The 56,762-nt window shown below is 65.0% G+C and carries 51 protein-coding genes (1 of these 51 running past the window's edge); 26 read left to right on the top strand and 25 right to left on the bottom strand.

The features are described 5' to 3' along the window. The 7 genes from ligD to AC0QTX_RS11145 form a co-directional block, all read right to left on the bottom strand. On the bottom strand, window positions 1-1,306 hold the 5' portion of the coding sequence (gene ligD / locus AC0QTX_RS11175; RefSeq protein ID WP_474603895.1) for a non-homologous end-joining DNA ligase. 272 nt of this gene lie to the left of the window's left edge; only the first 1,306 of its 1,578 coding nucleotides appear in the window; it begins with the start codon at window positions 1,304-1,306; its stop codon lies beyond the left edge, outside the window. 42 nt (window positions 1,307-1,348) lie between these two features. Further along, window positions 1,349-2,983 (bottom strand): ABC transporter ATP-binding protein, encoded by a 1,635-nt coding sequence (locus AC0QTX_RS11170; RefSeq protein WP_474603894.1) that lies wholly within the window; start codon window positions 2,981-2,983, stop codon window positions 1,349-1,351. 1 nt (window position 2,984) lies between these two features. Beyond that, window positions 2,985-4,127 carry an ABC transporter permease subunit gene (locus tag AC0QTX_RS11165; protein WP_474603893.1) on the bottom strand — a complete coding sequence of 381 codons (1,143 nt, stop codon included), beginning with the start codon at window positions 4,125-4,127 and terminating at the stop codon, window positions 2,985-2,987. Window positions 4,128-4,136: 9 nt separating this feature from the next. Next, window positions 4,137-5,057 carry an ABC transporter permease subunit gene (locus tag AC0QTX_RS11160; protein WP_474603975.1) on the bottom strand — a complete coding sequence of 307 codons (921 nt, stop codon included), beginning with the start codon at window positions 5,055-5,057 and terminating at the stop codon, window positions 4,137-4,139. Between the two features lie 111 nt (window positions 5,058-5,168). Beyond that, a complete protein-coding gene (locus AC0QTX_RS11155) occupies window positions 5,169-6,761 on the bottom strand; it encodes a peptide ABC transporter substrate-binding protein (RefSeq protein ID WP_474603892.1) in 1,593 nt (530 codons plus the stop codon). A 169-nt stretch (window positions 6,762-6,930) separates the two neighbouring features. Beyond that, a complete protein-coding gene (locus AC0QTX_RS11150) occupies window positions 6,931-7,365 on the bottom strand; it encodes a GlcG/HbpS family heme-binding protein (protein ID WP_474603891.1) in 435 nt (144 codons plus the stop codon). A 44-nt stretch (window positions 7,366-7,409) separates the two neighbouring features. Beyond that, complete coding sequence (locus tag AC0QTX_RS11145; RefSeq protein WP_474603890.1) at window positions 7,410-8,636, bottom strand: urate hydroxylase PuuD; 1,227 nt, start codon at window positions 8,634-8,636, stop codon at window positions 7,410-7,412. Between the two features lie 205 nt (window positions 8,637-8,841). Here AC0QTX_RS11145 and uraH point away from each other — a divergent pair, with 205 nt between their 5' ends. The 6 genes from uraH (at window position 8,842) to AC0QTX_RS11115 (ending at window position 13,112) form a co-directional block, all read left to right on the top strand. Beyond that, window positions 8,842-9,195, top strand: a complete 354-nt coding sequence (uraH, locus tag AC0QTX_RS11140; RefSeq protein ID WP_474603889.1) for a hydroxyisourate hydrolase — start codon at window positions 8,842-8,844, stop codon at window positions 9,193-9,195. Between the two features lie 2 nt (window positions 9,196-9,197). Then, window positions 9,198-10,637 (top strand): allantoinase PuuE, encoded by a 1,440-nt coding sequence (gene puuE, locus AC0QTX_RS11135; RefSeq protein WP_474603888.1) that lies wholly within the window; start codon window positions 9,198-9,200, stop codon window positions 10,635-10,637. A gap of 77 nt (window positions 10,638-10,714) precedes the next feature. Continuing rightward, a complete protein-coding gene (gene lysM, locus AC0QTX_RS11130) occupies window positions 10,715-11,161 on the top strand; it encodes a peptidoglycan-binding protein LysM (protein WP_474603887.1) in 447 nt (148 codons plus the stop codon). 67 nt (window positions 11,162-11,228) lie between these two features. Further along, the gene (locus AC0QTX_RS11125; protein WP_474603886.1) at window positions 11,229-11,546 is read left to right on the top strand and encodes a rhodanese-like domain-containing protein; all 318 of its coding nucleotides are present in this window, start codon (window positions 11,229-11,231) and stop codon (window positions 11,544-11,546) included. A 136-nt stretch (window positions 11,547-11,682) separates the two neighbouring features. Further along, window positions 11,683-12,120 (top strand): c-type cytochrome, encoded by a 438-nt coding sequence (locus AC0QTX_RS11120; protein ID WP_474603885.1) that lies wholly within the window; start codon window positions 11,683-11,685, stop codon window positions 12,118-12,120. A 59-nt stretch (window positions 12,121-12,179) separates the two neighbouring features. Next, a complete protein-coding gene (locus tag AC0QTX_RS11115) occupies window positions 12,180-13,112 on the top strand; it encodes a c-type cytochrome (RefSeq protein WP_474603884.1) in 933 nt (310 codons plus the stop codon). Window positions 13,113-13,148: 36 nt separating this feature from the next. Here the strand turns inward: AC0QTX_RS11115 and AC0QTX_RS11110 are convergent, their stop codons facing one another. The 3 genes from AC0QTX_RS11110 to AC0QTX_RS11100 all read right to left on the bottom strand — a co-directional run bounded on the left by AC0QTX_RS11110 (window position 13,149) and on the right by AC0QTX_RS11100 (window position 15,190). After that, window positions 13,149-13,766, bottom strand: a complete 618-nt coding sequence (locus AC0QTX_RS11110; RefSeq protein ID WP_190844057.1) for a helix-turn-helix domain-containing protein — start codon at window positions 13,764-13,766, stop codon at window positions 13,149-13,151. A 116-nt stretch (window positions 13,767-13,882) separates the two neighbouring features. Continuing rightward, a complete protein-coding gene (locus AC0QTX_RS11105; protein ID WP_474603883.1) occupies window positions 13,883-14,815 on the bottom strand; it encodes a DMT family transporter in 933 nt (310 codons plus the stop codon). Window positions 14,816-14,938: 123 nt separating this feature from the next. Continuing rightward, window positions 14,939-15,190: a CBU_0592 family membrane protein gene (locus tag AC0QTX_RS11100; RefSeq protein ID WP_474603882.1), complete on the bottom strand. Its 252-nt coding sequence runs from the start codon at window positions 15,188-15,190 to the stop codon at window positions 14,939-14,941. A 155-nt stretch (window positions 15,191-15,345) separates the two neighbouring features. Between AC0QTX_RS11100 and AC0QTX_RS11095 the strand changes: the two genes are divergently transcribed. Together AC0QTX_RS11095 and AC0QTX_RS11090 are read left to right on the top strand one after the other, a co-directional pair. After that, window positions 15,346-16,158 carry a UDP-2,3-diacylglucosamine diphosphatase gene (locus AC0QTX_RS11095; protein ID WP_474603881.1) on the top strand — a complete coding sequence of 271 codons (813 nt, stop codon included), beginning with the start codon at window positions 15,346-15,348 and terminating at the stop codon, window positions 16,156-16,158. After that, a complete protein-coding gene (locus tag AC0QTX_RS11090; RefSeq protein WP_474603880.1) occupies window positions 16,158-17,165 on the top strand; it encodes a glycosyltransferase family 4 protein in 1,008 nt (335 codons plus the stop codon). The genes AC0QTX_RS11095 and AC0QTX_RS11090 overlap by 1 nt, the downstream gene beginning before the upstream one ends. A 7-nt stretch (window positions 17,166-17,172) precedes the next feature. On the opposite strand, the gene AC0QTX_RS11085 is transcribed toward AC0QTX_RS11090, so the two are convergent. Beyond that, a complete protein-coding gene (locus AC0QTX_RS11085) occupies window positions 17,173-17,718 on the bottom strand; it encodes a hypothetical protein (RefSeq protein ID WP_474603879.1) in 546 nt (181 codons plus the stop codon). 114 nt (window positions 17,719-17,832) lie between these two features. Here AC0QTX_RS11085 and AC0QTX_RS11080 point away from each other — a divergent pair, with 114 nt between their 5' ends. Beyond that, complete coding sequence (locus tag AC0QTX_RS11080; protein WP_474603878.1) at window positions 17,833-19,014, top strand: MFS transporter; 1,182 nt, start codon at window positions 17,833-17,835, stop codon at window positions 19,012-19,014. Here the strand turns inward: AC0QTX_RS11080 and dgcA are convergent. After that, complete coding sequence (dgcA, locus tag AC0QTX_RS11075) at window positions 18,984-19,967, bottom strand: N-acetyl-D-Glu racemase DgcA (protein WP_474603877.1); 984 nt, start codon at window positions 19,965-19,967, stop codon at window positions 18,984-18,986. The two genes, AC0QTX_RS11080 and dgcA, sit on opposite strands and share 31 nt — an antisense overlap. Before the next feature lie 121 nt (window positions 19,968-20,088). On the opposite strand from dgcA, the gene AC0QTX_RS11070 reads away from it, so the two are divergent. Genes AC0QTX_RS11070 through AC0QTX_RS11055 form a run of 4 tightly spaced genes read left to right on the top strand, consistent with a single transcriptional unit; the run spans window position 20,089 to window position 24,273 of the window. Next, entirely contained in the window at window positions 20,089-21,198 is a 1,110-nt protein-coding gene (locus AC0QTX_RS11070; protein WP_474603876.1) for an ABC transporter permease, read from the top strand. Between the two features lie 4 nt (window positions 21,199-21,202). Further along, on the top strand, window positions 21,203-22,003 hold the full coding sequence (locus AC0QTX_RS11065) for an ABC transporter ATP-binding protein (RefSeq protein ID WP_474603974.1): 801 nt from the start codon (window positions 21,203-21,205) through the stop codon (window positions 22,001-22,003). Between the two features lie 8 nt (window positions 22,004-22,011). Then, window positions 22,012-23,589, top strand: coding sequence for an MlaD family protein (locus AC0QTX_RS11060; protein ID WP_474603875.1), 1,578 nt, complete (start codon window positions 22,012-22,014; stop codon window positions 23,587-23,589). A gap of 24 nt (window positions 23,590-23,613) precedes the next feature. After that, a complete protein-coding gene (locus AC0QTX_RS11055; RefSeq protein ID WP_474603874.1) occupies window positions 23,614-24,273 on the top strand; it encodes an ABC-type transport auxiliary lipoprotein family protein in 660 nt (219 codons plus the stop codon). Window positions 24,274-24,520: 247 nt separating this feature from the next. On the opposite strand, the gene AC0QTX_RS11050 is transcribed toward AC0QTX_RS11055, so the two are convergent. Continuing rightward, entirely contained in the window at window positions 24,521-29,344 is a 4,824-nt protein-coding gene (locus AC0QTX_RS11050; RefSeq protein ID WP_474603873.1) for an apolipoprotein A-IV repeat region-like domain-containing protein, read from the bottom strand. A gap of 316 nt (window positions 29,345-29,660) precedes the next feature. On the opposite strand from AC0QTX_RS11050, the gene AC0QTX_RS11045 reads away from it, so the two are divergent. The 3 genes from AC0QTX_RS11045 (at window position 29,661) to AC0QTX_RS11035 (ending at window position 31,529) form a co-directional block, all read left to right on the top strand. Next, entirely contained in the window at window positions 29,661-29,981 is a 321-nt protein-coding gene (locus AC0QTX_RS11045; RefSeq protein WP_474603872.1) for a 2Fe-2S iron-sulfur cluster-binding protein, read from the top strand. 15 nt (window positions 29,982-29,996) lie between these two features. After that, window positions 29,997-30,422, top strand: coding sequence for a universal stress protein (locus AC0QTX_RS11040; RefSeq protein WP_474603871.1), 426 nt, complete (start codon window positions 29,997-29,999; stop codon window positions 30,420-30,422). A 300-nt stretch (window positions 30,423-30,722) separates the two neighbouring features. Beyond that, window positions 30,723-31,529 (top strand): class I SAM-dependent methyltransferase, encoded by an 807-nt coding sequence (locus AC0QTX_RS11035; protein ID WP_474603870.1) that lies wholly within the window; start codon window positions 30,723-30,725, stop codon window positions 31,527-31,529. 114 nt (window positions 31,530-31,643) lie between these two features. Here AC0QTX_RS11035 and AC0QTX_RS11030 read toward each other — a convergent pair whose 3' ends face one another. From AC0QTX_RS11030 to AC0QTX_RS11015, 4 genes are all read right to left on the bottom strand, one after another. After that, window positions 31,644-32,213, bottom strand: a complete 570-nt coding sequence (locus AC0QTX_RS11030; RefSeq protein ID WP_474603869.1) for a hypothetical protein — start codon at window positions 32,211-32,213, stop codon at window positions 31,644-31,646. Between the two features lie 58 nt (window positions 32,214-32,271). Beyond that, window positions 32,272-33,447: a vWA domain-containing protein gene (locus AC0QTX_RS11025; protein WP_474603868.1), complete on the bottom strand. Its 1,176-nt coding sequence runs from the start codon at window positions 33,445-33,447 to the stop codon at window positions 32,272-32,274. 64 nt (window positions 33,448-33,511) lie between these two features. Then, a complete protein-coding gene (locus AC0QTX_RS11020) occupies window positions 33,512-35,356 on the bottom strand; it encodes a cation:proton antiporter domain-containing protein (RefSeq protein WP_474603867.1) in 1,845 nt (614 codons plus the stop codon). A gap of 171 nt (window positions 35,357-35,527) precedes the next feature. Next, window positions 35,528-36,814 carry a cystathionine gamma-synthase family protein gene (locus AC0QTX_RS11015; protein WP_474603866.1) on the bottom strand — a complete coding sequence of 429 codons (1,287 nt, stop codon included), beginning with the start codon at window positions 36,812-36,814 and terminating at the stop codon, window positions 35,528-35,530. A 102-nt stretch (window positions 36,815-36,916) separates the two neighbouring features. On the opposite strand from AC0QTX_RS11015, the gene AC0QTX_RS11010 reads away from it, so the two are divergent. Both AC0QTX_RS11010 and AC0QTX_RS11005 read left to right on the top strand, forming a co-directional pair. Further along, entirely contained in the window at window positions 36,917-37,765 is an 849-nt protein-coding gene (locus AC0QTX_RS11010) for an AAA family ATPase (protein ID WP_474603865.1), read from the top strand. Then, a complete protein-coding gene (locus AC0QTX_RS11005; protein WP_474603864.1) occupies window positions 37,765-38,289 on the top strand; it encodes a SixA phosphatase family protein in 525 nt (174 codons plus the stop codon). The genes AC0QTX_RS11010 and AC0QTX_RS11005 overlap by 1 nt, the downstream gene beginning before the upstream one ends. Here the strand turns inward: AC0QTX_RS11005 and AC0QTX_RS11000 are convergent. Then, window positions 38,286-38,807, bottom strand: a complete 522-nt coding sequence (locus AC0QTX_RS11000; protein WP_474603863.1) for an N-acetyltransferase family protein — start codon at window positions 38,805-38,807, stop codon at window positions 38,286-38,288. The two genes, AC0QTX_RS11005 and AC0QTX_RS11000, sit on opposite strands and share 4 nt — an antisense overlap. Window positions 38,808-38,958: 151 nt before the next feature. On the opposite strand from AC0QTX_RS11000, the gene AC0QTX_RS10995 reads away from it, so the two are divergent. The 4 genes from AC0QTX_RS10995 (at window position 38,959) to dksA (ending at window position 43,098) form a co-directional block, all read left to right on the top strand. Beyond that, a complete protein-coding gene (locus tag AC0QTX_RS10995; RefSeq protein ID WP_474603862.1) occupies window positions 38,959-40,026 on the top strand; it encodes a hypothetical protein in 1,068 nt (355 codons plus the stop codon). A gap of 68 nt (window positions 40,027-40,094) precedes the next feature. Continuing rightward, window positions 40,095-41,543 carry a YcjX family GTP-binding protein gene (locus AC0QTX_RS10990; protein ID WP_474603861.1) on the top strand — a complete coding sequence of 483 codons (1,449 nt, stop codon included), beginning with the start codon at window positions 40,095-40,097 and terminating at the stop codon, window positions 41,541-41,543. Then, complete coding sequence (locus AC0QTX_RS10985) at window positions 41,540-42,526, top strand: YcjF family protein (RefSeq protein WP_474603860.1); 987 nt, start codon at window positions 41,540-41,542, stop codon at window positions 42,524-42,526. The genes AC0QTX_RS10990 and AC0QTX_RS10985 overlap by 4 nt, the downstream gene beginning before the upstream one ends. Window positions 42,527-42,678: 152 nt before the next feature. Next, on the top strand, window positions 42,679-43,098 hold the full coding sequence (dksA, locus tag AC0QTX_RS10980; protein WP_036350657.1) for an RNA polymerase-binding protein DksA: 420 nt from the start codon (window positions 42,679-42,681) through the stop codon (window positions 43,096-43,098). Window positions 43,099-43,174: 76 nt separating this feature from the next. Here the strand turns inward: dksA and AC0QTX_RS10975 are convergent, their stop codons facing one another. Then, window positions 43,175-44,470, bottom strand: coding sequence for a hypothetical protein (locus AC0QTX_RS10975; RefSeq protein ID WP_474603859.1), 1,296 nt, complete (start codon window positions 44,468-44,470; stop codon window positions 43,175-43,177). A gap of 384 nt (window positions 44,471-44,854) precedes the next feature. On the opposite strand from AC0QTX_RS10975, the gene cckA reads away from it, so the two are divergent. Then, window positions 44,855-47,386, top strand: a complete 2,532-nt coding sequence (gene cckA / locus AC0QTX_RS10970; protein ID WP_474603858.1) for a cell cycle histidine kinase CckA — start codon at window positions 44,855-44,857, stop codon at window positions 47,384-47,386. A gap of 172 nt (window positions 47,387-47,558) precedes the next feature. Beyond that, window positions 47,559-48,653 carry a recombinase RecA gene (gene recA, locus AC0QTX_RS10965; RefSeq protein WP_474603857.1) on the top strand — a complete coding sequence of 365 codons (1,095 nt, stop codon included), beginning with the start codon at window positions 47,559-47,561 and terminating at the stop codon, window positions 48,651-48,653. Between the two features lie 102 nt (window positions 48,654-48,755). On the opposite strand, the gene AC0QTX_RS10960 is transcribed toward recA, so the two are convergent. Further along, complete coding sequence (locus tag AC0QTX_RS10960) at window positions 48,756-49,442, bottom strand: hypothetical protein (protein WP_474603856.1); 687 nt, start codon at window positions 49,440-49,442, stop codon at window positions 48,756-48,758. Between the two features lie 118 nt (window positions 49,443-49,560). Between AC0QTX_RS10960 and AC0QTX_RS10955 the strand changes: the two genes are divergently transcribed. Together AC0QTX_RS10955 and alaS are read left to right on the top strand one after the other, a co-directional pair. Further along, window positions 49,561-50,121, top strand: coding sequence for a GNAT family N-acetyltransferase (locus AC0QTX_RS10955; protein ID WP_474603855.1), 561 nt, complete (start codon window positions 49,561-49,563; stop codon window positions 50,119-50,121). A 61-nt stretch (window positions 50,122-50,182) separates the two neighbouring features. After that, the gene (alaS, locus tag AC0QTX_RS10950; RefSeq protein ID WP_474603854.1) at window positions 50,183-52,852 is read left to right on the top strand and encodes an alanine--tRNA ligase; all 2,670 of its coding nucleotides are present in this window, start codon (window positions 50,183-50,185) and stop codon (window positions 52,850-52,852) included. Window positions 52,853-52,910: 58 nt separating this feature from the next. Here alaS and AC0QTX_RS10945 read toward each other — a convergent pair whose 3' ends face one another. The 5 genes from AC0QTX_RS10945 to AC0QTX_RS10925 all read right to left on the bottom strand — a co-directional run bounded on the left by AC0QTX_RS10945 (window position 52,911) and on the right by AC0QTX_RS10925 (window position 55,985). Beyond that, a complete protein-coding gene (locus tag AC0QTX_RS10945; RefSeq protein ID WP_474603853.1) occupies window positions 52,911-54,194 on the bottom strand; it encodes a PQQ-dependent sugar dehydrogenase in 1,284 nt (427 codons plus the stop codon). Beyond that, window positions 54,191-54,625, bottom strand: a complete 435-nt coding sequence (locus tag AC0QTX_RS10940) for a DUF2231 domain-containing protein (RefSeq protein ID WP_474603852.1) — start codon at window positions 54,623-54,625, stop codon at window positions 54,191-54,193. Before AC0QTX_RS10940 ends, AC0QTX_RS10945 begins: the two co-directional genes overlap by 4 nt. Window positions 54,626-54,824: 199 nt before the next feature. Next, complete coding sequence (locus AC0QTX_RS10935) at window positions 54,825-55,286, bottom strand: GFA family protein (protein ID WP_474603851.1); 462 nt, start codon at window positions 55,284-55,286, stop codon at window positions 54,825-54,827. A 23-nt stretch (window positions 55,287-55,309) separates the two neighbouring features. Next, window positions 55,310-55,693: a hypothetical protein gene (locus tag AC0QTX_RS10930; protein WP_474603850.1), complete on the bottom strand. Its 384-nt coding sequence runs from the start codon at window positions 55,691-55,693 to the stop codon at window positions 55,310-55,312. A 142-nt stretch (window positions 55,694-55,835) separates the two neighbouring features. Further along, the gene (locus AC0QTX_RS10925) at window positions 55,836-55,985 is read right to left on the bottom strand and encodes a hypothetical protein (protein ID WP_474603849.1); all 150 of its coding nucleotides are present in this window, start codon (window positions 55,983-55,985) and stop codon (window positions 55,836-55,838) included. Between the last annotated feature and the right edge of the window lie 777 nt (window positions 55,986-56,762).

The following is a 56,762-nucleotide window of genomic DNA, read 5'->3' as shown; positions in this document are numbered from 1 at the left end:
GCTCCTGCTTGACGGACGTGGTGGTGTAGCGCTCCGGCTCGTCTGCCGCCATCGCCTCGGCGATCCCGCGCGAAAATGCAAGCGCCTCCTTCCATGGAGCCTTCGGCTTCAGGGGCACCACCACGTGCAGGCCCTTGCCGCCCGTTGTCTTGACGAGGCTCTCCAATCCCAGCGCCTTCAGGCGCTCGCGGACCGCAACAGCGCCTTCGATCACGCGCGGCCAATCCACGCCCTCGCCCGGATCAAGATCGAAAATGAGCCGATCGGGGCGTTCCAGATCGGCAATGGTTGCGCCCCAGACATGCATCTCCAGCACGCCCGATTGCACGAGGGCGATCACACCTTGGATGTCAGTGACGGTCAAAGCCTCCTGCGTGCCGCTGTTGTCCGGAATCGTTGTGCGATGGATGAAGTCGCTCATGCCGGCCCAGGAATGCCGCTGGACGAAGCACTTCTTCTCCGTGCCTCCCGGGCATCGGATGAGGGTGAGAGGACGGTTGACCAGATGTGGCAGAAGCCAAGTGCCAATATCGCGGTAGAACTCCGCCAGTTCCTGCTTCGTGAGCCCCTGATCCTCCCACAGGATGCGGTCAGGATGGGTGAGAGGCACGCCGGCCACTTCGGTGTCGCCCGCCTTCGCGGCCTTGACGCTTGAGGCCTTCTTCGCAGGCTTTGCTGCCGTCGCCGATGAGGCCTTCCTTGGGGCTGCTGTCCGTTTCGCGGGAGCCTTGGCGGAGCGCCCGGGTGCGATCTCCTCGAGCGCGCGCCCGGTCTTCACCGAGAGCGGCGCGTCTTCGAGTATGTCCGGGTCGTCCTCGGTCCTTGCATGCGCATCATCGGCCTTGATGAGCAGCCAGGATGGCTGGCGCTCGCGCGGGCGCTTCGCCATGCGGACGAGATGCCATGTGCCATGGAGCTTCTCGCCCTCAAGGCGGAAGGTGAGGCGGCCTTTCTCGTAAGCCTCATGGGGGGCGCCTTCCGGCTCCCAGGTCCCTCGATCCCACAGCAGGACGGTGCCGCCGCCATATTGGCCGTCTGGGATGGTGCCTTCGAAATCCCCGTAGCCCAGGGGATGGTCCTCGACCTCGACCGCCAGACGCTTCTCGCCCTTGACGAGGCTGGGCCCCTTCGCCACCGCCCAGCTCTTCAGGACGCCGTCGAGCTCGAGGCGGAAGTCATAATGCAGGCGGGAGGCATCGTGCTTCTGCACGACGAAAGATGCGCCCCGGCGCCGGGAGGCTTTGCCTGCCGGCTCCGAGGTCTTGGTGAAGTCGCGCTTGGCGCGATAGGCTGCGAGCTTTGCCATGGTCCAGAGTCAAATCTGCACCATGGGCTCAGGTTCCAACCGTCAGGAGGCCAGGTGTTGGACTGCTGCCTCTCTCTTGTCGAGTTCGGTCAGGAAGGCGGCTGCAATCAGGTCGCGGGTGTATTCCTCGCTCGGTCGGTCGAAGATCTCCTCGGCGTTGCCGCGCTCCACCACCTTGCCGCTCTTCATGACCATGATCTCGTCCGAGAGCGCCCGCACGACGGCGAGGTCGTGGCTGATGAAGACATAGGCGAGGCCGTGAGCCTTCTGCAGATTGCGCAGGAGGTCGACGATCTCCTTCTGGACGGAGCGGTCGAGGGCCGATGTCGGCTCGTCGAGAACCACGAGCTTGGGGTGCAGGATGATGGCGCGGGCGATGGCGATGCGCTGACGCTGGCCGCCGGAGAACTCGTGCGGGAAGCGGTTCCGCCAGGCCGGATCGAGCTGCACCTCGTCGAAGGCTTGAGCGGCGCGCCGGTCGCGTTCCTTGCGGGAGATGCTGGGCTCGTGGACGAGCAGGCCCTCGGTCACGATCTCGCCCGCGGTCATGCGGGGGGAGAGGGAGCCGAAGGGGTCCTGGAACACAAGCTGCAGGTGCCGCCTCAGAGGCTGCATCCCCCGCCGGTCGAGGGGCATGAGGTTGCGGTCCTCGAAGCGCACGAGGCCGGAGGCCGGCTGCAAGCGCAGGATGGCGCGGCCCAGCGTCGACTTGCCGGAGCCGGATTCGCCCACCACGCCCACCGTCTCGCCGGCACGTACCCTGAGGCTCACATTGTCGACAGCGCGAAGCACATGGGTCGTCTTGCCGAACAGGGACTTCTGCAGGGCGAACTCGACGCCGATGTTCTGTGCATCGAGGATGACTGGAGCGTCGGCCGCGACAGGCTCCTTGCGTCCGGTCGGTTCGGCATCGATGAGCATCTGGGTATAGGGATGCTTCGGTGCCGCGAAGATGTCCGACGTGCGGCCGCTTTCGACCACCTCTCCGCGTTTCATCACATAGGTGCGGTCGGCGAAGCGGCGGACGACGCCGAGGTCGTGGGTAATGAACACGATCGACATGCCGAGCCGCTTCTGCAGATCGGCGAGCAGATCGAGAATGCGGGCCTGCACCGTCACGTCGAGAGCGGTGGTCGGCTCGTCGGCGATCAGCACGTCCGGATTGTTGGCGAGCGCCATGGCGATCATCACACGCTGGCGCTGGCCTCCGGACAGCTCATGCGGATAGGCATCGATGCGGCGGCCAGGATCCGGGATGCGGACGAGTTCCAGAAGCTCGATGGCGCGCTTGCGCGCGTCGGCCTTGCCCATGCCGCCATGGGTGGTGAGCGGGAGGCTAAGCTGATCGCCGATGCGATAGAGCGGATCAAGCGACGTCATCGGCTCCTGGAAGATCATGGTGAGCTTCGAGCCGCGGTAATGATTGAGCCTGCCCGGAGAAAGACCCACCAGCTCCTCGCCGCGATACTTGACCGAGCCCTCTGCCCAGCCGTTCGAGGCGAGAAGGCCCATGACCGACATCATGGTCTGGCTCTTGCCCGAGCCGGACTCGCCCACGATGGCGACGGTCTCGCCTGCGTTGATGTCGAGGTCGATGCCCTTCACCGCATGGAGGATGCCGTCGCCGGTGCGGAAGCGGACATGGAGATTGCGGACGGAAAGAACAGGTTCGGCCATGTCAGCGATCCTTCGGGTCGAGAGCATCGCGCAGGCCATCGCCGATGAAGTTCAGGCAGAACAGGATCGCGACGAGCGTCAGTGCGGGATAGATCAGCATCCAGGTGGAATCCTGAATGCTCTTGGCACCTTCCGAAATCAGAACGCCAAGGCTGGTATAGGGCTCCTGAACACCGAGGCCGAGGAAGGACAGGAAGCTCTCCAGCAGGATGACGCGCGGCACCATGAGAGTCATGTAGACCACCACAGGACCAAGGGTGTTTGGAATCACGTGACGGCGGATGATGCCCTTGGTTTCGACGCCGAGCGCCTCGGCGGCCTGGACATATTCCTGCCGCTTGATCGAGAGCGTCTGCCCCCGGACGATGCGCGCCATGTCGAGCCACTCGACGGCGCCCACGGCCAGGAACACCAGCACGAAGTTCCGGCCGAAGAAAACGACCAGCATGATGACGAAGAAGATGAAAGGCAGCGAGTAAAGAACGTCGACGATGCGCATCATCACGAGGTCGACGCGCCCTCCGAGATAGCCGGAGGTCGCGCCGTAGACCACGCCGATGATGATGGCGACGAACGTCGCCAGAAGCCCGATGGCGAGCGAGACCTGACCGGCCTTCATGGTGCGGGTGAGAAGGTCGCGTCCATTGGCTTCGGTGCCGAAGAAGAAATACTGCTTCTCGATGGGCACGTCGACCACAAGGCGGCGCCCCTCGTCCTGCCGTTCCACGACCTGCGCGGTGCCGAACAGATCCGAGCGCTCGAAATAGGCCAGCAGCCGCTCGTCGACGGGCCGCGAGCTCGTGCTGACGAGAGCCATGCGCACGGCGTCGCCGGTGATCTCAATGTTTTCGGGCTTGGCCCTTACGCGGGAGCCGATGCGCTCGGCCTGGGGGATGATCTGCTCCGCCTTGGGGTATGCGCTCAGGCTCGCAGGTGCGCGCACGTACTCAGGATACACCCTGTCGAAGGGGTGGCCGGTGAAAAACGGCCCGAAAATGCAGGCGAGCGCGATCAACCCTAAGATGATCATGCTGGCGACGGAGGCCTTGTTGCGCAGGAGACGAGCCCGCGCATCGGCCCAGAGGGAACGGCCGGTCACTGGGCCGGTGACGGGGATATCGGAAATGACGGCGCCTTCAGCCATGGCGGTGCCTCAATCGTAACGGACGCGGGGGTCGATCACCGCGTAGAGGATGTCGACGATCAGATTGAAAATGAGCACGAACACGGCCACCACGACGACGGTGCCCATCACGAGGGTGTAGTCGCGGTTCAGCGCTGCCTCGACGAAGTAGCGGCCGACCCCTGGGAGAGCGAAGATGGTTTCCACCACGACGGAGCCGGTGAGCAGGGCTGCGGCGGCAGGTCCGAGGTAGGACACTACCGGCAAGGCGGCCCCACGCAGGGCGTGCCGCACGATAACCCATGACGGCAGGCCCAGCGAGCGGAGCGTGCGGATGTGGTTCGAGCGCAGGTTCTCGATCATGGCCGCACGGGTCATGCGCGCAATGATGGCGATCTGGGGGAGCGAGAGGGTGATGACTGGCAGGATCAGATTGCGGGGAGTGCCACCCGCCCAGCCTGCAACGGGCAACAGGGCCAGGGTGAGCCCGAACACGATCTGCAGCACCGGAGCGATCACGAAGGTGGGGATCGTCAGGCCGAAGGTGCCGAGGCCGCTCACCATGTAGTCGACCATGCTGTTCTGCCGAAAAGCCGCTATGGAGCCGAGCGTGCCGCCCACAATGATGGCGAAGCCCAGTGCAAGGGCGCCGATCCGGATGGAAACGGGCAGGCCGTTGGCGAAGAGCTCGGCGACGCTGAAGTCGCGCATGATGAAAGAGGGACCGAAATCACCCTGAACTACGGCGAAGAGATATCTCACGTACTGCTCGAAGAGCGGCCGATCCAGGCCATAGATCTTCTGCAGGTTCTCCATGACCTTGGCCTCGAGGGGACGTTCCAGATCGAAAGGACCGCCCGGCGCGAGCCGGATCAGGAAGAACGAGATCGTGATGATGATGAAAAGGGTAGGAATCGCCGAGAGAAGACGGCGGAAAACGAAGGGGATCACAGTATCGACTCCGCTCGATAACAACCCCTCAGCGAGGGAAGCAGCCTTGGCGGCCGACGTGTTGTTTGTGAGCCGGGCGGCCATGAGGCCGCCCGGCAAGATCGAGGATGCTTACTGCTTCAGGGACAGGAAGCGGCTCGGGTACACGCCAGAAATGTTCTGGTTGAAGCCGACGAGCTTGTCCGAGACCAGGTTCTTCGTGCTGTAGTGGAGGAGCGGGATCCACGGCTCTTCCTTCATGAAGATCTGCTCGGCCTGCAGCAGGTACTCGGCGCGCTTCTTGAGATCGCCTTCCTTGGCAGCCTTGTTCTTCATGAGGTCGTCAAACTGAGCGTTCTTCCACTTGCCGTAGTTGAAGCCCTTGTTGTCGCTCTCGAGCAGGAACAGGAAGTTCTGCGGATCCGAGTAGTCGCCGATCCAGCCGTAGCGTGCGATGTCGAAGTCGCCGCCGTCACGCAGATGCGCGAAGTGGGTCTTGGAGTCGGTGTTGATGAAGGACGTCTCGACGCCGAGCGCCTTCCACTGGTCGGCAATGGCGACAACCGTGTTGCGGTTGTTGTCGGTGGTGTTGTAGCGGATCTCAACCTTCAGCGGCTTGCCGCCGGGGCCGTAGCCGGCTTCCTTCAGCAGGGCCTTCGCCTTGTCCTCGCGGTCGATCGGCGACATGGAGGCGTACTCGGCCTGGGCCGGCTTGCCGTAGTTGCCGATGCCCGGCGGCACGAAGGAATAAGCCGGCAGCATGGTGCCGCCCCAGATCTGCTCGGCGATGAACTCGCGGTCGATCGCCATGGAAAGGGCCTTGCGGACGCGCACGTCGTCGAACGGCGCCTTCGACGTGTTGACCGGCAAGCACCAGACGCCGAGATACGGGCCGATCACGACCTGCCCCTTGAAGCGCTCCTTGAGGGCCTTCACTTGGTCGGCCGGGATGTCCGGGGTGGAGTGCAGTTCGCCGGCCTGGAATCGGCGGACGGCCGCGGCAAGATCGGAGATCGGGTAGAACATCACCTGATCGATCTTGACGTTCGCGGCATCATGGAAGTTCGGGTTCTTCACGACCTTGATATGCGAGTTCGGCACGAACTCGGCCAGCGTGTAGGCGCCGTTGGACACCAGGTTGCCCGGCTTCACGTAATCCTTGCCGAACTTCTCGACGGACGCCGGATGGACGGGCAGGCCTGTCTGGTGGGTCAGCTGCTCGATGAAGTAGGGAGTGGGCTGCTCGAGACGGATCTCGAGGGTGCGGTCGTCTACCGCCTTCACGCCGAGGTCCTCAGGCTTGGCCTGGCCCTTGTTCACCTTCTCGGCGTTCAGGATCGGGTAGAGGATGTTGGCGTATTTGGCGCCGGTTTCCGGGTTCATGATCCGGCGATAGGCGAACACGAAGTCAGAGGCCTTCAGCGGGTCGCCATTGGACCACTTGGCGTTGGAACGCAGGGTGAAGCGGTAGGTCTTGCCGTCGTCGCTCATCTCCCACTTTTCGGCGACGCCGGGCACCACTTCGCCCTTGTTGTTCTTGATCACGAGACCTTCATAAAGGTCGCGGAGAACGTGGGATTCACCGACCGTGGAGGTCTTGTGGACGTCGAGCGTCTCCGGCTCGCCGTCGTTGCCGCGGTGGTAGACAACTTGAGCGACCGCGAAGCTCGAAAATGCTACCGTTGCGGCAGCCGCCAGAGCGGTACGTTTCAACCATGATGACATTGGACGCGTTCCCTTTCTGATTATCTCAGGGTTTTTTGAATGTTTCGGTCAGAGCCGGTAAGGCAGTAACCTTGTCCTATTTGTTGATCAATCAACTGTTTATGTCCAGTACTATCAGAAAAATTAAGGAATTCCTGGGATAACAAAGGGTTGAGCCTGTGGAGACGGCTCAGGCGCCGGTGTCGAAGACCATGCCGGCCGCCTCGATGCCGGCCACGGCGGCGATTTCGTCGTTGTCGGATGTATCGCCGGAAACGCCCACCGATCCCAGGATCCGGCCCTGGCCGTCCTTGATCAGGACTCCACCCGGAACCGGGACGAGCTGCCCGCCGACCGCATGAGTGGCCGAGGCGACGAAGTAGGGACGGTCGGTCGCCATCTTGTGCAGGGCGCGCGAGCCGACGCCGAGCGCCAGGGCCCCATAAGCCTTGCCCATGGCGATCTCAGCCCGCTTGATGCTGGTGCCGTCCTCCGAAAGGAGGGCCTTGAGCGCGCCGCGGGCGTCATAGACCACTACGGCGAGAGGCTTGAAGGATTTCTCCCGCGCGGTTTTGAGGGCGGTGGCTGCAATGGTCTGAGCCGCTTCCAGGGTGAGTTCGGTCAATCGATTTCTCCATCGGTTCGGTTGTTGGGGCTCAACGCACGATTTTAGCGGGTAAAGGTGTCCCGTGCCGCCAGCCAGGCGGCTACAGCCTTGCGCTCGTCCAGGGTCATCTCGGTGATGTTGTTGGGCGGCATGGCGTGGGTCAGCACGCTCTGGACGCGAATGATCTCCGCATGGCGCTCGATCTCCTCAGGCGTATCGAGCCGTACGCCTTTCGGCGCGACAGGAATTCCGTCCCAGACGGGCTCCGGCGCATGGCACATGGAGCAGCGGGACTGGATCGCGAGCACGGCCTCGTCGAAGGAGGCCGTCACGGCCTCGGGCGTGACGGCTGCCGGGGCCTCGGCCATGTTGGCGTTGCCGGGCTTGCCGATGATCGAGAGCCAGATCGCGATTATGACGGCAGCTGCGGCAACGCCCCAGGTCCACCAGGGCGAGCCCTTGCCGGCATGCTGCGAGTTGAAGAAGTGCCGGATCACCGCGCCTGCGATCACGATCAGCCCCACGATGCCGACCGAATAGGCGGACGACCATGCCAGCGGATAGTGGTTCGACAGCATCAGGAAGATGACCGGAAGGGTCAGGTAATTGTTGTGGGTCGACCGGAGCTTCGCTTCCTTGCCGAGTTTCGGGTCGGGCGTCTGCCCGGCCAGGAGGGTGGCTACAACCTTCTTCTGGTTCGGGATGATGACGAAGAACACGCTCGCCGACATCCAGGTGGCGATCATCGCGCCCGTGTGCAGGAAGGCGGCGCGGCCATTGAAGACCCGGGTGAAGGCGTAGGCCGCCAGCAGGATGTAGGCGAAGAGCACGACGCCGAGCAGGAGGCCGTTCTTTCCAAGCGGTGAGCGGCAGAGGCCCTCGTAGACGAGCCAGCTCAGGATGATGCCGCCGATGCCGATGGCGGCGGCCTGCCAGGTCGTGAGGGCGCGCACGGCCGGATCGATGGTGTAGAGGTCGGCCTGGAGATAGTAGACCCAGACAATGAGGAAGAAGCCGCTGATCCAGGTGGAATAGCTCTCCCACTTGAACCAGGTGAGCTCCTTCGGCAGTTCGGGCGGCGCAACGAGATACTTGCGCATGTTGTAGAACCCGCCGCCATGGACCTGCCATGCCTCGCCGCCGACGCCTTCGGCCAAGCCTTCCCGCTTCTTCAGGCTGAGATCGAGGTGGATGAAGTAGAAGGACGAGCCGATCCAGGCGATGGCCGTAATCACATGGACCCAGCGGATGATCTGGCTGATCCATTCGGAGATTTGCGGGTCGATCATGCAGTCACTTGATTGATGAAGGAATGCTTAGCCTAGGGCGGCGGTCGGGTTTGCGATAGGCCGTGTCCGCAGCTTTTTCAACAGGAACCCTGTCCGGGAAACCCTGCATTTCCGCAACAGGATCGAGGGATGCGGCTTGACGCCGAACGCGCAGGCCAGAAAGAATTCCAGGTTCGATCTGCCCCTTCTCCATCCGCGAGGTTTCATGGGCCGCCTGTCCACCCACGTTCTGGATACCGCCAACGGCAAACCCGCGCGCGGCGTCGCCATCGAACTGTTCGCCGTCGAGGGCGAGCAACGCCGCTCCGTGCTGCGCGCCGTCACCAATGCGGATGGGCGCACGGATGCGCCGCTGATGATCGGCGATGCCTTCCGCATCGGAACCTATGAAATCGTCTTCGCGGTCGGAGCCTATTTCAGAACGCTCGGTACGGCCATGGCCGATCCTCCGTTCCTGGACATCGTGCCGATCCGCTTCACCATCGCCGAGCCCGATGGCCACTACCATGTTCCGCTCCTCGTCTCCCCCTGGAGCTATTCCACCTATCGAGGAAGCTGACCATGCCGACGTCCTATCCCCGTGACCTCGTCGGCTATGGCCGCAACCCGCCGCATCCGCGCTGGCCGAACGGAGCGCGGATCTGCGTCCAGTTCGTGATCAACTACGAGGAGGGCGGCGAGAACAGCATTCTCCACGGCGACCGGGCCTCCGAGGCCTTCCTTTCGGAGATCGTCGGCGCGCAGGCCTGGCCCGGCCAGCGGCACATGAGCATGGAATCGATCTACGAATACGGCTCCCGCGCCGGCTTCTGGCGCCTGTGGCGGATGTTCACCGAACGCAGGATGCCGGTCACGATCTATGGCGTCGCCACGGCCCTCATGCGCAACCCGGAGGCGGTCGCGGCCATGAAGGAGGCCGGCTGGGAAATCGCGAGCCATGGGCTCAAGTGGATCGACTACCGGGACTTCTCCTCGGAGGAGGAGCGGGCGCACATGAAGGAGGCGATCCGCATCCACACGGAGGTGACGGGGGAACGGCCGCTCGGCTGGTACACGGGCCGCACGTCGGAGCACACCAACCGCCTCGTGGCGGAGGAGGGCGGCTTTCTCTACAGCGCCGATTCCTACGCCGACGAGTTGCCCTTTTGGGAGCAGCACGGCGACAGGCAGCAGCTCATCGTGCCCTACACCCTGGACGCCAACGACATGCGCTTTGCGACCCCGCAGGGTTTCAACGCGGGCGACCAGTTCTTCGCCTACTTGAAGGACTCGTTCGACACCCTTTATGCAGAGGGCGAGACCGCACCGAAGATGATGTCGGTGGGCCTCCATTGCCGCCTCGTCGGCCGCCCCGGGCGGGCAGCGGCGCTGGCGCGTTTCTTGGACTATGTTGCGTCTCACGAGGGCGTCTGGGTCGCCCGGCGCATCGACATCGCGCGCCACTGGCTCCGGCATCATCGCCCGGCGGGCCTGAAGCCCAGCACCATGAGCCGCGCCCTCTTCGTCGATGCTTTCGGCGACATCTTCGAGCATTCGCCCTGGATCGCGGAGCGCGCTTTTGACGCCGGCCTCACCACCGGGCAGGATACGGCCGAGGGGCTTCATGCCGCCATGGTGCATGTGCTCTCGGGGGCAAGCCACGGGCAGAAGCTGGCGCTGATCAACGCCCATCCCGATCTCGCCGGACGCCTCAAGCTCGCCGACCTCACGGCCGATTCCCGCAACGAACAGTCCTCGGCAGGCCTAGACAGCCTCACTGAGGAGGAGCGCGACCGCTTCCTGGCGCTCAACGACCTCTACAAGGAAAAATTCGGCTTCCCGTTCATCATGGCGGTGAAGGGGCGCTCGAAGGACGAGATCCTGGCGGCCTTCGAGGAGCGGCTCGAGCATGATCCGGAGCAGGAATTCGACACGGCCGTCGTCCAGATCGAGCTGATCGCGCTTCTGCGGCTGAAGGATCGGTTGCCCTCGCTGGCGGATGTGTTCTCGAGCTTGGCCTAAGCGGAACCGTTCGGAGCCCCATGCGTCTTCGTCTCAGCTTGGCTATCCAAGGCCGGGCACAACGAGAGGAGGACGACGTGGGTCTTTTCAAGTTCATCAAGGAGGCCGGCGCGAAGATCTTCGGCGGAAGCGCAGCCGCGGCCACCCCGGATAAGCTGCAGCAGGAGGTCCAGGGACACGGGTTCGATGCCAGCAAGCTCGGAATCCAGGTCGAGGGCGATCGGGTGAAGCTCTCGGGTCAGGCCATGAACCAGGAGGAAGCCGAGAAGATCATCCTGTCCCTCGGCAATACCTACGGCGTCGCCGAAGTCGATACCTCCGATTTCCAGGTTCAGCAGCCTTCGGCCGAGTCCACCATGTACACGGTCCAGAAGGGGGATACCCTCTGGGAGATCGCCGAGAAGCACTACGGCAAGGGCAAGGGCGCGAAATATACGGAGATCGTCAAAGCCAATTCGCCGCCGGTCAAGGACCCCGACATGATCCAGCCCGGCTGGGTCCTGCGGATCCCGCCGCTTTCGTGACGGCTGCCGGATTGCACGCCTCCCTGTCCTGCCGCTATGAGACGGCCATGACAGGGAGGATGTGTCCATGAGCGAAGCGCCGCAGGTTATCGATCTCGATCGCGAGGCCATCAAGCAGGGGTTACGGGAGGGTTCCCTTCTCCTGGTCGACGTCCGCGAACCGCATGAGTTCGCCGCGGGCCATATCCCCGGCTCCGTCTCGCATCCCCTCTCATCCTTCGATGCCTCCGGTCTGCCGGACGGGAAGCGAATCGTCTTCTCCTGTGCGGCAGGCGTTCGGTCCGTCCGGGCAATCGAGTTTGCTCAGGCTGCCGGACGCGATATCCGCGAGCATTACAAAGGGGGGTTCAAGGACTGGGCTGCGGCGGGCGAGCCGGTGGAGTAGGCCCGATACCTCGAACGATCACATAGATGTGTTCTAAAGTACAGTGCTCAAGCTTCTGCAGATATGCGCTAATGTCGTCCCGCCGGAGACGGTTCGTAGGGAAGCCGTCTGTCGCGCCCATGAGGGAAACACATAGATGAAGCGTACAATATTCGTCGCCAGCCTTCTGGCGCTTGGGGTGACCGCCGCCATTGCCCAGAGCAACGTCGTCGAGCAGCGTCAGGCTCTGATGAAGGAAATGGGCGCGCAGACGCGGCCTATCGGCGCCATGATGCGCGGCCAGGAGCCCTTCGACCTCGCCAAGGTCCAGGCTGGCCTGAAGGTGTTCGCCGAGAACCCCAAGAAATTCGTCACTCTCTTCCCTGAGAACACGAAGGACGCGCCCAAGACCGAAGCTCTGCCCACGATTTGGGAGAACAAGGCCAAGTTCGAATCCCTCGGGAACAAGATGAGCCAGGACGCCCAGACGGCCATGGCCACGATCAAGGACGAGGCTTCCTTCAAGACCGAGATGCCGAAGGTGCTTCAGAACTGCGGCGCCTGCCACAACGAATTCCGCAAGAAGACCTCCTGATCGGACGATGCTCGGAATGGGCGGCCCTTGGGCCGCCTATTTCATTTGGAGAAGAGGCGATGCGTATAGCGCTCGTAGGGGTGGTTGCCCTTGTGATTTTCGGCGTATTGGGCTTCCTGGCCTTGACCTCGCCCTCGGCCTATCGCCTCATCCGTGCCGAGGCGCCCGCTCCCGATGCCAACCGGACCCCGAATGTGGAGAACGGCCGGGTCCTGTTCTTCGCCGGAGGCTGTACCTCCTGCCATGCGGTGCCCAACAACGATGACAAGCTGCGTCTGGGCGGCGGCTATGCCCTGAAATCCCCGTTCGGCACCTTCCACGTCCCGAACATCTCATCCCACAAGCAGGATGGCATCGGCTCCTGGAGCACGGCCGACTTCATCCGGGCCATGCGCGAGGGCGTGTCGCCCGATGGCCGCCACTACTATCCGGCCTTTCCCTACACCTCCTATCAGCGCATGAATCCTGAGGATCTCTCCGACCTCTTCGCCTTCATGCAGACCCTGCCCGCCGTCGAGGGGCGGGCGCGCGATCACGAACTGCCGTTTCCCTTCAACATCCGCCGGGGTGTCGGGCTTTGGAAGTTGGCCTTCCTCGACGGAAAGGTCTTCACGCCGGATGCGTCGAAATCGGCCAGCCTGAACCGGGGAGACTATCTGGTGAACGGGCCGGGGCACTGCGTCGAGTGCCACAGCGAGCGCAATGCAGCCGGCGCTATCATCGATGAGCGCCGCTTCGCCGGCGGCCCCGATCCGGAGGGCAGGGGGATCGTCCCCAACATCACGCCGCACCAGACCGGCATCGGCGGCTGGGCTCCCGAGGAACTGGCGACGCTGCTGAAGACCGGCGAGACGCCGCTGTTCGACACGGTCGGCGGACAGATGGGCGCCGTTGTGGCCAACACGGCCCAACTGCCCGAGGCGGACCGTGCCGCCATGGCGGAGTACCTGTTGTCCCTGCCGCCGAGGCAGGGGTTCAAGAGGCCTGAGTAAGCTGTGGAACAGTTGGGGATGGGTTGAGGACAGGCCTCAATCCATCACGGCGGCCTTGAGGATGCAGACCATGGTGGCCCGGCCGGGCTTGTCGCCGATGCAGCGCACGGAATGGGGACGGTCGCAGCGATAGCGCAGGCTTTCGCCGGCCTTGGCCTGCTGGACGACCCCGCCCACCTCGACTTCGAACTCACCTTCGAGAACCGACAGACATTCCACCGAGCCGCGCTGATGGCTGTCGGAGTCGAGAACCCCGCCGGGCTCCGACTGCACGTCGTACCATTGCAGCCATTCGATGGTCTTGAGCCAGCCGATGATGGCGAGCCGCATCTTGCCGTCCTCCGACACGAGGATCGGCGTGTCGGCCTTGGACGACTTCTCGATGAAAGGCTCTTCGTCCCCGGACGCGAGAACCCGCTCGATGGATACGTCGAGCGCCTGGCTCAGCCGCCAGATCGTCGCGAGGGTGGGATTGGTCTCGTTGCGCTCGATCTGGCTGATGATCGACTTTGCGACGCCGGATTGCTCGGCGAGCTCCGACAGGGACAGGTTGTAGGCCTTGCGCAGACGCTGGATCGTCTTGCCCATGTTGCCGGAGAGAACCTGCGCGCCCGTTTCCAGCTCCCGGTTCCGTTCTTTGCCCTCGACGCCCATCGCTGCCTCTGTTCTGAAAAACCGTACGCCCGTTCCTCAAAACGGTTGTGGGGTAATCGGCAGGGCGGGTCAAGCGCCGGTGCGGCGGGTCTTTGCTTTTCCCTTTCGGCGCCATTTCAGACCCCCGGGCGCTGGGGTGAAGCCTGGAATTCCTTGGTTCGCAACAGCCCGAGCCGGTGTTCGCGCCAGACGATGAACAGGCCGGTTGCCGCCACGATGATGGCGCCGGTGAGCACGGTCGCGGTGGGCAGGTCCCCGAACACGAACCAGCCGAACAGAAGCGCCCAGATCATGGTGGTGTATTCGAAGGGAGCGATGACGGACGTATCGGCAAAACGGTAGCTCTGGGTGAGCAGGATCTGCCCGATCCCGCCCAGGATTCCGGCGACCACGAAGAGGGCCCAGTCGGCGGCATCGGGCATGCGCCAGCCGAACACGATCGTGCAGAGGGAAAGAGCCGAGGCCAGGATGAAGAAGTAGAACACGATGGCGCCCGTCTTCTCGGTGGCCGTCAGGCGACGCACCTGGATCATGGCGCCCGCAGAGCAGAAGGCGCCTGCGAACGCGCAGAGGGCGCCAAGCGTCGGACCCGCGCTCAGGCCTCCAGAGAAGGTGTCGAGCTTCAGATAGGGCGAGAGCATGATCAGAACGCCCACGAACCCCACGGCGACGGCCGTCCAGCGATAGGCCCGAACCTTCTCGTTGAGGAGAAGGGCCGCCAGGATCACGACGATCAGCGGCGACGCATAGCCGATGGCGATGGCATCGTGGAGCGGCAGGTAGGATAGGGCCGCGAAGCCGAGATACATGCCGCTCGTCCCGATGATACCGCGCTTGAAATGCCCGACCACGTTCTTCGTCCTTACCGCATTGACGAGATCGCCCTGCCATTTGAGCCACGCCAGCAGCGGCAGGAGCGCAAAGGCCGAGCGGAAGAAGACGACTTCTCCGACCGGGTAGCGGATCATCATCGTCTTGAGCGTCGCCGACATCATCGTGAAGACGAGGGCTGACAGGACCTTGAGGGATATCCCTAGGAGAGGTTTCACAGGAGGCGCATCGTCACGGGTGGGTCACTGGCGAGGGGATGCAGACAACCACGGCAAGGCGGCCGCGTGAAGCCTCGATGGAGGCGAAAGCCCCTGCGCCGGTTGCATGGGCTCGGTTCCCCTTCAGATCGTCCGGATCTTCCTCATGCGCGAGCGTATATAGCCTAGAGGTGTAAGAACCAGCCATGCGGCTTGCGTGATGAACGACGCCAGATTGAAATCGAATATCAGTGAGTAGAGGATGAGAAGCGCGCCGAGTGCGTTGAGGAGTGCGTAGCGCAGATCCTCGACCTTCAGAATACCGAGCTGCAGCAGACCGTAGGCCGATAGATAGGCTACGACTCCGGCCAGCCCTACCATGTCAGGCGCACTCATCGATGGTCTCCGTCTGATCCGCAGCGGACCCTCTAGGGCAAATCGCGCCATCTTGGAATGGGATTTCCGCGCCGTCACAATTCTGCAGGAAATCCGTCATGGGGACGAGACGCGAATCCGGTTGTCTGGAATCCGCAAGCTCGTCGAGGAGGCCCATGGCTCAGGACGTGAATCCCATCCGTGTGCGAACGCTGTTCCTGTCGGACCTCCATCTCGGCACGAAGGGGTGCCAGGCAGGGGCGCTGCTCGACTTCCTCAAGGCCTATGATGCCGACACCATCTATCTCGTGGGCGACATCGTCGACGGGTGGAAGCTGAAAGCGGGCTGGTACTGGCCCCAGGCCCATAACGACGTGGTGCAGAAGCTCCTTCGCAAGGTCCGGAAGGGCGCGCGTCTCATCTACCTTCCCGGCAACCATGACGAATTCCTTCGGGACTACCTGGGAGTCAATCTCGGGGGCATCGAGCTGGCGGATTATGCCCTGCACGAGGCCGCCGACGGCAAGCGCTACCTCGTGATCCACGGGGACCAGTTCGATCTCGTGGTCCGGCACGCCCGCTGGCTGGCTCTCCTCGGGGACGGGGCTTACACGGCCGCTCTCTTCATCAACACCCATCTCAACATTGTCCGGCGCCGGCTCGGCCTGACCTACTGGTCCCTCTCATCCTGGGCCAAGCTGAGGGTCAAGAACGCCGTCAACTACATCAGCCGGTTCGAGGAGCTGCTCGCGGCCGAAGCCGAGCGCCATGCGGCCGACGGGGTGATCTGCGGCCATATCCACCATGCCGTCATGCACGACCAGTTCGGGGTCGCCTATGTGAACACGGGCGACTGGGTCGAGTCCTGCACCGCCGTGCTCGAGCATTACGACGGCTCCTTCCAGCTGGTCCGGTGGACGGATGTCCAGCTGGAACAGGCCGGCGAACGGACGCTCGATGCTCCAGCAGTCAGCGGGAGGGCCGCCTGATGCGCCTCCTGATCGCCACCGATGCATGGCGGCCCCAGATCAACGGCGTGGTGCGTTCGCTGGAGCACATGGCCGAGGAGGCGCCGCGTCTCGGCGCCGAAGTCGTCTTCCTCACGCCGGAGCGCTTCCGCTCCTTTCCCATGCCGACCTATCCGGAGATCCGTCTCTCGCTGACGGGACCAGGAGCAATCGCCCGCATTCTGGACGAGGTGGAGCCCACCCACGTCCACATCGCGACCGAGGGGCCGATCGGTTTGGCCATGCGTCTGGCCTGCTCACGGCAGGGGCGGTCTTTCACCACCAGCTATCACACGCGCTTTCCCGAATACGTCGCGGCCCGCACGCCCATCCCCGAAGCCTGGTCCTACAGGGCGCTTCTGCGCTTCCATCAAAGCGCCCGCGCCATGATGGTCAGCACGCCTTCCCTCGAACGGGAGCTGAGCGGGCGCGGCTTCAGGAACATCATGCGCTGGACCCGCGGCGTCGACACCACCCTGTTCCGGCCGCGCAACGAGCGGATTCTGGACGCAGCCGCGCCGGTCTTTCTCTATGTCGGCCGGGTTGCCGTGGAGAAGAACCTGGAGGCCTTTCTGAGACTCGACCTTCCAGGCACCAAGGTCGTGGTCGGCGATGGTCCTTCCCGTTCCGAGCTGGAAGCCAAGTACCCTCCGGTCAGGTTCCTTGGCCCGCTGACGGGCGAGGATCTCGCGCGGATCTATGCCTCGGCGGACGTGTTCGTCTTCCCGAGCCTCACCGACACCTTCGGCATCGTCCTGCTCGAGGCGCTCGCCTCCGGATTGCCGGTCGCGGCCTTTCCGGTGACGGGGCCTGCGGATGTGATCGGCTCGTCCGGCTGTGGAGCCCTCAAGTGGGACCTGCGGCAGGCGGCTCTCGAAGCGCTCGATATCCCTAAGGACCGATGCCGGGCCTACGGGGAAACCTTCACCTGGCAGGAGAGCGCCCGGCAGTTCTTCTCCAACATCGAGGTCGCCCACGCGGAGCGTTAGCCGGGCGCTACATCAGGAAAGCCGGGTGACCGGGGACGTGCCGCGCCTTCTCACCGTCGAAAGGGCCCGTTTCCAACAAGACGTCCGTGCGCTCGACTTCGACCTTGTAGAGGTCGATCATCTGCTGGATCCGACCTTCGAGGTAGAGGAGCGTCCGGACCATCTGCCGGACACGCTGTTCGGCAGCCTCCTGAAGCTCCTCCTCCGATAGGCCCCCCATGGGATCGGCCGACTCGATCACCGGGAAGGACCGCACATTCTCCTTGGTCTGTCGGATGGCGGAAGCCATTTCCTCCAGATAGGCCTTGAGGGGAGCAACCGTGTTGGCGTCGAGGGGCTTCTCCTTCAGGCGCTCCAGAGCCTCCAGCACGGCCAGGGTGTCCGCGTTGCGGTTGCGCCTTGCATATTCCTTCAGGAACCAGCGGCCACGGGCGGTTTCCATGACGGCGGCTTCGATGGTGTCGAAATCCAGGCCACCGAGCGTGACGTCTGCCTCTTCATCGGTCATGGTGCCGGGATCCATCTGCGCCAGGGTTTGATTCCACTCTCCCATCAGATGTGTCCAAAGCGGGTGCACGCTCAACCCCTCTAACGCTTTAGAGAGGGAGTCTTGCACCGCGTTCTTGTTGATTTAGGCCAATTTCGACCCTGGAAGACCCTGTCCGTGATGCCTCCGATCAGAGCTCTCGAATTCCGGCTGGGCGCCCTCCAGGCCGCCAGCTTCGCCAGCCATGGGATGTATCTGCCGTTCTTCCCGCTCTGGCTGCAGAGCAAGGCATTGTCCCCCACGCTGATCGGATTCGTGGTCGCCATTCCCATCGTCGTGCGCATCCTGGCGACCGCGCCGCTCATGAGCCTCGCGGACCGCTCCCTCGGGGCAAGGCGGCTGCTTTTGGCAAGCCATCTGGGCCAGCTGATCGGCTTTCCCCTGTTCCTTCTGAGCGACAGCAACATCGCCATCATCGCCCTGGTGGCTCTCGTGGCGGTCGCGCAATCCTGCGTGATTCCGGGTAACGATCTCGTCTCCACCAACGCTGTCCAGAAGCACCCCGGCCTGAATTACGGCCGGATCCGCGGTGCCGGCTCGGTCGCGTTCTTCATCACCAACATCGTCGGCGGCTATCTGGTTGGAGCCTTCGGGGCGGATGTCGTGATCGTCGCCCTGACGCTCATTCCCATCCTGGGAGTCGCCGCCACTCTCATGGCAGTTCCCCATGACGTCCCAGAGCCTTCGGTCGCGGATGAGCCCAGGAAGGACCAGGCAGCTCCGAGGCTGTCGACGATCCTCTGGATCGTGCTGATCGCCGGGGCGGTCACCCAGGGCAGCCATGGGGCGCTGAATGCCTTCGCCAGCATCTACTGGCGCTCCATCGGCTTCTCCGACGAGGTCATCGGCTATTTCTGGGCCGCAGGCGTGATCGCCGAGATCTTGGTCTTCATCTTTCTGGGCCGGACGGTCGGGCGCGGATCGGGTGTCGGGCTCATCCTGATCGGGTCGGCCGCCGCGGCCATCCGCTTCACGATCATGTCGCTCCAGCCCGGCGTCGAGGTCATGTTCGTGCTCCAGGCCATGCATGCCCTGTCCTTTGCCGCGACCCATATCGGCACCATGGCGGCGCTGACGGCGCTCGCTCCCATGCAGGCGAGGGGGCGAGCGCAGGGCATCTACGGATCGCTGGCAGCCCTGACCACGGCTGTCTCCACCGTGGTGAGCGGCATGATCTACAGCGAGATGGGGGCGGGCGTGTTCGCCGCCATGGCGCCTCTGGGCGCCATCGGGGTTGTGCTGATGCTGGTCGTCGTCCGCCTGCAGAGGAATCAGCCCCAGAGGGCGGGCTCCGGCGGATAGACGATGCTGCCCTCGTAGCGAAGACCGGGCTCCCGGTCCTTCGCGAGCAGAAGCGGGCCGTCGAGGTCCACGAAGCGGGAACGCGGCGCGAGCACCAGGGCCGGGGCCATGGCGAGCGAGGTGCCGACCATGCAGCCGATCATGATGGAGAAGCCCCTGGCCTCCGCCGCATCGGCCAGCGCCAGGGCTTCGGTCAGGCCACCTGTCTTGTCGAGCTTGATGTTCACGAGATCGTACAGCCCCACCAGCCGGTCCAGGCTCCCCCGGTCGTGCACGCTCTCGTCCGCCAGGATCGGCACGGGACGCGAGATCCGGCTTAAGTAGCCATCCTCCTTGGCTGGCAGGGGCTGCTCCACCAGGGCATAGCCGGCATCGGCGCAGGCCGCGAGGTGCTGTTCGATATTGGCCTCGGTCCAGCCCTCGTTCGCATCGGCAATCAGGGTTGCCTGGGGGGCCGCCCGGCGCACGGCCCTGATCCGCTCGATATCCCCGTCGGGAGCCCCGAACTTGACCTTGAGGATCGGCCGCTCCGCGGCCTTTGCGGCGGCCTCCGCCATGCCCTCGGGCGCGTCGAGGCTGATCGTGTAGGCCGTGGTCATCGGCGGCCAACGGGTGAGACCCGCGGTCACATGGGCGCGGATGCCGGAACGCTTGGCGTCGAGGTCCCAGAGGGCGCAGTCGACCGCATTGCGGGCCGCGCCTGCAGGCATCAGGGCCTGGAGGGCTTCGCGGGTCAGGCCTGCCTCGATCTGGGGGCGGATGGCCTCGATGGCCGCCGCCACGCCTTCAACCGTCTCGCCATAGCGCGGATAGGGCACGCATTCCCCGTGCCCGACGGCTCCTCCCTCCACGATCGTAGCGGTGACCACCACAGCCTCGGTTCGGGACCCCCGGGCGATCGTGAACTTGCCGGCAATGGGGAAACGGTCGATGGAAACGGTGAGCTGACGCATTCTCTTGGCTTCTCGTGATGAAGTTCGTCTCGACTTGTGGCGCAATGACACGCTATCACCAAGCGGAATCAGTGCCGAAGGGACAATCGTGGCGCAGGGCACCCTGGCTCAAGAGCCGGACATGACACTCGACCGCGCAGGCGGACAGACGACAGTGCGCCTGTCCGGTCCCTGGACGGCGCCGCATGCCCAGCGCGTGGAGGCTCTCGTCGATGAGATCGGTGCGGAGGCCGACCTCTTTCCCTTGTTCTTCGACCTGAGCGGCGTGGAGCGGCTCGACACCCTCGGCGCCTGGACCCTCGACCGGACTCGCCATGAGCTGTCCGCCAAGGGCAAGGCGGATTTCGCGAATGCGTCGCCCGAGCAGAAGATCCTCCTCGAGGAGGCAGCCTACCGCGACTTCGAAGGTCCCCCGAAGCCCAGGCATGCCCGCTCGGTCGATTTCCTCGTCGATATAGGCCAGAGCGTGGCCGGGGCCGGCAAGGATCTGGTCGGCGGCGTCGGCTTTCTGGGCGAGCTCGTCTCCGGTATGGTGCGCGTGGTCATCCATCCCCGCCGCTTCCGGGGCGTCGCGGTGATCAACCAGCTGGAGCAGATCGCCTATCGCGGCGTGCCCATCATCGTGCTGATCTCGTTCCTCGTCGGCTGCATCGTCTCCCAGCAGGGCATCTTCCAGCTGATCAAGTTCGGCGCAACCCCCTTCGTGATCGACCTCATCGGTATCCTGGTCCTGCGCGAATTGGGCGTTCTGCTCACCTCCATCATGGTCGCGGGCCGTTCCGGCTCGGCGTTCACGGCCGAGATCGGGTCCATGAAGATGCGCGAGGAGATCGATGCCCTGCGTGTCATGGGGCTCGATCCGATCGAGGTCCTGATCGTTCCGCGCATTCTGGCCCTGATCATCGGCCTGCCGCTCCTGACCTTCATCGCATCCATCGCGGCTCTGGTGGGAGGCTGCCTGACGACCTGGGTCTATGGCGGCATCAGCCCCGACATCTTCCTCGAGCGCCTCAGAGCCGCCGTGAGCCTGAACACCTTCCTGGTCGGCCTTATGAAGGCGCCCTTCATGGCGGTCGTCATCGGGATCATCGCGACCCTGGAAGGCATGGCGGTGGCCGGATCCGCCGAGTCGCTCGGCCGCCACGTGACTTCCTCGGTGGTGAAGGCCATTTTCATGGTCATCGTCCTCGATGGCCTCTTCGCCATGTTCTTTGCAGCGATCAATTTCTGAGATGATGCTCGAGCGCCACCACCCAGACCTGACGAAGAGCCGCGAGGTGATCATCCGCGCCCGTGGCGTCGAGGTCGGCTTCGGGGAGAAGACCATCCTCAAGGGGCTCGATCTCGACGTCTATCGCGGCGAGATCCTGGGCTTCGTCGGAGGCTCCGGCCAGGGCAAGTCGGTTCTGACCCGCGCCATCCTGGGGCTCGTCTCCAAGCGGGCCGGCACCATCGAGGTGCTGGGGCGGAACCTTGACGAGCTGTCGCCGGACCAGCGTCGGCAGCTGGAACGCCACTGGGGCGTGCTGTTCCAGCAGGGGGCTCTCTTCTCGGCCTTGACCGTGAAGCAGAACATCCAGGTGCCCATGAGGGAATACCTGCGCCTGTCGGACCGGCTGCTCGACGAACTGGCCATGCTCAAGATCGAGATGGTTGGGCTGAAGCCGGACGCCGCCGACAAGCTGCCCTCCGAGCTGTCAGGCGGCATGATCAAGCGCGCCGCGCTGGCGCGGGCGCTCGCCCTCGACCCGGAGATTGTCTTTCTCGACGAGCCGACCTCGGGTCTCGACCCCATCGGCGCAGGCGAGTTCGACGATCTGATTGCGACGTTACAGCGGACTTTAGGGCTGACCGTATTCATGGTAACCCATGACCTGGACAGCCTTTACTCGGTCTGCGACCGGATAGCGGCTTTGGGCGAGGGAAAGATCCTCGCGGAGGGTCCCATCGAGGCGATGCTGGCCTCGGACCATCCGTGGCTTCGCTCTTATTTTCATGGGAAACGGGCACGCGCGGTCATGGCCGGCGGCGCGTAAGGGTAACGATGGAAACGCGTGCAAACTACGCCCTGATCGGCCTTTTCACCCTGGCGGTGATCGCGGCAGCCTTCGGATTCGTCTACTGGTTCTCCGGCGGCGAGCGCGGTCAGGCCCGTCAGGCGGTCCGCATCGTGTTCTCCGGCTCGGTCTCGGGCCTGTCGCAGGGCTCGAGCGTGTCCTTCAACGGCCTGCGGGTCGGCGATGTCACAACTCTCGAGCTTCTGCCGGAGGATCCGCGACGGGTTGTGGCCATTGCGTCGGTCAACAGCAGCACGCCGATCCGGGCAGACACCCGCGCCCGCCTGGAATACCAGGGGCTGACCGGCGTCGCGAATGTGGGCCTGACAGGCGGCGAGGCGGGCGCCCCGCCGCTCGTGGCGGGCCCCGGCCAGCCCATGCCGACGATCTTCGCCGACCGATCCGACTTCCAGGATCTCATCGAGAGCGCCCGCAACATCGCCCGCCGGGCCGATGACGTGCTGGAGCGGGTGGGCCGCGTGGTGACCGACAACGAAGGCGCCATCAGCCGGACGATCCAGAACGTGGAGCGCTTCTCTCAGGCGCTGGGCGAGAACGCGGAGGGTATCGACCGCTTCCTCGCCCAGGTCGGGCAGGCGGCGGAGAAGGTCGGGCCCCTGGCCGAGAAGCTTGAGACCCTGGCCACCAACGTGGACGAGGTGGTGCGTGCGGTCGATCCGCAGCGGGTGACCCGGATCGTCGAGAATGTCGAAGGCTTTACCCAGGCTTTGGGTGAAAGCCGGCAGGCGGTCGAGAACACCCTGCGCAACGCCGATAACCTCGTCGCCCGCCTCAACGAGACCGCTCCGAAGCTCGATAGAGCCGTAGGGGACATTTCGAACATCGCAAAGGCCATCGATCCGGCCAAGGTCGGCCGTACCGTCGACAAGGTCGAGGAGGTGGCGAGCTCGATCGACGGGCAGCGGGTCTCCCGGATCGTCGAGAATACGGACAATTTCACGAGGGCGCTCGGTGAGAACCGCGAGACGATCAACAATGCGCTGCGGGATGCCGCAAGCCTGATCGCATCTCTCAATGTCACCGCGCCCAAGCTGGACAGGGCCGTCAGTGAGATCGCCGAACTCGCCCAGGCCGTCGACCCGGCCAAGGTCGGTCGCACGGTCGACAACATCGACACCTTCACCCAGACCCTGAGCCGCCGCAGCCCTGATGTGGACAAGGCGATCCAGGAAGCGCGCTCGATCACCGAGAAGCTGAACAAGTCGGCGGATCGCATCGACGGCGTCCTGGCAGGGGCGGAGAAGTTCCTGGGCTCGGCCTCCGGCGAGGCCGGCAAGGGCGCCTTCGACGAGATCCGCGCTGCCGCCGTCTCCGTGCGGGAATTGGCCAATGATCTCAACCAGCGCACCGAGGGCATTCAGGGTGTCCTGTCCGGCGTGGGCCGCTTCACGGATTCGGGCCTGCGGGAATACGAGGCGCTGGCCGTGGAGGGCCGCAGGACCCTGGGCGACATCAGCCGCGCGGTGCGCAGCATCGAACGTAATCCACAGCAGTTTCTTTTCGGTGGCCGTTCGAACCTCCCCGAGTACAATGGACGCCGCTAAGTAACCAGTATGCGTGGATCCTCCGTGGTAACTCCCCCGACTGAACGAGCCTGCCTGCTCCGGCGTCTTGCGCCGGTGGCGATTCTGGCAGCCCTGACCGGCGCCTGCTCGTCGGGGTCCGTGCCGGCGACCTTTGATCTCTCGGCGCCGACCTCCCGGATCCGGGGGGCCGCCGGCGTTCAGGTGCTCGTCAACGAGCCCGCGGCCCTGCAGGCGCTCGCGACCCAGCAGATCCTGGTCAAGGATGCGAGCGGATCCGTATCCTTCATCGGAGGAGGGCAGTGGGCCGACAACCTGCCCCGCCTGATCCAGACCCGCCTGATCAACACCTTCGAGAACTCCTCCCAGCTGCGGGGGGTCTCCCGGCCCAGCAGCGGGGCTGTGGGGGATGTCCAGCTCATCTCCGAGCTGCGGCGTTTCGAGATCGCGACCCCGGACAATCAGGCGATCGCCGAAATTTCCGTGAAGATCGTGAGCGAGCGCGACGGCCGCATCGTCAATGCCCGCATTTTCCGTGCTGGCGTTCCGGCCAGCGCCGTCGACGCCCCGAATGCGGCCCGCGCCCTCGACGAGGCCCTTTCCGTGGTCATGCTGGACATCGTCCGCTGGGTCAGCGGCAGCCAGCTTCCGCGCCGCGAGGATCCGGGCACCGCAGCGGCGGGGGAAGACCGGGCGCCGGCTTAAGGGCGCTTCAAGCCGGATATAGATCAGCATTCTCTTCATCATCACCGGCCTCGTGCCGGTGATCTCGTTTCTGGAGAAGGCGGCGCGTCTTTGCATCGGGATGGCCGGGACGAGCCCGGCCATGACGTGATGGGTGTCATCCCCCGCGGTCGCAGCTCGGGAATGACACTCTCCCGTCGGGTGACTCGACAAACGAAAAACGCGGCCCGGAGGCCGCGTTCTTGTAATTCAGCCGAGACGAGACGGCTCAGTCGAAACGGCCGCTCGCATGGGCCAGCATGGTGTAGACCTTGCCGGTCTCCGAGGTGAGATAGGTCTTCGTCAGCATGGAATCGCGGTCGTCGCGGGAGACCTCGGCGAGCAGGCGCTCGAACTCCTCCACGTAGCGGTCCACGGTCTGCCGGAATTCCTCGTCACGGCCGTACTTGCGGCGGATCTCCTCGAAGGTCTGCTGGCCCTGGAGGGTATAGAGCCTGCGGGTGAACACATTGCTCTCGCCGCGACGGTAGCGGTCCCACAGCTCCACGGCCGCGTCGTGGTCGATCATGCGGGCGATGTCGACCGAAATTGAATCGAGCGACTCGAGGCTGTTGACCCGGGCACGGTCGGGACGACCCGCATTGCTGCGGACCGGCTCCACCGTTTCCTCGCGGGAGGCGCGGTTCAGGAGATCCGACAGCCAGCCTCCGCGGGCGCCGGCCTCGCGGGCGGGTGCCTCCTCACGGCGGGGGGCCGGACGCTCGGCCGTCGGTGGAGCTGCCTGGCGCGCGGGTGCAGGAGCCGGGGCAGGCGCAGGAGCGGGCGCCGGCTTGGGCTCCGCCTGACGCGCCATCGGAGCAGGGGCGGGCGTCGGAGCAGGTGCCGGGGTCTGGGCGATCCGCTGCTCGACCGCGGCGGCGACCGCCGCCATGGTGGCGGCGACCGGGGTTTCGTTGACCGCAGCCTTGCGCGGCTGGGCCGCGGGAGCCGCGTCAACCAGGCGGTTCGAGCGCGACACGAGAGCCGAGAGCTCGTTGAGGGCCTTGATCTGGTCGGCGACGACACGGCGCATGTTGGCGGTCGTCTCCTGGGTTTCCTGCGGGAGCTCGACGACGCCGCGGCGGAGTTCCGCCCGGGTGGCTTCCAGCTCGCGCTGGATGTGGCCCGTCATGCCGCGCAGCTCGCCCATGGCATCGCGGAACTGCGATGTGGCCTTGCCCAAGGCTTCGGCCATTTCGGCAGTCGCCTGTTCGTAGCTGGCGCGCAGGGCTTCCGCCGTCCGTTCGCTCTCCTGGCCGGTGGTGGCGCGGATGCGCTCGAACTGCTCCCCGATGGCGGCCGTGGTGGTGTCGGCGGCTGATGACAGGACCGAACCGATCTGGCGCGCCTTGGCCTCGGCGTTCTGAAGGGAGCCCTCGAGAAGGGTGGTGAAGGAGCGGGTGACGGACTCGAGATCCTGCGAGCGCTCGCCGATCCGGGTCAGGAGTTCGTCCAGGACCTGCTGACGGCTGGAGAGCGCCTCGTTCATCCGCCCTTCCACGCGTTCCAGGGCGGCCGCGGCCTCGGTGAGGGTGCGCATCTGCTCGCCGGTGGTGCTGGTGAGCGCCTGGCCGCGCTCCTCCAGGCTCCGGGCCAGCTCCAGGGCCTGCTGGATCGCGCCCGAGGACACGTTGCGCAGTTCGTCAACCTGCTCCGCCACCTGGTCGGAGGCGCGGCCGGTCTGGGTGGCGATCTCCGAGAGGAGCGTCTCGATGTGCTGGACGCGTCCCGCGAGGCCATCCTCGACGGCCCCGAGATTGCTGCTGGCGGAGGCGGCAACCTGCTGAAGCAGGCAATTGGCGTCGGTGAGGCGGCCGAGCACGTCGGTGAGCTCGCCCCGCAGGCGCTCGTTGGCGCCGGTGAGGGCCTCCACGCTCTGCTCGGTTCCCTCGTTGATGGACGCACGCAGGGCCTCGGTGGACTGCAGGTAGGAAGCCGTGAGCTCCATCGTGCGCTCCTGGAGCGACGAGAGGAGGGTGTGGCTGCGATCCTGCAGGCTCTCGATGACGGCGTTGCTGCGCTCCTCCAGGCTGCGCAGGGTCGTGTCGCTGATGGCCGCGACCTCGCGTCCGATGACCTCGCCACGGCTGCCCAGGCTCTCGACGAGCGAGGCGCCTTGGGTGTCGAAGATCGAGCGGATCTCGCCGATGCGCCCGGTGAGCGAGCCGAGCACGGCCTGTCCGCGCTCGTCGATTGTTTCGGCAACCCCGGTCAGGCGGTTGACGACGCTGTCCTCGAGCATGGCGACGCTCTGGTTGAGGGCGGCAGCGAGCTCCTCGGTGCGGCTGCCGAGGGTCGCGGCGATCTCCTCCGCGCGGCTGCCCAGGGTCTGGTTGATCTCGAAGGCTCGGGTGCCGAGGGTCGCGGCGATCTCGTCGGCGCGGGTGCCCAGGACGTCGTTGATCGAAGTGATGCGGCCGTCGAGGGACTGGCTGATCTGCTCGGCCCTGGAGGACAGGGTATCGGCGATGGCGTTGGTCTTGGCCGTGATCGCCTGGCTGATCTCGTCCACGCGGGCCTGAAGGGCCGCGGCCACGTCGCGCCCGCCTTCGGCCATGACGCGGGCCATCTCGCCGGTGCGCACCACGAGGGCCTCGTTGAGAGCCGTGGAGCGGGCGCCGAGCACGCTGTCGACCCGCTCGACGATGGTGTCGAAGTTGACGGTGATCTCCGAGCTGCGGCGGGTGGCATGCTCCTCAAGGGCGGCAAGCTGCGTCTCGATCGCCGTGGTGGCCTCGCGGGCGCGCTCCGTGAAGGATTCTGCGACGGTGCGGCCCTGCACCGTGATCAGGCGGTCCATCTCCTCGAGGCGGCCCGTGATCGTCTCGGTCAGGCTGCCCACATCGCGGGAGATGCGTTCGGCCACGTCGCTGCCGCGGGTCGTGACGTCCTCCAGCGCGGCAAGGCGGGCGCCGAGGGTCTCCTCCATCTCGCGGGTGCGGGTGTCGACCGTCGTGGAGAGGGTCTCGGCCGTGCGATTGAGGGCTTCGTTGACGCGGGAGCCCTGGCTCGCGATGGCGAGGACGATGTCCTTCGCAGTGTTGGCGAGGCGTGTCTGCGCATCCTCCGTGTGGAGCGAGAGGGTGTCAGAGAATTCCTGCCCGCGGGTCTCGAAGGCGGAGCGGAACTCCTCGGCCTGGGTGCCCATAAGGGCCGACAGGCGCTCGCCGGCCTGGGTGAGGCTGGTCTCGAGGGCCTGACCCTGGACGGTGACGGATTCGCTGACGCGCAGGCTGGCGGTCTCGAGGCGGCTGGCGAGATCCTCGACGCGGGTGCCGATGGACTCGTCGGCAAGCCGGACGGCGCTCTCCAGGTGCTCGCGCACCTCGCCGCCGCGCTGGCTGATCTCGCGGGTGACGTCGGCGGCCGTGGCGGCAAGGCTCTCGCGGAATTCGTTGCCGCGAAGCACGATCTCGTCGACGACGCCGGTGCCGGTGCCGGCAAGCTGCTCCCGAAGGGAGCTGCCGCGGGTTGCGAGCTCTTCGATGAGGGATGAGGCCGTGACGGCAAACTCTTCGCGCACGGTGGCGCTGCCGGTGGTGAGGGCCTGAACCAGGGAGGCCCCGGTCTCGGAGAGCTGCTCGCGCACCTGAGTGCCGCGGGTCACGATCTCCCCGCTCACGGAGGCGCCTGCCTCCGCGATCTGGTCGCGCATCTCGGCGGTGCGGGCGGAAATGTCGTCGGCGATCACACCGCCGGTGGCGGCAAGCTTCTCGGTGATCTCGGCTCCGCGCTGGGCGAAGCTGTCCTCGAGGCTGCGAGCCGTCTGCTCGAAAGCCTCGCGCACGTCGTTGCCCTGCTGGGCGAGGGCATCGATCACGCCGCGGCCGGTCTCGGCCAGCGTGCGGGTCACCTGGCTCGCGCCGTCCTGCAGGTGGCGGGTCAGGAGGTCGCCGGTGCGCTCGAAGGCGCCGGTGATGTCCTGTGCCTTGCTCTCGAGGGCGGTCGTGATGGTGACGCCCACCTCCGAGATGCCGTTCTTGATCTCGTCGCTGGAGCCCGCGAGGCGCTCCACCAGTTCGACGCCGCGGCTTGCCATCTCATCGACGACGCGCTCGCCGGCGCGGCCGAGAGCCTGGGTGATGTGGTCGCCCTGCTGCTCCAGGGAGGCGGTGACCTTGTCGCCGGCGCCGCTGACGGCGGAAACGACGCGCTCGCTGGCGCCGTCGAGATCCTGGATCAGGCTCTGGTGCACGCCGGTGATCGAGCCGCGCACACGCTCCGCGTTGGACACGATGGCTTCGCGCTGCGCCACAAGCTCGTCGATGAGCGAGCGGATGCGGATCTCGTTGTCGGAATAGGCGCGCTCCAGGGTGGAGATCTCGCTGCGCACGAGGGTCTCGAGCTCGCCGGCCCGGGCCAGAGCCCGCTCGACGCCGTCGCCGACTGCCGCCACTTCACGGCGCACGGCTTGCGAGACGGAGAGGACCGCGTCGGTTGAGAAGCTCTCGGGCTGGGCGAGGCGTGCGGCCACTTCGCCGATTGCGCGGGCCACCAGCTTCATCTCCAGCGAGCGGACGGTCAGCATGGCGGCGATGAAGAACAGGAAGATCGGTGCGACAAGCCCCACGGCGCCGAGCGCCAGCTGGGAGGTCGAGAACGTGGCGAGCAGTTGCTCGGGGGTGGTGATGCCCCGCGTGTAGACGAGGGCGCCGATGCCGCCGAGCCAGAGCAGGGACAGGAGGGTGGCCATCCAGTAGGCACGCCGGGAGGGCCGGACCTGCAGGGCCTGCAGGATCACGCCGACATTCTGGCGATCGTCGTTGGCGACGGAGTTCCGGTCGGGGGCGACGAAGCCGGAACGGGCCATGTCGTCGAGCCGCGGGTCGCGGTCATCGGCCTGGGCGGAGAGGGAATCGGATCCGAGGCCGAAGGGCCCCTTGGTGAAGTCGTGGTCGTCGATATCCGGCAGCTTGGGATCACCGCCGAAGGGCCTGTCGCCGGGGCGCGGCGGAGTATGAATCACGAAAGTCTCGTCAAGGTTCAGCGCCTGCTCGACAGCCGTAAGGGCTGCTTCAGCTGGGTCCTTCATCTTCTTGTTCTCGGTCGCCATGATCCGCCCTCGTGACGCAACTGATGATTCTGAAGCCGCACTCTCTTCACGAAAAGCAAGGTGAATGCATGGCCTCAGCCGCTGCGGATGAACCATTGGGGCACTTCCGCACGGTAATCTGTCATTTACCAAGCAAGTCTAGCGGCCGAACTGAAACAAGGAAACCAGATGTCCCCTGCCATTTGTGAACGTCGTTAACGGCTTAGTAACCTGCACTACGGGGTACAATGCGGCAAAAAGACGGCATGCCTCGGGCCTGTCTCTCGTCTTCTCGTGCAGTCTGTCATAAGTATGCGCCGACAAGCAGAGGTCCGCAATGATCCAGATCACGTACATCGATGCCGAAGGAACAGCCCGCACCGTCGAGGCGGAGGAGGGCGCAACCGTCATGGAGACCGCCATCCGCAACGGGGTTCCGGGCATCGAGGCCGAGTGCGGCGGGGCCTGCTCCTGCGCCACATGCCACGTCTATATCGCTGAGGAATGGGAGGCCGCCACGGGTCAGCCTCAGCCCATGGAGGAGGACATGCTCGACTTCGCCTATGATGTGCGCCCCAACTCGCGGCTCTCGTGCCAGATCCGGGTGCGGCCGGAGCTCGACGGCCTCGTCGTTCACACGCCCACCCGGCAAGGCTGACCTGGAGGCAGATCCATGTTCAAGACCATTCTGGTGCCCGTCGATCTCGGCGAGGTCGAAGCAGCCAAGCCTGCCATCGACAAGGCGGTCGAACTGGCCGGAAGCTCCGGCGGCTCCCTACGCCTCATCTATGTGCGGGCCATCGTGCCCGTGACCTACATGGAGTTCATGCCGCCGGCCTTCGACGAGGAGCAGCAGGGCGAAGCTGAAGCCAAGCTCGCCGAGGTGGCAGCCGGCGTCTCATTGCCGGCCGAGCGCGTCTCGGCCGTCGTTCGTCTCGGCTCCGTCTATGCCGAGGTCCTGGACGAGGCCGAGAAGACCGGCACCGACCTCATCGTGGTCGGCTCGCATCGGCCCACCATGGCGACGTATCTGCTCGGCTCCAACGCCTCCACCATCGTGCGCCACGCCCGGTGCTCGGTGCTGGTGGTGCGGACATGAAGAGCCTGCAGGGGCGCCTTTAGGGCGAACACGGAGCCATGGCCGGCATGGGCCGTCCGACGGCCCTATCGTGCCCGGTGAGCAGATGCCGGATAGAGTAGTCTCCTGTTTTCAATAGTAATTAACGCGCATTCACATGAAAGTGATTCAGGGGAGGTTCAGCAGACCAAGGAAGAAGTCCAAGCAGTTGCACCTTTAGAGACAGAACCGAGGCTCCCATACCCATTTGCGCCAATAGGTGATGGAGGAAGATCGAAGTATAGGTTGTAATCGCTTGATGCCGTGAACCCTGAGAGCCTTATGGCAAAAGAGAAATACAGCATTGCCGATACCATTCTCGGAGCGGCGGTTCATCTCAGGAAGTCAGCCTTTCAGAAAGCCGTAAGTCATTTCCAGAAAAACGGTCCTGTCGAGACGGCAAAAGAAATCATACTTGCTGTGCTGCGTCGCCATGCACGGGTGCGAAATCGGAGGCTGGGCCTTTCATTCGATGAAGAAAACGATGTGCAGACGAGTGGGCGCATCTGGCTGACAGAGTTGGCGATCGATGGGGCGGATATATCGCAGAGCATGGCATACGAACCTGCGCCGACTACGATCGTCGCAGACGTTTGCCGGAAACTCGAACCTGATTATGGGGACTTCACGTTCATCGACCTCGGATCAGGCAAGGGGAGAGTTGTTCTTCTGGCATCTCATCTGGAATTCAAGAAGGTCATCGGCGTAGAGTTCTCTGAAGAACTCCACCGTGAGGCCGTTCACAATCTGACCTGCTATCCGAAGCACAAGCGCCGGTCCCACAGCGTGGAACTGGTCTGTGAAGACGTCAGAACATTCGAATTTCCCGAAGATAAGTTGATCGTTTTCGTCTTTGACGCGTTCAAGGCGGATCTGCTTCGCCACGTCATCGAGCGCTTGAGAACGTCCTACATCGCCTTGCCCCGGAAAATGTACATCGTCTATCTCAACCCGGATCCAAGGAATGAGCCGATTGCCATAATGGAAGCTTCCAAGTTTCTTTACAGGCTCGAAGTCTTTGGTTTCCTGGACAAAATCAGATACTATAGAAACAGCCCCCTTCATGTCGCTGTTTATGCAACCGTCTGATAATCCATCGTGATATCGGGAGCGGCTTGGCGGTGGCTTCAGAGGCGCCCGTCCGTTGATCGATCCTCCTTGAGCCCTCGGGATCCGGGATAGTCTGCCGGTACCGCGGGAGCGTTACGATGCTTTCGGCAGCAGCTCTTCCGGCAGCGCTTCGGAGCGGAAGGGGCGGGGCTTGTTGAGCCGGATCATGGGCTCGATCTGCCAATAGCCGACGACGGCAAGGAGGATCCCCAGCAGCGCGACGGAGGTCGCACCCATCTGGAAGGCCTGCCAGACCAGGTAGGTCATGGCCAGGAGGGACGCGACGGCCAGTCCGGATGTCGGCAGCCACAGGCCCATCGGCTTGCCGGCCACGAACCGGGCCTCGGGATTGGCCCGGATGATGGCGTCGCACAGGGACTTCACGAAGGCGCGGTATTCCTTCGTCATCTCCTGAGCCTCCACGAGGCTCTTCCAGTCGAGGGAGTTGAAGGTGAAGGATTTGCCGTCCTTCATGATCACCTTCGTGCGGAAGGATCTTTGGGCCAGCCGTCCGGGCTCGAAGGTCATGCGCACGGTGTCCACCGCGCCGAGCTGGACCTCATGCACCTTGCGGCCTGAATCCACGGTGAGCTTATCGCTCTTGAGGGTGAAGGAGATCGGCCCGCTGAAGGGCTTGGGGCTGTGGCTATAGGTCTGGGACATGAGGCTTCTTAACCGGGCATCGTCCATGCGGCAAACCGGTTTTACCTTGCCGGCGGCACTACCGTACCAGTTCCCGCATCGCGTGGTCTATGCCTTCGAGGTTGAGCGGGTACATGCGCTCGCCGAAGGCCTGCCGGATCAGGCTGATGGATTGCGTATAGCCCCAATGCGGCTGCGGCACCGGGTTCAGCCACACGGCCTTCGGGAAATGGTCGAGGATGCGCCGCAGCCAGACCTGGCCGGCCTCTTCGTTCCAGTGCTCCACCGAGCCGCCGGGATGGGTGACCTCATAAGGGCTCATGGAGGCATCGCCCACGAAGACCACCCGGTAGTCCGACGGATAGGTGCGGATCACGTCGAGGGTCGGGATCTTCTCGTCGAACCGCCGGCGGTTCTCCTTCCACAGGTTTTCATAGACGCAGTTGTGGAAGTAGAAGTGCTCGAAATGCTTGAACTCGAGGCGCGCGGCGGAGAACAGCTCCTCGGCGATCCCGATGTGCCAGTCCATGGAGCCGCCCACGTCGAGGAAGAGCAGCACCTTCACGGCATTGCGGCGCTCGGGCCGCAGGCGCACGTCGAGATAGCCCTTGTGGGCCGTCTCGTGGATCGTCTCGTCGAGGTCGAGCTCCTCCGCCGAGCCGGTCCGGGCGAAGCGGCGCAGGCGCCGCAGTGCGATGCGCATGTTGCGCACGCCGAGCTCGACGCTGTCGTCGAAATCCTTGAACTCGCGCTTGTCCCACACCTTCACGGCGCGGAAATTGCGGTTCTTGTCCTGGCCGATGCGCACGCCTTCCGGGTTGTAGCCATAGGCGCCATAGGGCGATGTGCCGGCGGTGCCGATCCACTTGTTTCCGCCCTGGTGCCGGCCCTTCTGCTCTTCCAGTCGCTTCTTCAGGTTCTCCCAGAGCTTGTCCCAGCCCATGGCCTCGATCTGGCGCTTTTCCTCGTCTGTGAGGTAGCGCTCCGCGAGCTTGCGCAGCCATTCCTCCGGAATCCCGGTCTCCTCGACGGCGCGGCCCATGCTCTCGAGGCCCTTGAACACCTGGGCGAAGACCCGGTCGAACTTGTCGAAATGCCGCTCGTCCTTCACCAGGCAGGTGCGGGAGAGGTAGTAGAACTCCTCCACGCTCTTGTCGGCGAGGTCCCGGTCGAGCGCCTCCAGCAAGGCGAGATACTCCCGGAAGGAGACCGGCACCTTGGCCGCGCGCAGCTCTGTGAAGAAGGTGAGGAACATCCCGCCAGTGTCAGGCAACGGATCGGAAGGTCAATAGGGGCAGGCCGGTTTCGAGAATCTCGCTTCAGGACGCTTTCGTCACCCGCCCGACCGCACCCCCCGGCTGAGACTTGCCGACACGCCGCCGCGCCCGAAACACGGCTCGATCCGGATCGTGTTTCGGGTTGCTCTTCCTGAGGATTTCCCGGAACTCGTCCCGCCGTTCATGGATCGAGGCGATCACCAGCCCCATGGGCACCCCGATATCGCTCAGGACGGCCTCGCTCAGCTGAAGGGAGGCCTCGATGGTTTCCGGAACGGCGTCGTCCACGCCGAGTTCGTAGAGCTGGGTGGCGTGGCGAGCGTCGCGGGCGCGCGCCACGATGGTGATTTCGGTGCATTCCTGCCGCGCGGCGGACACGACCGCTTCGATGGAGCTGAGGGTGTCCAGGGTGATGACCAGTGCGACCGCCCGGTCGATGCCACAGGCCCGCAGGAATTCAGGGTAGGAGCCGTCGCCGTAATAGACCGGCTTGCCCGCCTTGCGCTCCGCCGCCACGCGGGCGGGATCCAGATCGATGGCCAGATAGGGCACCTTGTGGCGGTCGAGCATCTCCCCCACCAGCTGTCCGACCCGTCCGTACCCGGCGATGATCACCCGCCCGACCTCGTCCGCCGGCGGGGCGACGGTCACGAGAGGGTCGAGCGGCCGGCGCACTTCAAGCCTGCGGCTCAGGCGCTGCCCCAGGCGTGCCAGAAGCGGGATCGCGACCATCGTGATGGTCGTCACGAGGAGAAGGTTCTGCCCGATCCCGCTCGGCACGAGGCCCGCCACCATGGCTGCGCCCAGGATCACGAGGGCGAACTCGCCGCCGGGACCGAGGAGGAGGCCGGTTTCGGCTGCCTCTGCGGTATTGAGGCCGTAGGGACGCCCGAGGGCCATGATGGTCAGGGTCTTGATGATGATGACCGTCGCAGCGAGCGACAGGATCAGCACCGGGGCTTCGAGGAAGCGGAACAGGTCGAGGCTCATGCCGACCGACACGAAGAAGACGCCGAGGAGCAGACCCTTGAAGGGCTGAATCGTGACATCGACGGCGCGGCGATACTCGGTTTCCGACAGGAGAATGCCGGCGATGAAGGCGCCAAGGGCCATCGAGAGGCCGCTGACGGCGGCGATCAGACTGGTCACCATCACGACGAGCAGGCAGGCCGCCATGAAGAGCTCCGGGCTCTTCGTGGCCGTGACCAGTTGGAAGAAGGGCCGGAGGATGATCCGGCCAAGTCCGATGATCAGGCCGAGTGCGAGGCCTGCCTGCAGGAGCAGGATGACAAAGGACGACAGTGTCACCTCGGGCTTGCTGGTGTCGAGCACCGCAATGGTGAACAGGATCGGAGCGACCAGCAGATCCTGGAACAGCAGAGCCGAAAAGCTCGCGCGCCCGGCGACCGTGTTGAGGCGCTTCTGCTCCGCCAGGACGGGAATCACGATGGCCGTGGAGGACAGGGCAAGAGCGAGCCCAACGATGGTTGCCGCCGTGATCGTGTCGACGGTTTTGAAGCTGTAGAACGCAAGGCCGAGGACCAGGGCGCCCAGGAACACCTGAAGGGATCCGAAACCGAAGACGAGACGGCGCAGGGTGCGAAGACGCTGCCAGGACAGCTCGATGCCGATGGTGAAGAGCAGGAAGACCACTCCGAATTCCGCGAGCCGAGATGTGCCCTCCGGATTGGTGAAAGTCAGCCAGTCGACCCATGCGTATTGCGGAATGAGACGCCCGAGCCCGTAAGGTCCCAGCAACGCGCCGGCTGCCAGGAACCCTAACACCGGGCTGATCCTCAGGCGGTGAAAGACCGGGACGACGACGGCTGCCGTTGCCAAGAACAGAATCGGTTCCTGATAAGCGTAGAGATCCAGCGCAGCGGCCATTGCTTCCTTCCGATCGAGGGCATTGTCGTTCTAGCCGCGAGGGATGCGCAAGAGGTTAATGCCGCTCGAGGTGGAATGGCGGGCGCGACATGAGCGCATGGAGACGCCGTCGATACTTTCATCGTCATGCCCGCAACAAGCGCGGGCATGACGGCATGGGAACGGAACAGGCTACCCCAGCGTCGACAGCGCCTGCGCCAGATCCGCCACCAGATCGTCCGGGTGCTCGATGCCGATGGACACGCGGATCGTGGCATCGCTGACGCCGAGGCGGTCGCGGGTCTCCTTCGGGACGCCGGAATGGGTGGTGGAGGCCGGGTGCGAGATCAGCGATTCGGTGCCCCCGAGGCTGACCGCCAGCTTGAACACCTGGAGCGCGTTGAGCACCCGGAAGGCTTCCGGTTCACCGCCCTTCACGTCGAACGAGAAGGTGGAGCCGGGGGCGTCGCACTGCTCCTCGTAGACCTGACGGGCGCGGGAGCCCTCGGGCAGGTAGGCCAGGTGGTGGACCTTCGCCACGCTCGGGTGCTCGTGCAGGAACTGCGCCACGATCTCGCCATTACGGTTAGCTGCATTCATGCGCAGGGACAGGGTCTCAAGCGAGCGGCCCAGCATCCAGCAGGAATGCGGATCGAGCTGGGTGCCGATGGCGGAGCGCAGCAGGCGCACAGCCTTCATGTGCTCCTTCGAGCCCAACGCCGCGCCGGCGATCAGGTCCGAGTGGCCGCCTACATATTTCGTAAGCGAGTAGACCGAGATGTCGGCCCCGTGCTGGATCGGCTTCGAGAATACCGGGCCGAGCAGGGTATTGTCGCAGACAACCACAGGCCGGAAGCCTTGGCTCTCGCCGATCTCGTCTGCCACGCGCCGGATGAGGGCTACGTCCACCAGGGTGTTGAGCGGGTTCGACGGGCTTTCGATCATCACCACGGACACCCGTCCCTTGGCGGCAGCCGCAGCGGCGGCGGCGCGGACGGAGGCCTCATCCACTCCGTCGCCGAAGCCGACCGCCTGCATGCCCATATTGACCAGGGTCTTGGCCACCAGGGTCTCCGTGCCGCCGTAGAGCGGCTGCGAGTGCAGGATCACGTCGCCGGGCCGGGCGAAGGCCAGGATCGTGGTGGCGATGGCCGACATGCCGGAGGAGAACAGGAGGCCCGCCTCCGCCTCCTCGAAGATCGCGAGCCTGTCCTCGACGATCTCGGAATTCGGGTGGTTGAAGCGGGAATAGACCAGGCCGGCGGCCTCGCCCTGCGGCGGCTCGCGGCGGCCCGCCACGTAGTCAAAGAACTCCTTGCCGTGCTCGGCGCTGTTGAACACGAAGGTGGAGGTGAGGAAGACCGGGGGCTTCACCGCGCCTTCCGACAGGGTCGGATCATAGCCATAGCCCAGCATCAGGGTCTCGGGCTTGAGCTTGTGATTGCCGATGCGGTCCTTGTGATAACGGTTATAAGCCATAGGTCATGTCTCCCATTTGTTTGTCATGGGCTTAGCCTATGAAGACGATTGCCGAAAGGCTGGGGCAGGACTTAGGGTCGGATTAAAGCGAGGAAGAGTGGAATGGCGCCTTTTGCCGGAACCGAATCGTATGTGGCCACCGAGGACCTGACGGTCGCCGTGAACGCCGCGATCACCCTGGAGCGTCCGCTCCTGGTGAAGGGAGAGCCCGGCACGGGCAAGTCGGTTCTGGCGGAGGAGATCGCCCGGAGCCTGAACGCCCCGCTCCTGACCTGGCACATCAAGTCCACCACCAAGGCCCAGCAGGGGCTTTACGAGTACGATGCCGTCTCCCGCCTGCGGGACAGCCAGCTCGGCGACCGGCGGGTTTCGGATATCGGCAATTACATCAAGCGCGGCAAGCTGTGGGAGGCCTTTGCCTCGGAGATCCGTCCGGTGCTGCTCATCGACGAGATCGACAAGGCCGACATCGAGTTCCCGAACGATCTCCTGCTCGAGCTCGACCGCATGGAGTTCTTCGTCTACGAAACCGGAGAGACGATCAAAGCCGCCCGGCGCCCCATCGTGATCATCACGTCCAACAACGAGAAGGAGCTGCCGGACGCTTTCCTGCGGCGCTGCTTCTTCCACTACATCAGGTTCCCCGATCCGGACACCATGGCCCGGATCGTCGAGGTGCATTACCCCGGCATCAAGCACCGGCTGGTGGAGGAGGCTTTGAAGATCTTCTTCGACGTGCGTGAGGTTCCGGGTTTAAGGAAGAAGCCCTCGACGTCGGAGCTCCTCGACTGGCTCAAGCTCCTGCTCTCCGAGGATATCGGGCCCGAGCAGCTGCGTGAGCGCGACACCCGCAAGCTCATCCCGCCGCTCCATGGGGCGCTTCTGAAGAACGAGCAGGATGTGAGCCTGTTCGAGAAGCTGGCCTTCATCGCCAGGCGGGAGGGGCGCTGATGCTCCGCCTCATTCTCCTCCGCCACGCCAAGGCCGGCTGGCCGCCCGGCATCCTGGACGTCGACCGTCCCCTCGCGAAGCGGGGTCAGGAGGCGGCCCTCGTCATGGGAGATTACCTGAAGCGGGAGCGTCTCGAGCCCGATCTCGCCATCGTCTCCTCGGCCCGGCGCACGCAGGAGACCTGGGAGCGGGTCCAGCCCATCCTCGGCGAGATCGAGATGCGTCCGGACGGGCGCATCTACGAGGCTTCCGTCGGGCGCCTGCTTGAGGTCGTCCGGGAGGTGAAGCCCGAGGTCGGCACCCTTCTGGTCATCGGCCACAATCCGGGCTTCGAGGAACTCGCCAGGCTCTTCATCGGCGAAGGCGACATGGACAGCATTCTGCGGCTCGGCCAGAAATTTCCGACCGCCGGCCTCGCCGTGATCGATTTCGAACTGGCTAGCTGGAGCGATGTGGCTAAGAAAACCGGTCGTCTCGAGCGCTTCGTAACCCCGAAATCGCTGGGCAACGGCGAGGACGATTAGGCGCCTGCGGGCTGCGGCAGGTCGAGATAGAGCAGTTCCTCGTCGTAGAACGCGTCGCCGACCCGAAGGGCCTTGCACTGGATTCCGTAAGGCTTGAAGCCGAGGCCGTGATAGGTGCGCCGGGCGCCGTCGTTCGTGAGCCCCACGGCGGCCTCGAGCATGATCACATGCCGGGATGCATGGTCGATCACGCGCTGCACGAGCCTTTTGCCCACATGGTGTCCGCGCCACTCCGCCTTCACGTAGACGCCCCACAGAACACCCTTGTGGCGGGCCTTGATCCGCTCATGGACGGCAAAGCCCGCCATGCCGATCATGCCCTGATCGGCAAAGGCGCCGAAGACCGCATTCGGGCTTGCGGACAGGCGCGTCCGGATCGTCTCGATCGGCATGGACGCGTCTTCCTCGTAGCTCGCGCCGAAGGCCTCGGGCGCAACGGTGAGCGCTTCGAGCCTCAGGTGGCGAAACCCTTCTGCGTCCGATTGTTCGAGAATGCGGATCGGGATGTGGGAGGTCATGGATGTCTGCTGCCGGTGCTGGCTCTCATTCGTGGGATGCGCGATCCTTAAGGTCAAGAGAGGGAATTGAGGGTGAACCTATCCTCTTCACCATCGTTTGGCCTGAAACCTTCCTGATTGTTTTCCGCCGAAGCAGGGGCTGATCTTCATCATGGTGCCTCAGACCTTTTACGCGCTCGTCCTTGCGGCTCGCGCCCTCCTGCCCGGCGACCCGGACACCCGCGGCGGCGATCCCCTTCAGCCGGAGCCGCAGGCTGTCGCGGCGCGGTACGAGCCTGCCAATCGCGAGGTCACCAACTGGCGCTCCGAGGCCATGGAGGCCCTCGAGCCGAAGCCCGTGGTGGCCATGGCGGCCCTGTTCCGGGCCGAGCGCCCCTTCGTGACCCGCTGCGTGAAGCTCAACAACTACTGGTGCATCAAGAGCGCCCGCTGGAACGGGGAGCTTGCCACCGACACCGAGGGCCATGTGGGTTTCATCTCGGCCGATCACAGCGCCGATGCCGCCGCCACCCTGCTGCGGCGCTACTACCTCGAGTTCAACCGCAAATCCGCCCTCGACATCGTGCGCCGCTGGGCGCCGGCCGAGTGCAACGTGGCGAGTGGCATCGGTGGCATGGCGATGCTGGCCGTGAGAGGGATCGGCGGCACGGTGCGGGCCCGATACCTCGCCTCGCGCAGGCAAAAGGGCGGGGCGGTGCGCTACACCGCCAAGGCGGGTCCGGGCGGCAAGCCGGGCCGGGTGTCCATGGTGATCCCGATGGCCCCGAGGACGCCGCAATACCGGGTGCCCAGCATCGCGGCCGGCATGGGCGAGAAGCCGGCCAGGCCGCCCGAGCCGCCTGCCCCCCGCCGCAAGCCGGCAAAGGAGCCGGCTGCGACGGCCTCTGCAGCGCCGAAGCTCGCTCCGAAGGTCCAGGTCGCGGCTGCCTGTCCCTCGGAGGAACAGCGGCACCGCAATTATGCGGGCCGCATGGTGGAGGGCTTAGGTCTGGGTCCAGGCGACGACCTGAAGCTCTTTGCGGCCGACGGCACGCCTCAGCCCAACCTCACGCACGTGATGCTGGCCATGTCGGCCTTCGAATTGGGCGCCCTGCGCGCGAGCCCGGAACTCGTGGAGGGTGCGATCGAGCGGGCGATCGCGAAGGTGCAGGAGAACGCCAAGGCGGCTGCGCGCAAGGCGGAAGCATCCGGGAGCGAACCGACCAGCGTGGAGCGCTAGGGCGTCTTGCACGTTAGGATTTCAAGCCCCACCTACGAGCTTGGCTTGGGAGCATTAGGTTCATCTTCGTGTCCGTCATCACCGATCTCGCCTCCCGCGCCGGGTCTGCTGCGCAATCGCTCTGGGAGGTCTCCGGCCAGCTGGTCCAGCCCTCCCTCCGCCTCGGCGTCACCGGGCTCGCCCGCTCGGGCAAGACGGTCTTCACCACCGCTCTCGTGCATCATCTGACGCGGGGCACGAACCTGCCGGCCTTCCGGGCCTCGGCCGAAGGGCGGATCCGGCGGGCGCAGCTGGCGCATCAGCCGGACGACGCGGTGCCGCGCTTTCCCTACGAGGAGCACATGGCGGCCCTGACCGAGAGCCGCCGCTGGCCGCAATCCACCAATCGGATCAGCGAGCTGCGGGTGGATGTCGAATACGAGCGCAAGGCCGGGTGGCGCACCGGACCGGCATCGCTCGCCCTCGACATCGTGGATTATCCCGGCGAATGGCTGCTCGACCTGGCGCTGCTCGACGCCGGCTATGCGGAATGGTCCCGCCAAACCATTGAGGCAAGCCGCAAGCGGGACCGCGCGCCGGTCGCAGCCCGCTGGCATGAGACATTGAGAACCCTCGATCCGTCGGGCGCGTCCGACGAGATGCTCGCATCGAAAGCGAGCGAAGCCTTCAAGGAATACCTCACGGCGCTGCGGGCAGGATCGGAGGCGGTGGCCACCACCCCGCCGGGGCGGTTCCTCATGCCGGGCGATCTCGCGGGCTCGCCGGCGCTCACCTTCGGGCCGCTCGATCTGCCCCAGGGCCAGCCCGTCGAGGCAGGGAGCTTTGCCGCCCTGATGGAGCGGCGTTTCGAGGCCTACAAGACCCATGTGGTCCGGCCGTTCTTCCGCGACCATTTCCAGCGCATCGACCGCCAGATCGTGCTGGTGGACGTGCTCGCCGCCATCGACGCGGGACCCGTGGCGCTCGCCGAACTGGAGGAGGCGCTGGATCAGGTGCTCATGGCCTTCCGGACCGGGCGCAACACGCTCCTGTCGCGCCTGTTCTCGCCCCGGGCGGACCGGGTCCTGTTCGCGGCCACCAAGGCCGACCACATCCATCACACGGATCACGACCGGCTCGACGCCATCCTGCGCCTGCTCGTGAACCGGGCCTCGCGGCGGACCGAGGCGGCCGGCGCACGGGTGGGCACCGTGGCGCTCGCCTCCGTGCGCGCCACCCGCGAGACGACCATCCGCGAGGGACGCGAGACCCTGCGGGCCGTTGCCGGAGTTCCGGAGGCCGGCGAGCGGGTCGGCGACGAGACCTTCGACGGCGAGGCGGAGGCTGCGATCTTTCCAGGGGAGCTGCCCGAGAGTGCCGAGGCGGTGTTTCAGGGAGCGGTGCCGCCCGGCTCGTTCCGCTTCCCGCGGTTCCGGCCGCCGAAGCTGCCGGTCGACGCAGCGGGGCGCATGGCCAGGATGCCTCATATCCGTCTCGACCGGGCCCTTGAGTTCCTGCTGGGGGATCGCCTCGCATGACCCGCCAACCTCGCGCCTATCGCCTCGACGATCCGAACATCACCGCCGGCGCCGTGCAGGTCACGGAGGAGCCCTTCGACGCCATTGAGGCCGCCGACGGCGTCGTGGTGCCGATGGGCGGGAAGCGCCGCGCGCCCTGGCTCGGCATCCTGCTGTCGGCCCTGTCGGGGCTCCTTCTGCTGGGCTTGGGCCTCGCAGTCGAGAACCTGATCGTCGACCTCTACCGGGTCGCGCCGTGGCTGGGCTGGGTGGCGCTCGCCCTCGCCGTGCTCGCGGTGCTGGCCTTCCTGGCCATCATCGGGCGGGAGGTTTCAGGGATCTGGCGCGAGCAGAAGATCGAGAGCCTGCGCGAGGCGGCGGTCGATGCGCTCGCGGTCAAGGACCACAAGGCGGCAAAGAGCGTCGTGTCGGATCTCATCGGCCTCTACGGCGGCCGGGCCGCGGCCGCGCAGGGGAGCGCCCGCCTCAAGGGTCTCACCGACGAGATCATCGACGCGGACGACCGCCTCGCCATCGCTGAGCGCGAGCTGCTCGCGCCCCTGGACCTGCAGGCGAAGCGTGCGATCGCCGGGGCGGCAAAGCAGGTCTCCCTCGTGACGGCCGTGAGCCCGCGCGCCATCATCGATGTGGCCTTCGTGATCTTCGCAGCGGTGCGGCTTCTGCGGACTCTCGCCCGGATCTATGGCGGCAGGCCCGGCTTCTTCGGCTTCCTGCGGCTTGCCAAGGCTGCCTTCAACCACCTCGCGGTCACGGGAGGCGTGGCGGTCGGCGACAGCCTCATGCAGCAGGTGCTGGGCCTCGGGCTCGCCGCGCGCATCTCCGCCAAGCTTGGCGAGGGGGTGCTGAACGGGCTCATGACCGCCCGGTTCGGCCTGGCCGCCCTGTCCGTCTGCCGGCCGCTTCCCTTCATCCGGGAGGAGGCGCCCAAGATCGGCGACGTCGCCGGCGAGCTCGTCAGCCGGGCGGAGGCGGCCGCCTGCTGATGGTGCGACATATCGTTCGGCCTGCGCCTATCCAACGGTTCTTAAGGGTTGCTGGGGCCTATTAGACAAATCGATGACGCTTAATCTCGTTGTCGCAGTCCCTGCTTGCCTATATAGGGGCGCCACGGTTCATCGGGGAAGAACGGCTGAACATGACAGATAGCGTGATTGATGAAGGCTACCGTCCGACAGAAGACGAGCCTTTCATGAACGAGCGGCAGAGGGAGTATTTCAGGCGCAAGCTGATCCGTTGGAAGCACGACATCCTCAAGGAGGCTCAGGAGACCCTCGCGACGCTGCAGAGCGAGAACGAGAATCATCCTGACCTTGCGGATCGCGCCTCCTCGGAAACGGATCGCGCCATCGAGCTTCGCGCCAGGGATCGTCAGCGCAAGCTGATCGCCAAGATCGACGCCGCGCTCGCGCGGATCGAGGACGGCTCTTACGGCTATTGCGAGGAGACGGGCGACCCGATCTCCCTCAAGCGCCTGGAGGCCCGGCCCATCGCGACGCTCTCCCTCGAGGCGCAGGAGCGCCACGAGCGCAACGAGCGGGTCTACAGGGACGACTGATCCGTCCTGCTTCGCAAACGAAAAGGGCTCCGCCAGCGGAGCCCTTTTTCTTTGGCCGTCAGACGGGAGTCTACCGTCACCCCTTCTTGCTCGGATCGAGCGGACGTCCCAGCAGGCGGGCGAATTCCGCTTCGATATCCTCCACGGAGAACGGGTCGGCAGCCTTCTGTGCGGAGGCGGGTTCCTTGGCCTGAGGCGGCAGGGGAGCCGACGCGGGCGCAGCCTGTGGTGACGGAGCGATCCGGACCGGCTCGGCGGGCATCGGGGGCTGGGCTGGAGCGGGGGCTTCAGGCTCCTCGGCCAGATCCTCTTCCTCTACGGGTTCGTCAAAGGACGTGACAGGTTCCTCCTCGGCCGGCTCCGGCTCGGCCAGGACCGGCTCGGGAGAGGAACCCTCCTCATCGCTGATGTCTTCGTAATCGGCCGGGGATGCCATGCTGGCGGGAGCCGGCGGGGCAGCCTCCGGAGCAGAAACGGGACTCGCCGGACGCTTCAGGGCCTCTTCGAGCTGCTTTGCCATATCCGACAGCAGGGTGGCATCCGGGGCTGGCCGCTCGGTCGCTGCCGGCTCAGGGGAGCGGACGGGCTCGGGCGGCTGCACGAACGGTGCCGGCTGCACGGGCTGTGCCGGCGGCACGGGCGTTGCCCGCGACTGGAAGGGCGGCGGAGTGAATTGAGGACGCGGCTCCGGGCGCTCCGCCGGAGAAGGCGAGGGCGGAGCAGGAGGTGCGGGCGGGGCAGGAGGCGTGTTCTGAAACGACGGAGTCCTCGCCTCGGCACGCAATCCCTGGACGGCGGGAGGTGCGGAAACGGCAACGGCATCCGGTTTCAGAGCCAGCTCGGAATGAGCCGGAACAGGTGCGCTCACGTGGGCGACCGGCGCGAGCTCTTGCTCACTGTCGGATTCTTCTGCCGGGCGACGCACGAAGGCGCCGAGCTGGGCGGCGAGCTGGCTCTCGATGGAGGGGCGGCCGTTGGGCTCGACCTGGGGGGCGCGGGGCGGTTGATCCAGCGACGGCTCGAAGCGCTCCGCCCCCATGTCGACCGAAGGAGCGGGAACGCGCGTGCCGGCGACGCGGACGATGTTGGTCTCGATCACGACGTCGTTGGGGCCGCCGATGAGGAGGAGGTGCTCGACGTTGTCCCGGCGGAGCAGAAGAAGCTGCCGCTGGCGGTCGAGATCATACACATCCACGATGCCCAGCCGCGGCTGGCGGCTGCGGCCGCTGCGGTCGCTGCCCGGCATCATCAGGCGGCCACCCCATACCTTGCGCAGGACGAGCCCTAAGAGCACGAGCAGGATCAGAATGATCGCGAAGGCGATTGCAAATTGAACTGCCCGTGGTGCTTCGAGACCGAATAGAGATGACACGATGAACTCTCAAACGTTGACTGACCTTCGCAGGCCACTTCTGTGTTGGTTGTACCACATTGACCGCCAAAGCCACCGGCAAGGTTAACAGATGGTTAACGTCACCCGGTTACAGTATGAGGCCGAGGGCACAGGAAAGGCTCTCCGGGATGCGTCCAAGATGGGGCTGCATCCCTCTACATCAAGGAAAATAAGGATTTCCTGTGACGGTCCGCATCGATGAGCCCTGCGCCGTCGCGACCGGCCCTTGCATCCGGCGCCGCCGCCTTAGAGGTCGATCAATAAATACCGTGTAATATGATCGGACCAGATCGAGCGGTTGGCCGCAACCCTGCAGCCGGTGCCGTGAGGCACATCCGCCTCCGTTGAGGATGTTGAATTTTCATGGCTTACGAAGGCGATACGCCAAAGGGTTCGGCCATCGACCGCTCCGACCGGCACGGCCATATCGGATGGGTGTTGCTCCTGGCAGGCCTTCTCGTCGGTGCAACTCTGACCCTGCGGTTTCTCGGCATCGAACAGGCGCAACCCTTGATCCTCGGGCTCCTGGCGTTCTTCGCCATGGCGGGCGTGTTTTTCCTCTTCGCCATGGCGATCGGCGTCGTTCAGTTCTCAGGCCAGACCGTCCGCAACGATATCACCAAGCTGATGGCGGATACTTCCGGTGACGGCCTCGTGGTGGTCGAGGATGATGGGCGCATTGCCTATGCCAACGAAGCCTATCTCGCCTTCGCCGGATTGCAGGGCGGCGAAGTGCTGCCGGTCGAGCGCCTGTTCATCGGCACGCCCGAAGTCTCGGAGGCGATTTACCGGCTGGCTCAGGCGGCCCGGGAGCATCGCACGGGTACGGAGGAGATCCGCCTGTCCCCGTCTCTCAATGGAGCACGCGAGTTCGGCTGGTATCGGGTGCGCGTCCGGCCTGTGCCGCGACCCAACGGACGGCAGGCGGCGCTCTGGGCCATCTCCGAGGTCACTCATGAACGCGAGCGCCAGGAGAACGTGTTCCAGGAACTGCAGCATGCCATCGACTATCTCGATCATGCGCCCGCAGGGTTCCTGTCCGTCGATCCCGGCGGCTCCGTCATCTATCTGAATGCCACGTTGGCATCCTGGCTCGACTACGATCTCGCACAGGTCGGCTCCGGCGGCTTGAGTCTTTCCGATATCGTGCCGGGCGACGTGGCCTCGATGATGACGTCGTTCTCCGGCGAGCCGGGCAGCGTGCGAACCGAGACCTTCGATCTCGACTTGCGCCGGCGCAACGGACAGTTCCTGCCGGTGCGCCTCTATCACCGCATCGCGTTCGGCCAGGACGGCCGCATGGGCGCATCGCGCACGCTCGTTCTCAACCGTTCGGCCGGCGGGGAAGTCGACGAGGGGCAGCGCGCGGCGGAAGTGCGCTTCGCGCGCTTCTTCAACAACACCCCCATCGCCATCGCGACCGTCGACCGTGCAGGCCGCATCGTCCATGCCAACGCGCCGTTCTCCAGGCTCTTCGGCGCGCTGCCGCGCACGGGCGAGAACGGAGCGGGCGGGCCCTCGATCCCCGATGCCTTCCGCGAGCGCGACGCCATCGAAGCGGCCCTCAGGGCGGCGGCCGAGAACAAGGGCGACATCCCGCCCCTCGAGCTTCAGACAGTGGCCGAGGGCGGCGGCTCCGTCCGCGTCTGGGTCACGCCTGTGGGCGATACGGGCGCGGACGGAGAGACGGCGATCCTCTACGCCCTCGATACAACCGACTTCCGCAAGGTCGAGGAGCAGTTGGCTCAGGCCCAGAAGATGAACGCCGTGGGACAGCTCGCCGGCGGCGTGGCGCACGACTTCAACAACGTTCTGCAGGCCATCATCGGCTACAGCGACCTGCTGCTCGCCAACCACCGGCCGACGGATCCGTCCTTCCAGGACATCATGCAGATCAAGCAGAACGCGAACCGGGCCGCGGGCCTCGTGCGCCAGCTGCTCGCCTTCTCGCGCCGCCAGACCCTGCGGCCGGAGGTGCTGAACCTCAACGACCAGCTCTACGATCTCTCCATGCTGCTCAAGCGCCTCCTCGGCGAGCGCGTGGCGCTGGACCTCAATCACGGCCGCGACCTCTGGTTCGTGAAGGCGGACGTGAACCAGTTCGAGCAGGTGGTGGTCAACCTCGCGGTGAATGCCCGCGATGCGATGCCGGGCGGGGGCAAGCTCGCGATCCGGACAGCGAACGTCACGGCGGCCGAGGCGGAGCGGCTCAATGTGAGCGCCATGCCGGCGGCCGATTACGTGATGGTCGAGGTCTCCGATACCGGTTCCGGCATGACGCCCGAGATCGTGGAGAAGATCTTCGAGCCGTTCTTCACCACCAAGGAGGTGGGCAAGGGCACGGGCCTGGGGCTGTCCACCGTGTTCGGCATCGTCAAGCAATCCGGCGGTTACATCGACGTGGACTCGACGCCGGGGCAGGGCACCACCTTCCGGATCTACCTGCCGCGGCATGTTCCGGCCGCGCAGGAGATGCCCGAGGAAGTGAAACCCGAGGTGGCCAAGAAGCCGGCCGCCGACATGACCGGGCAGGGCACGATCCTTCTGGTGGAGGACGAGGACCCCGTGCGCGCCGTGAATGCCCGCGCGCTCTCGGCCCGCGGCTACACGGTGCTCGAGGCGGCCTCCGGCATCGAGGCCATGGAGATCATCGAGGCGCGCGGCGCGGCGGTGGATCTCGTGGTCTCGGACGTGGTGATGCCCGAAATGGACGGCCCGACCCTGCTCGGCGAACTGCGCAAGCTCTACCCGGATCTCAAGGTGATCTTCGTCTCCGGCTATGCCGAGGAAGCCTTCCGCAAGAACCTGCCCGAAGGGGAGGAGTTCAACTTCCTGCCCAAGCCCTTCAGTCTGCGCCAGCTCGTCGAGACCGTGAAGCAGGTCATTGGGGGCTAAGCTGCTGATTTAACTATTCTTTAACCCTGCGGCAACGTGACCTGCGCGGGATCTGTGAATTCCCGAATGAGAACGAAAAAAGAACTTGTAAGGGGGAACAAAGTGAGTACATATATTCTCTCAACACCGCGTTGAGATTCACTCCTCCTCCATGCCATAAGGATGTTAGGTCATGTCACAGTCCTCCCTGAGACTGGTGGAAAGCTCATCAATGGATAAAGAAAAAACGAAAGCTCTCGACGCGGCGCTCTCCCAGATCGAGCGTGCCTTCGGCAAGGGCTCGATCATGCGGCTCGGCAAGGGCCAGCAGCCGGTGGAAATCGAAACCGTCTCGACGGGTTCGCTGGGCCTCGACATCGCGCTCGGCGTGGGCGGTCTGCCCCGCGGCCGCATCATCGAGATCTACGGGCCGGAATCGTCGGGCAAGACCACGCTGGCGCTGCACACCATTGCCGAAGCACAGAAGAAGGGCGGCGTCTGCGCCTTCGTGGACGCGGAGCACGCGCTCGACCCGGTCTATGCCCGCAAGCTCGGCGTCAACCTGGACGATCTTCTGATCTCCCAGCCCGACACGGGCGAGCAGGCGCTCGAGATCTGCGACACTCTGGTGCGCTCCGGCGCCATCGACGTGCTCGTCATCGACTCCGTGGCGGCGCTGACCCCGAAGGCCGAGCTCGACGGCGAGATGGGCGACGTGCAGCCGGGTCTCCAGGCCCGTCTCATGAGCCAGGCCCTGCGCAAGCTCACCGGCTCCATCTCCCGGTCGAAGACCATGGTGGTCTTCATCAACCAGATCCGCATGAAGATCGGCGTCATGTACGGCAGCCCGGAGACCACGACGGGCGGCAACGCCCTGAAGTTCTACGCCTCCGTGCGCCTCGACATCCGCCGTGTCTCGACCCTGAAGGATCGCGACGATCCGATCGGCAACTCGGTGCGCGTGAAGGTCGTCAAGAACAAGGTCGCTCCGCCCTTCAAGCAGGTCGAGTTCGACATCATGTTCGGCGAGGGCGTCTCCAAGGTGGGCGAGCTCATCGATCTCGGCGTCAAGGCCGGCATCGTCGAGAAGTCCGGCGCCTGGTTCTCCTATGACAGCCAGCGCCTGGGTCAGGGCCGCGAGAACTCCAAGCAGTTCCTGCGCGACAACCCGGAGGTCGCGGACAGGATCGAGGGTCTCATCCGCCAGAATGCCGGCCTGCTCGCCGACCGTATTCTGGAGCAGGCGACCCCGACCGCCGACGATCTGGACGAGGGTTCTGCCGAGTAAGTTTTGCTCTCCTTCAAGGGCAAAGATAGGCCGTCGCGAGAGATCGCGGCGGTCTTTTCGTTTGTGACGTTCCTTTTGTGATGTCTCTGGAGAAAGGCCTGCCTACCGCAGGTCCACGCGGATCCCGGCGCCGATGAAGTTCGAGCCGGATTCCCGTTCCGCGATGAGCCCGAAGATCCCCGAGCGGTGATGGATCCTGGGAACGAAGTACACGCCGGGCAGGGACGCGTGGGAAAACTCCGCCTCGAAGGCAAGGTAGTTGAGGAAGCGCGTCGGCTCGACGCGAAAGCTCCCCTCGAGCCTCGGCCGCTCCGACGCATAGGAGAGGCCCTCGCCGAAGGCCAGATTGACGCTCAAGCCGCCGAAGAGCGGGATCTGGCCTGTGCGGAACATCAGTGCGATCGTTCCTTCCCAATGGCTCTGTTCGCCGAAATGGCGCAGGACCTGTCCTTCCAGCTCGATCCGGTTGCCGTGGAATGCGAAATCCGTGCCCGGCAGCGGAATGGAGAAGGAGGGAACGATGACCCGCGAAAGGCTCGCCCCGACAAAATAGGCGTCCTCGGACGTCAGGCGACCTGTCAGGGACCGCTCGGGGATCTCCAGAAGATCGGCATTCACCCACCGGCTCCCGGAGGCCGTCAGATGCCACTGCCGCTCATTGCCTTGAGCAAGGGCGGGAGAGCCAAGGAACAGGAAGCTGAGGCCGATCCGGCCCGCAATGCCGGCTGCAGATCGAAGACCGGATCTGCGCCCTGTTGGCCGGGAAACGGCCGCTGACAGAAAATCCATATGAAAACACCGGACATGATCCAGGACCACAACGGCCGGATTGAGGTTAGCACCAACCCGGCCAGTCTCAACCGGCGATTCGATTGCGCCAATTGGCGCAGGGCGGCACAATCCGGCCATGCTGCCCCTGCTCGCCACCGAACGCCTGCGGCTCGAGCCGGTCTCCATGGCCGATCTCGATCGCCTGCACGGCCTGCTGATCCTGCCCGATGTGAGGCGCTATCTCTGCGACGACGCGGTGCTGAGCCGCGAGCAGGTCGAGAACCTGATGCGGAAGGCCGCTGCCCTGGCACCGGATGGGCTCGGGCTGTGGCGGCTCCTTTCCGCTGACGGTGCCTGGATCGGCATTCTCGGATTGCAGCCGGTCTCCGCGGCCGCGTCCGAGGCCTATCCTGCTTTCGCCGGCGCGGTGGAGCCGCTTGTCGCCCTCCACCCGCAGGCCTGGGGCAGGGGATTTGCCGCGGAAGCGCTGGTGCGTGCTGCGGCCTATGCCCGGGACGATCTCCAACTGGACCGCCTCGCCGCCCTCGTGGACGAGCCCAACGCCCGGTCCCACAGGCTTCTGGCGCAGGTTGGCTTCCGGGCCATCCACGTGGCCGAGAGGCCGAAGCGCCCTCTGCGGGCCTATTCGCTCGCTCTGCCGAAACGCCGCCTCGACAGGGCGGGCGCGGACGGTTAAAACCGGCCACCGTCACACCTTTTCAGGCCCTGAAAAGCCCTTACCCGAAGTTTGAGAACCCATGAGCGGCGTCAACGAAATCCGGTTGATCAACGATATCCGGTCGGCCTTCCTCGATTACTTTGCCAAGAACGGCCATGAGGTCGTGGCCTCGAGCCCCCTAGTGCCGCGCAACGACCCGACGCTGATGTTCACCAATGCCGGCATGGTGCAGTTCAAGAACGTCTTCACCGGAGCCGAGAAGCGCCCCTACAGCACGGCGGCGAGCTCGCAGAAATGCGTGCGCGCCGGCGGCAAGCACAACGATCTCGACAATGTGGGCTACACCGCGCGCCACCACACCTTCTTCGAGATGCTCGGCAACTTCTCCTTCGGCGACTACTTCAAGGAGCGGGCCATCGAGCTCGCCTGGAACCTGATCACCAAGGAGTTCGACCTGCCGAAGGACAAGCTCCTGGTCACCGTCTACCATACGGATGACGAGGCGGCGGACCTGTGGAAGAAGATCGCCGGGTTCTCGGATTCCAAGATCATCCGTATTCCGACCTCTGACAATTTCTGGCAGATGGGCGATACCGGCCCCTGCGGTCCGTGCTCGGAAATCTTCATCGACCAGGGCGACACGCTCTGGGGCGGCCCTCCCGGAAGCCCGGAGGAGGATGGCGACCGGTTCCTCGAGTTCTGGAACCTCGTGTTCATGCAGTATGAGCAGGTCGAGCCCGGCAACCGGATCGCGCTTCCGAAGCCCTCGATCGACACCGGCATGGGCCTGGAGCGCGTTGCCGCGATCCTGCAGGGCGTGCATTCCAACTACGACACCGACCTGTTCCGCGCCCTCATCGATGCCGTGGCCCATGCCACCGGCGTGGCACCGACAGGCGACCGCAAGGCATCCCACCGCGTGATCGCGGACCACCTGCGCACCTCGTGCTTCCTGGTGGCGGACGGCGTGCTGCCCTCCAACGAGGGCCGCGGCTACGTGCTTCGCCGCATCATGCGCCGCGCCATGCGCCACGCGCAGCTTTTGGGCGCGAAGGACCCGATCATGTACCGCCTCGTGCCGGCCCTCGTGCGCGAGATGGGGCTGGCCTATCCCGAATTGATCCGCGCCGAGGCGCTGATCATCGAGACCCTGCGGCTCGAGGAGACCCGCTTCCGCAAGACCCTGGAGCGCGGCCTCATCATCCTCGATGAGGAGACCCGCAATCTGGGCGAGGGGCAGAACCTCTCCGGCGATACGGCCTTCACCCTCTACGATACCTACGGCTTCCCGCTCGACCTCACGCAGGACGCCCTGAAGCCGCGCGGCATCGGCGTCGACACGGAGGCGTTCGACGCCGCCATGCAGCGACAGCGCGAGAAGGCCCGTGCGGCCTGGTCGGGTTCCGGCGAGGCGGCGACGGAGACCGTGTGGTTCTCCGTGAAGGAGCGCACCGGCGCCACGGAGTTCTTGGGCTACGACACCGAGACGGCCGAAGGCATCGTGCTGGCGCTGCTCAAGGACGGCCGGGAGGTGCAGGAGCTGAAGGTCGGCGAGAGCGGCCTACTGGTGCTCAACCAGACCCCCTTTTATGGCGAGTCCGGCGGTCAGGTCGGCGACACCGGCGTGATGCAGGGCGAGGGTGCCCGCCTGTTCGTGACCGGCACCGAGAAGAAGCTCGGCGACCTGTTCGTGCATCACGTCACGGTGGAGCACGGCACATGTAAGCTCAACCAGTCCCTGGAGCTGATCGTCGATCACGAGCGCCGCTCGGCCGTGCGCTCCAACCACTCGGCCACCCATCTCCTGCATGAGGCCCTGCGCCAGGTGCTCGGCGACCACGTGGCCCAGAAGGGCTCGCTGGTGGCGCCAGACCGCCTGCGCTTCGACTTCAGCCACCCGAAGCCCATCGAGGATGCGGAGCTCGCCAGGGTCGAGGAGATCGCCAACCGGGTGCTGCTCCAGAACGAGCCGGTCGTGACCAAGCTCATGGCCGTGGATGAGGCCATCGAGTCCGGCGCCCGCGCGCTCTTCGGCGAAAAGTACGGCGACGAGGTCCGGGTCGTCTCCATGGGCAGGGCCGACGATGCTAAGACCTTCTCCATCGAGCTCTGCGGCGGAACGCACGTGAACCGCACCGGCGATATCGGCGTCGTCACCATCGTGGCCGAGAGTGCGGTCGCAGCCGGCGTCCGCCGGCTTGAGGCCATGACGGGCGATGCCGCCCGCCGCTACCTCACCGATGAGAGCCGCAAGCTGCGCGAGGTCGCAAACCTCCTCAAGACGCCGGTGGACGAGGTCTCCTCGCGCCTCTCGGCCCTTCTGGAAGAGCGCCGCAAGCTGGAGCGCGATCTCGCCGAGGCCCGGCGCAAGCTCGCCATGGGCGGCGGCGGCTCCGGTGGCGGCGATCCGGTCAGGGACGTGGCCGGCATCAAGCTCATGGCCCGCGCGGTCACGGGCGTCGAGATGAAGGACCTCAAGAGCCTCGCGGACGAGGGCAAGAAGCGCCTCGGTTCCGGCGTGGTCGCCATCATCGGCGTGGCGGATGACGGCAAGGCAGGCATCGTGGTCGGCGTCACCGAAGACCTGACGGACAGGTACGATGCGGTCAGCCTGGTGCGGGTGGGCTCCGAAAAGCTCGGCGGCAAGGGCGGCGGCGGACGCCGCGACATGGCCCAGGCCGGGGGCCCCGACGGCGCTCAGGCGGAGGCGGCGCTGGCCGCCATCGAGGCGGCTCTGGCGGTTCCCTAATGAAAAGGTCTTCCTGGGCGGCGCAAGCCGCTCCGGGATCGCCTGACGAGAGGGGCGCCTAGTTTCTCGTCACTCTCCAGATCGTGTTCGACAGATCGTCCGCAACGATCAAGGCGCCGCGGGGATCCACCGTCACTCCTACCGGTCGTCCCCGTGTGTTGCCGTCGTCAACCAGGAAGCCGGACACGAAATCGATCGGCTCGCCGGCGGGCCGTCCGTCGCGGAACGGCACGAAGATCACCCGGTAGCCGACCGGCACGCTGCGGTTCCAGCTCCCGTGCTCGCCCACGAACACCCCGTCGGCGAAATTGTCGCCCATGGCCGGGGTCGAGAAGGCCACGCCGAGCGCTGCCACGTGCGAGCCCAGGGCATAGTCGGGGCGGATGGCTGCCGCAACCTTCTCCGGATCCTGGGGCTGCGCGCGGGGGTCGACGTTCTGGCCCCAGTAGCTGTAGGGCCAGCCGTAGAAGCCGCCCTCCTGCACGGAGGTCAGATAATCCGGAACGAGGTTGGGGCCGATCTCGTCCCGCTCGTTCACCACCGCCCAGAGCTGGCCTGAACCAGGCTGAACCGTGAGGGCCGTGGGGTTGCGCAGACCGGTTGCGTAGGGCTTGTGCGCGCCCGTCTGCGCATCGATCTGCCAGACCATGGCCCGGTCTTCCTCGGCGTCCATCCCGCGCTCGGTGATGTTGCTGTTGGAGCCGATGCCCACATAAAGAAAGCGCCCGTCCTGGCTGGCGGTCATCGCCTTGGTCCAGTGATGATTGATCACGGCCGGGAGATCCGCCACCTTCACCGGCGGGCTGCTCGCCTGGGTCTGTCCGTCCTGATAGGCGAAGCGCACCAGGGCATCCTGGTTGGCCACGTAGATGGATCCGTTGACCAGCGCCAGGCCGTAGGGCGCGTTGAGATTGTCGGCGAAGACGCCCTGCATCTCGTAGGTGCCGTCGCGGTCCGCGTCGCGCAGCAGGGTCAGCCGATCGCCGCCCTTGACCGAACTCTTGCCGAGACTCTTGATGAAGCCCGCAATCAGGTCCTTGGGGCGCAGCGTCGGCGCGCCGCCGCCGGATCCCTCGGCAACGAGGATGTCGCCATTGGGAAGGACGATGGTCTGACGCGGGATCCTGAGGTCCGTGGCGATGGGTTGAATCCTGTATCCCGGCGGCACCTTGGGGAGATCGTTGCCCCAGTTGGCCGGCCTCGGGATCTTCATGGAGGGCAGCAGCCCGCGCTGCGGTTCGGGCAGGTTCGGGTTGGCGCCATATTGCGGCGGCTCGGGCTCGCTGTTGCAGGCGGAGAGGGCGAGGGCCAGGGTGCCGATCAAGAGGGACGAGCGGATCATTTCACCTCTCCTGCACGATGAAATCCGGAATAGCCGATCCAGGCCGCGACAAGGGCCAGGAGCGTCGTGACCGCCGAGAGATAGAGGCCCTCCGGCATGGTCGCCCAGGCGTCCTTCGCATGGACGAGGGCGTTGACGAAGCCGAGCCCCCACATGGCGAGCAGCACGACGAAATAGACCACCAGCCGACCCTTGCGGGCCGGCCCCCTGCGAAAGAGGTTGACCAGGGCCCAGAGCACCGCGAAGGCGCCGACGAGCAGGCCGCCGGCGATGAGCCAGGACGCGAAATTGGCCCATTGAATGTGGAAGGTCGACCGATAGGCGAGGTCGCTGGCCAGGGCGCCTGCGAACAGGGGAAGCGGAAAGGCCAGAAGGATCGCATGAAGGGGGTGGAGCGGCCTCAGAACACCTGGGTGGGATAGGGCAACCACAGCGTCTCCTCCCGTTCCTGGGCCGGCCAAGCGTCACCGCGTCCGGCAAAGGTTCCGATGGGACAATGCATCTGCGGGCGCTAGGTTGCGAAAACAGTCCTGATCCTCGCCGTCATCCGTTGGGAGGTTCAAGGGGCTGAAGGTTGAGGATCCGGGCGCCGTTGCTTGGCTCCGGACGACGGAGAGATCCGGCAAGTTCTCAATCGTGGTCCGGGTGCTGCCGCGAGGCCATCCTCCGCAGCTCCTCCGGCGAGGCGCCATCCTCCGTCCGCTCGCCCGGCAGGGTATGCAGCATCTCGAAGAACGGGAGCCTGCTCTCGACCCCGTACTGGATCTCCGGCGTGATCCGGCCCGGCTCGTCGAGGCTGCCGATGGACACGGTGATGCGATCGCGCTCCACGTAAGAAAAGGTCAGCGGCGTGCCGCAATCCCGGCAGAACCCGCGCTCGACCGCCTCCGAGCTCTTGAAGATGCCGGGCCGACCCTTGGTCCACACCAGATCCTGGCGCGGCACGCCGGTGAGCGGCGCGAAGTAGTTGCCGAAAGCCTTCTGGCACATGCGGCAATGGCAGATGCTCGCATGGGTCGGCTCGGACATCAGCGCATACCGCACCGCGCCGCACTGGCAGCCGCCGGTCATGATGGGTTTGGGCTCCGGCATGGTCTTCGTTCTCCTTGCAAATCCTACGATGGCGGCGTCCAGGCATATTGGGGCAGGGCGAACCACAATCCACCCGGATCTCCGTCCCGGGCGCCATTGGCGAGCCATTCACGGATGACGCTCTCGACGATCTCTTCGGGCCGTGATCCATACTGGCGCTGCACGATCCAGTCATGCGGCCCGTCAGGCCCACCGCCGAAAACCGGCACCGCGCCACGCGAGAGAAGCTCCGCAATGCAGCGGCGAACGTAATCTGTTAGGGCGCCGCCTTCGAGATCGAAACCGCGACGTGCTCCCGGCACGATCTGCCACATGCCGACTGCATCGATCGGCAGCTCGCTTGCGACCTCAAAAATATGCTCGCTGATCGTATTGCCATAAAACTTATGTCTTGGTTCGCTGATCATTTGCGATGCACCTTTTCTCCATCGCGAACAGATGGGCGGCTGCTGTTAATGGCGTCGTTTCTGATGCTGTGCCGTCTGAGCTTGGTAACGAGCGGAGCCGTGTCTGAACGTGCTGAGAACCCTCAGGACTCTTGCACCAAGATCAATCGTCTCCCCAGTGTTCCCGCATCAGTCTTTCAAGCAGCCCAGTGTCTGTCTCGACGGCCTCTGTGCCTTGAAAATAGCTGAACTCGACATGATCATCGAAGAAATCGAGTTCGACTCGAATGCCCACAAGCGTGAAGGACACCATGATCGAGTCATCTCTTAGATGGTCTAGCCGGTAATGAATGCTTTCCTTGTCGAGGTTATTTAAGAATGGAATGAGTTCGCGAATTCCATTTAGATGCACAGGTGCCTCCCTACTTCCTATATTCGTCTCGCCCAAGAATTTTCAGGCATGTTCTTGCTGCTCGGTCTCCGGCTTTGGCTGCCTTCATGACATCGGTAATCGACGATTCCAGAAATTGCTGGGGCAGCACAGCGCGAATTCTCCCTTTACAGTTGGCGGAAACGAAGCTTTGAACACTCATACCTAAATGTTCTTTCTCGAAGCCACCTGCCACCCGGAAGCTTGTTGGCGGTTTTCGGCGATGAGACGCCGACTCGCTTTGGTGACTTGCCTCGCCGCCTCAACCACCTCCATCAGTCCATTGTCCGCCATCGGAATTGCCTGCAGGAACGCGTGGCTGGTTCGGGTCGTAGCGCTTGCGGGCTCTTGAAATGAGCAGTAGTCGCAGCTCCAGTTGGGCGACAGCGAATGCGTAGCGGGCGTTCAGCAAAAAACTCCGTGAGTCGGCGGATCGAAACATCCAGAAACAACCTCAGCAAACATGATGCTTTGTTAGAACAAAACATGAACATTGTCAAGCTTAGCACCAAGGCGTGCGGGCAGCAAAAAGCCCGGCGCGAGGCCGGGCTTTTCATCATTCCAGAGCGGGGAGGGGCTTCGCTTAAGCCGCCATGGCTTTTTTAAGGTTCTCGTCGATCTTGTCGAGGAAGCCGGTGGTGGAGAGCCACTTCTGCTCGG

This window comes from Microvirga sp. jy35, assembly GCF_056148915.1.
This window is presented reverse-complemented; position numbering and strand designations above follow the sequence as displayed.

Bases quoted from the DNA above. Each gene is read 5' to 3' on its own strand.
- AC0QTX_RS11170 (WP_474603894.1), bottom strand. From the start codon at position 2,983: ATGGCCGAACCTGTTCTTTCCGTCCGCAATCTCCATGTCCGCTTCCGC.
- AC0QTX_RS11165 (WP_474603893.1), bottom strand. From the start codon at position 4,127: ATGGCTGAAGGCGCCGTCATTTCCGATATCCCCGTCACCGGCCCAGTG.
- AC0QTX_RS11155 (WP_474603892.1), bottom strand. From the start codon at position 6,761: ATGTCATCATGGTTGAAACGTACCGCTCTGGCGGCTGCCGCAACGGTA.
- AC0QTX_RS11145 (WP_474603890.1), bottom strand. From the start codon at position 8,636: ATGATCGACCCGCAAATCTCCGAATGGATCAGCCAGATCATCCGCTGG.
- uraH (WP_474603889.1), top strand. From the start codon at position 8,842: ATGGGCCGCCTGTCCACCCACGTTCTGGATACCGCCAACGGCAAACCC.
- puuE (WP_474603888.1), top strand. From the start codon at position 9,198: ATGCCGACGTCCTATCCCCGTGACCTCGTCGGCTATGGCCGCAACCCG.
- AC0QTX_RS11125 (WP_474603886.1), top strand. From the start codon at position 11,229: ATGAGCGAAGCGCCGCAGGTTATCGATCTCGATCGCGAGGCCATCAAG.
- AC0QTX_RS11120 (WP_474603885.1), top strand. From the start codon at position 11,683: ATGAAGCGTACAATATTCGTCGCCAGCCTTCTGGCGCTTGGGGTGACC.
- AC0QTX_RS11115 (WP_474603884.1), top strand. From the start codon at position 12,180: ATGCGTATAGCGCTCGTAGGGGTGGTTGCCCTTGTGATTTTCGGCGTA.
- AC0QTX_RS11110 (WP_190844057.1), bottom strand. From the start codon at position 13,766: ATGGGCGTCGAGGGCAAAGAACGGAACCGGGAGCTGGAAACGGGCGCG.
- AC0QTX_RS11100 (WP_474603882.1), bottom strand. From the start codon at position 15,190: ATGAGTGCGCCTGACATGGTAGGGCTGGCCGGAGTCGTAGCCTATCTA.
- AC0QTX_RS11095 (WP_474603881.1), top strand. From the start codon at position 15,346: ATGGCTCAGGACGTGAATCCCATCCGTGTGCGAACGCTGTTCCTGTCG.
- AC0QTX_RS11090 (WP_474603880.1), top strand. From the start codon at position 16,158: ATGCGCCTCCTGATCGCCACCGATGCATGGCGGCCCCAGATCAACGGC.
- AC0QTX_RS11085 (WP_474603879.1), bottom strand. From the start codon at position 17,718: ATGGGAGAGTGGAATCAAACCCTGGCGCAGATGGATCCCGGCACCATG.
- AC0QTX_RS11080 (WP_474603878.1), top strand. From the start codon at position 17,833: ATGCCTCCGATCAGAGCTCTCGAATTCCGGCTGGGCGCCCTCCAGGCC.
- dgcA (WP_474603877.1), bottom strand. From the start codon at position 19,967: ATGCGTCAGCTCACCGTTTCCATCGACCGTTTCCCCATTGCCGGCAAG.
- AC0QTX_RS11070 (WP_474603876.1), top strand. From the start codon at position 20,089: ATGACACTCGACCGCGCAGGCGGACAGACGACAGTGCGCCTGTCCGGT.
- AC0QTX_RS11065 (WP_474603974.1), top strand. From the start codon at position 21,203: ATGCTCGAGCGCCACCACCCAGACCTGACGAAGAGCCGCGAGGTGATC.
- AC0QTX_RS11060 (WP_474603875.1), top strand. From the start codon at position 22,012: ATGGAAACGCGTGCAAACTACGCCCTGATCGGCCTTTTCACCCTGGCG.
- AC0QTX_RS11050 (WP_474603873.1), bottom strand. From the start codon at position 29,344: ATGGCGACCGAGAACAAGAAGATGAAGGACCCAGCTGAAGCAGCCCTT.
- AC0QTX_RS11045 (WP_474603872.1), top strand. From the start codon at position 29,661: ATGATCCAGATCACGTACATCGATGCCGAAGGAACAGCCCGCACCGTC.
- AC0QTX_RS11040 (WP_474603871.1), top strand. From the start codon at position 29,997: ATGTTCAAGACCATTCTGGTGCCCGTCGATCTCGGCGAGGTCGAAGCA.
- AC0QTX_RS11035 (WP_474603870.1), top strand. From the start codon at position 30,723: ATGGCAAAAGAGAAATACAGCATTGCCGATACCATTCTCGGAGCGGCG.
- AC0QTX_RS11030 (WP_474603869.1), bottom strand. From the start codon at position 32,213: ATGTCCCAGACCTATAGCCACAGCCCCAAGCCCTTCAGCGGGCCGATC.
- AC0QTX_RS11025 (WP_474603868.1), bottom strand. From the start codon at position 33,447: ATGTTCCTCACCTTCTTCACAGAGCTGCGCGCGGCCAAGGTGCCGGTC.
- AC0QTX_RS11020 (WP_474603867.1), bottom strand. From the start codon at position 35,356: ATGGCCGCTGCGCTGGATCTCTACGCTTATCAGGAACCGATTCTGTTC.
- AC0QTX_RS11015 (WP_474603866.1), bottom strand. From the start codon at position 36,814: ATGGCTTATAACCGTTATCACAAGGACCGCATCGGCAATCACAAGCTC.
- AC0QTX_RS11010 (WP_474603865.1), top strand. From the start codon at position 36,917: ATGGCGCCTTTTGCCGGAACCGAATCGTATGTGGCCACCGAGGACCTG.
- AC0QTX_RS11005 (WP_474603864.1), top strand. From the start codon at position 37,765: ATGCTCCGCCTCATTCTCCTCCGCCACGCCAAGGCCGGCTGGCCGCCC.
- AC0QTX_RS11000 (WP_474603863.1), bottom strand. From the start codon at position 38,807: ATGACCTCCCACATCCCGATCCGCATTCTCGAACAATCGGACGCAGAA.
- AC0QTX_RS10995 (WP_474603862.1), top strand. From the start codon at position 38,959: ATGGTGCCTCAGACCTTTTACGCGCTCGTCCTTGCGGCTCGCGCCCTC.
- AC0QTX_RS10985 (WP_474603860.1), top strand. From the start codon at position 41,540: ATGACCCGCCAACCTCGCGCCTATCGCCTCGACGATCCGAACATCACC.
- dksA (WP_036350657.1), top strand. From the start codon at position 42,679: ATGACAGATAGCGTGATTGATGAAGGCTACCGTCCGACAGAAGACGAG.
- cckA (WP_474603858.1), top strand. From the start codon at position 44,855: ATGGCTTACGAAGGCGATACGCCAAAGGGTTCGGCCATCGACCGCTCC.
- recA (WP_474603857.1), top strand. From the start codon at position 47,559: ATGTCACAGTCCTCCCTGAGACTGGTGGAAAGCTCATCAATGGATAAA.
- AC0QTX_RS10960 (WP_474603856.1), bottom strand. From the start codon at position 49,442: ATGGATTTTCTGTCAGCGGCCGTTTCCCGGCCAACAGGGCGCAGATCC.
- AC0QTX_RS10955 (WP_474603855.1), top strand. From the start codon at position 49,561: ATGCTGCCCCTGCTCGCCACCGAACGCCTGCGGCTCGAGCCGGTCTCC.
- alaS (WP_474603854.1), top strand. From the start codon at position 50,183: ATGAGCGGCGTCAACGAAATCCGGTTGATCAACGATATCCGGTCGGCC.
- AC0QTX_RS10945 (WP_474603853.1), bottom strand. From the start codon at position 54,194: ATGATCCGCTCGTCCCTCTTGATCGGCACCCTGGCCCTCGCCCTCTCC.
- AC0QTX_RS10935 (WP_474603851.1), bottom strand. From the start codon at position 55,286: ATGCCGGAGCCCAAACCCATCATGACCGGCGGCTGCCAGTGCGGCGCG.
- AC0QTX_RS10930 (WP_474603850.1), bottom strand. From the start codon at position 55,693: ATGATCAGCGAACCAAGACATAAGTTTTATGGCAATACGATCAGCGAG.
- AC0QTX_RS10925 (WP_474603849.1), bottom strand. From the start codon at position 55,985: ATGGTGTCCTTCACGCTTGTGGGCATTCGAGTCGAACTCGATTTCTTC.